We start from the raw sequence: 54,412 nt of genomic DNA on the forward strand, positions 1-54,412 counted from the left end.
TGCTGACCCTGATCCCACCTGTGATGGACGCAAATCACGCAGCAGAGACAGCGCTAAAATACCTCACGCCCGGGAAATGAAACAGATCAGGTAAACTGTTCGGAGATCAGCCGCTCTTCCAATCCATGACCCGGATCGAACAGGATCGCGTGCTTTATGGAAGGCTCTGACATGATCTCGACCGACACCACGTCGCGGTAGCTGTTGCCATCCGCGTCTGCCATCACCGGACGTTTCTCCTGTTCCAGCACGTCAAAGCGCACCTTGGCAGATTTCGGCAATAGCGCCCCACGCCATCGACGCGGACGGAAGGCGGACATCGCCGTGAGCGCCAGCACGTCCGAGCCAATCGGTAAGATCGGCCCGTGTGCGGAATAATTGTAGGCAGTCGATCCCGCTGGCGTGGCGACCAGCGCACCGTCACAAACCAGTTCTTGCATGCGCAAGCGCCCGTCCACTGTAATTTGCAATTTCGCGGCCTGCGGGCCTGCGCGCAGCAAAGATACTTCGTTGATTGCCAAGGCCTCGGAAACTGATCCATCCACATGGGTCGCACGCATTCTCAGCGGGTTGATGACCTCACGCTCTGCCGCATTCAGCCGTTCAATGAGATCGGATTCGCTATAGGCATTCATCAGGAAACCGATGGTACCCCTGTTCATGCCATAAACCGGAGCGGGCAGATGTTGGGTGTCATGCAGTGTTTGCAGCATGAAGCCGTCACCGCCAAGTGCTACGATCACATCCGCCTCTTCGACAGGGACGTTGCCATAGCGCCCGATCAACGCCGCGCGCGCGGTCTGGGCCACGGTGGCGCGGCTGGCCGCGAAAGCGATTTTCATGGACTGGGACATTTGTTTCCGATGCGCCGCAATTTCCCGTCAGACAAGCACATTACGCCAATGGCCGCCAGCGCTGCCGCCAATATCTTTGACTGCGTCGCTTTCACGCCTTTCCGCAAAGCCCGGTTTCCGATACGAAACGGCCAAACTTGACCCAGAGGAATCGCCCCCATGAGAGACTTCTTCACCACCGCACTGGCTGAAACCGACCCTGAACTGCTCGCCTCTATCGAAGGCGAACTTGGCCGTCAGCGCAATGAGATCGAACTGATCGCCTCCGAAAACATCGTCTCTGCCGCTGTGCTTGAGGCGCAAGGGTCGATCATGACCAACAAATATGCCGAAGGTTACCCTGGCCGACGCTACTACGGTGGCTGCGAATACGTGGACATCGCAGAGAACCTCGCGATTGAACGCGCCTGCAAGCTTTTTGACTGCGGTTTCGCAAACGTGCAGCCGAATTCTGGCTCTCAGGCCAACCAAGCGGTTTTCCTTGCCTTGCTGCAACCCGGCGACACGATCCTTGGCATGTCACTTGATGCGGGTGGTCACCTGACCCACGGGGCGAAGCCAAACCAATCCGGCAAATGGTTCAACGCGATCCAGTACGGCGTGCGCAAGCAGGACAACCTGCTGGACTACGATCAGGTGCAGGAACTGGCGAACGAACATAAGCCCAAGCTGATCATCGCCGGCGGCTCTGCCGTGCCGCGCCAGATTGATTTCAAGCGCATGCGTGAGATTGCGGACAGCGTAGGGGCCTACCTGCACGTAGACATGGCGCATTTTGCAGGCCTCGTGGCGGCAGGCGAGCACCCCTCTCCCTTCCCGCACGCGCATGTGGCAACGACAACCACGCACAAAACCCTGCGCGGTCCACGTGGCGGCATGATCGTGACCAACGACGAAGATCTGGCAAAGAAGTTCAATTCCGCCATCTTCCCCGGCATTCAGGGCGGTCCGCTAATGCATGTCATCGCGGCAAAAGCCGTCGCCTTCCGCGAGGCGCTTCAGCCTGAATTCAAGACGTACATCAAGCAGGTCATCACGAATGCGCAGGCGCTTTCTGATCAGTTGATCAAGGGTGGCCTTGACACTGTGACCCACGGCACAGACACGCATGTCGTCCTCGTCGACCTGCGCCCCAAGGGCGTCAAAGGCAACGCGACCGAGAAAGCCCTTGGGCGTGCCCACATCACCTGCAACAAGAACGGTGTGCCGTTTGACCCCGAAAAGCCGATGGTCACCTCCGGTATTCGTCTTGGTTCTCCCGCAGGCACCACACGCGGCTTCGGTGAGGCCGAGTTCCGCCAGATCGCGGACTGGATCATCGAGGTTGTCGATGGATTGGCGGCTAACGGCGAAGACGGAAACGCCGAGGTCGAGGCCCGCGTGAAGGCCGAGGTTGAGGCGCTTTGCGCGAAGTTCCCGATTTATCCAAACCTCTGATTAAGCGGGCTTAGGTCCATGACAACCGAAGGGTCTGCACGGCTGTGCAGGCCCTTTTTTTTGAACCTCAGAATCTCAGGCATTTGGCACCGCACTCCGTGCGCGTAAATATCGCATAAAATGGCCATTTTTAGCCGAATTGCCGCAAAATATTGCATTCCTGCAAGATCAATGCGCACAAGACGCGCGATCGCGGGGCTACGGTCATGCAAACCCAAACAAACGAGAACCGCATGTCCGCAGATCCTTACGTCTACCAATCCATTGCAAAAGCCATCGCAGCCCACCGGGTGGACACGCTTTTCGGCCTCATGGGCGACGCCAACCTCTTCATGGTCGACAGCTTTGTGCGTGAATGCGAGGGCCGCCTGATCCCGGCAGCTTACGAAGGGGGTGCCGTGCTGATGGCGCTGGCCTACACGCGCACCACTGGCCAGGTCGGCGTGGCGACGGTCACCCATGGTCCGGCCCTCACCAATTGCGTAACCGCGCTGACGGAAGGCGCGCGCGCCAAACTGCCGGTGGTCCTCTTGGCCGGGGATACACCGGCTGACAACCCGCGCCACCTGCAAAGCATCGACCAGCGCGAGTTGGTCAAGACCACAGGTGCCGGGTTTGAGCAGCTTCGTACACCCGACACTGTGGCGATGGATGTGGCGCGCGCCTTCTACCGCGCAAGGGTCGAGCGGCGTCCCATCGTGCTGAACATGCCCGCTGATTTCATGTGGCAACAGGCACCCTTCGCGCCCAAAGTGCTTGATGTCTTTTCCACGCCTGGAGGTGTTGCCGAAGGCGACAGCCTTGATCAGGCCATCGGGATGATCGCCTCGGCGCGGCGGCCGCTGATCCTTGCAGGGGGAGGTGCCATCAAGGCGCGGGATGAAATCATTGCCCTCGCGGACCGGCTGGAAGCTCCGCTTGCCACCACCCTGATGGCCAAGGGACTTTTCAACGATCACCCCTATAACATCGATATCTTCGGGACGCTTTCGACCCCGGCGGCCTACGAGCTGATCGCGCAATCTGACTGTATCATCTGTTTCGGCACCAGCCTGCATGACTTTACCACCGATCGCGGCAAGCTGATGAAGGGCAAGCGGATCGTTCAGATCGACATGGAACCCACGGCTATCGGTGGCGCCCTGCACCCCGATGCCGCGCTGATCGCCGATGCCGGGCTGACGGCCAAGACGATCCAATACTGGCTGGATGAGGCCGAAGTGCCGCCAAGCGGTGTGACCAAGGATCTGGACATAGAAGCGCTGACCGCACATCCGGTTCCCACAAGCAAGACAGCTGCGGGACGGGTGAATTTCGTCGAGGCGCTTGAGTATCTTGAAACGGCACTGCCCAAAGACCGCGTGCTTGTCACCGACGGAGGCCGCTTCATGACCGAAGTTTGGTGCCGGCTTTCAGTCCCTGATCCGCAAAGTTTCGTTGCGACCGTATCATTCGGGTCTATTGGGCTGGGCCTGCAAGAGGCAATCGGCGCGGGCGTAGCGCGGCCGGATCGGCCTGTGATCCTGTTCTCAGGTGACGGCGGTTTCATGATGGGCGGGATCAATGAATTCAATACAGCGGTGCGACTGGGGCTGAACCTGATCGTCATCATCGCGAACGACTCAGCCTACGGTGCCGAGCATATCCAATTCCTTGACCGCAAGATGGACCCCAGCCTGTCGGAATTCCAATGGCCAAGCTTTGCAGAAGTCGGCACGGCGCTGGGGGGGCAAGGTTTCACGGTCACGTCAATGGAGGAACTGGAGACAGCCGTTGCCGCACTTGCCGACAGATCCGGGCCGAAACTGATCGAATTGCGTCTGGACCCGAATGACGTACCACGGATGCGGGCGTGATGACCGGGCGCGAAGTGCGCACCCTCATTTTGCCTGCATGTTCTCCACCAGCTTGAGAACCGTTTTCCGTGGCAGAAGCGGGATGACCCAGTTCACCATGAAGCCCAGAAGGTTTTCATTAACGGTCACCAACTCGCCCCGCCGCATCGCGTCATAACCATGCTTGGCAACTGAGCGCGGGGTCTTGCCACCGCCGGACACCAGTTTCGTCCCGTTCAGCCCGCTACGCTCGGCGAACTCGGTCTCTACGTATCCCGGTGCCAGCACGGTGACGGTCACACCAGTACCTTTCAGTTCCTGCGCCAATGCTTCGGAAAAGGATTTCACGAACGCCTTGGTTGCGAAATAGATCGCCTGATTGGGCCCCGGCATAAAACCGGCAGTGGACCCGACATTCAGAATCTTGCCCTTGCCACGCGCGACCATCCCCTGGGCCACCATGTGGCTGAGCGAGACGAGCGATTTCACATTCAGGTCGATCATCGCCAATTCTTCGCCTAACGATCGGTCCAAATGCCTGCCCTGCCCGCCGAAACCCACGTTATATATCAGGATATCGACATTCAGTCCTGCCGCCTCGATCTTGTCGTGCAGCGCTTTGGCCCCGTCCGCAGAGCCAAGATCCAGCGCGAAGACATGAACATTGATGCCGTGCTCTTTCTTAAGGTCCGCTTTGAGCGCCTCAAGCTCTTCTTCGCGGCGGGCGGTGATGATCAGATCGCCACCTTTCTCTGCGTGATAGCGGACAAATTCGCGTCCAATGCCCGATGATGCGCCGGTCACCAGTGCCGTATTGCTCATGTCGTATCCTCTTTCTGTTTCGTAAAAGTGTTGTACGGTCGGACATGATTTCAACCCCACCGGCCGCAAGGCCTTGGCGAAAGAACCGTTTATGATCATTCACCGCGTAGGCTCCCGCCCCTCTACACGGCCAAGCCCGGACTATTTCGTGGGCACCGTTCGCATGGATCCGTTGATCACCGGCCCCTCGGTGAACAACGTCCGCGCCTTGTCAGTGACGTTCGAACCGGGTGCACGCACCAATTGGCACACGCACCCTTTGGGTCAGACGCTGATTGTTACTGCGGGGGCCGGACTGACGCAAAAAGAGGGCGAAGAAATTCAGAAGATTTTTCCCGGTGACGTGATCACCTTCGCCCCGGGTGAAAGGCACTGGCACGGGGCCAGCGCCGATTGCGCCATGACACATATCGCCTTGCAGCAAGAAGAAGACGGCCGCACCGCCGATTGGATGGAGCCGGTGACGGACGCGCAATATGGCGGCTAGGAGTGGGTTAGAACGTTCACGATCTTGCCGGTCGGATCACGCAGAAAGAACCTATGCAGACCCCATGGCTCTCTTGTCAGAGGATAGATGATCTCGACCTCATTTTGTGTGGCGCGTTGGAACACAGCCTCGACATCATCCACTTCGATGGACAGGTGTGGAACCGGTGCGCCAGAGCCGCCTTCAGCAGCGATACTGATCTGGACGGGTCCTGTCCCGGCGCCAAGTGTGACGATCCAGCTCTGATCCATCAGGACGTCGAGGTCAAAGAGAGTACGGTAAAATGCCGCGACCTCTTTGGGATCACGTGCCGCAAGATCAGGAACAATGCGACGGACCTTTACCATCGCAAATCAGGATCAGACATAGCCAGCCCACCACAGCCAAAAGACGAACGCGGCACCCACCACCAGCAGGTTGAATGCCAGCGTGCCCGCAAGGCTGAGTAACCTGGCCTTGCGCCGCTCGGCCACGTCGATCGCCTGCAAATGAGCGGTCAGCGCGTCATAGGCCTTGTTCAAACTGTCATGGTTCAGTCGCATCGCCAGTTTCGGGTGACCTGCCAGCTTTTGCGCATCGACAAGCTGCTGCGCCTTCTTGTGCATCCCACGCGGCAGGCGCCGGCCTGTGCGGTGCAGCATCTTGCCCAGCGGCCGCTTTTTCACGCCGAATTTTTCCGTCAGCAAATCCTGAACGGTTGCGACTTTCGCATCTATGTCCTGCACTTTGGCCATGTCGCGTTCTAAACGTACTGGTAGGCTTGCTGCAATAACGATACCCATAAGACCATGCTGAACCTTATCGAATACGGCGAAGAACAATCTAATCACCCGCCGCTGATCATCGCCCACGGTCTCTTTGGCTCTGGTCGCAATTGGGGTGTCATTGCCAAGCGGCTCTCGGACACGCGCAAGGTCATCACGCCTGACATGCGCAACCACGGCCAAAGTCCGCGTACCAGCACCCACAGCTACACGGACATGGCCAATGATCTGGCCGAAGTGGTGGAGCACATCGGTGGCCCTGTGGATCTGTGCGGTCACTCCATGGGTGGCAAGGCTGCGATGGCGCTGGCCCTGACCCGTCCGACCCTGATCCGGCGGCTTGTGATCGCGGACATCGCGCCGATAGCTTACGGACACACGCAGCAAATGATGATCGACGCCATGCGCCAGGTCGATCTGTCCGCTGTGACCCGCCGGTCAGATGCCGAAGCGCAGCTGGGCACTGCCGGGATCGACCCCAGCCTGCAAAGCTTCTTCACCCAGTCGCTGGATGTGCCGAACAAGCGCTGGCGGCTGAACCTCGATGTGCTTCAGTCCGAGATGGACAATATCATGGGCTGGCCCGGTGAACTGACAGGACCGTTCGAGGGGACAACCCTGTTCCTGTCCGGCGGCGCCTCTGACTACGTGCGCCCCGATCAACGCGCAGGGATCAAAAAAATGTTTCCCAACGCACATTTTGCCAAAATTCCGGGCGCAGGCCACTGGCTGCATGCGGAAAAACCCCGCGAGTTCGAGGCGACCCTGCGCGCCTTCCTTGACGCAGGCGAATAGTTAATGAATTCTTAACGGGTTAACCTGTCGCGCCGGTTCCGGTGTCAGGAACCGCCGACTCATATGCGGGTAGAACGCTGATGTGGGAAAAGGCACTCGACAGAATTCTCAGCCAGCTGATGGTGCGCGATCAGCTGCGTGTCCGTTTCCCTGATGGGCAGACCCGCATTTACGGACCGAACACCGGCGAAACTGCCTCCCTCGAAATCGCAGATATCGCGGCGCTGCGTGCGCTCTGCGTGAACCCCTCTCTGGGACTGGGCGAAGGCTTCATGAACGGGACGCTGACCTTCAACGAGCGCGGCCTCGAAGACAGCCTCGTGCTTCTCTTGAGAAACCGAGAGGCGGGCCAGCTTCCTGCCTGGCTGCGGGCGGCCCACCATATGCGCTACCATGCGCGCAATTTCATTCAACGGAACAATCCGATCAGATCCCGGCAGAACGTCGCCCATCATTATGATATTTCGGACGACCTTTACCGCCTCTTCCTTGACGCGGACATGCAGTATTCCTGCGCGTATTTCACCGATCCGGACATGTCTCTCGAAGCCGCGCAAGAGGCCAAGAAAGCCCACATCGGCCGCAAGCTGCGGATCGAACCGGGCTGTCACGTCCTAGACATCGGCTGCGGCTGGGGCGGTATGGCCCTGACGCTTGCCAGGGATTTTGACGCCCGTGTGACCGGGATCACCCTGTCCGAAAACCAGCTGAAGACTGCGCAGAGGCGCGCAGAGGAAGCCGGTCTATCAGACCGTGTCACCTTCAAACTTGAGGACTACCGCCACATCAGGGGCACCTTCGACCGTATCGTCAGCGTCGGCATGCTTGAGCATGTGGGTGTTCCTAACTACGGAACCTATTTCCAACGTGTCAATGAACTGCTGAGCCCTGATGGCATCGCGCTGATCCACACCATCGGACGCAGCGCGCCGCCCATGCCGCACGACCCGTGGATCAACAAGTACATCTTCCCCGGCGGCTATGTGCCCTCTCTCTCTGAACTCGCGGGTCCGCTTGAGCAGGCAAAACTCTGGCAAAGTGACATCGAGGTCTGGCGACTGCATTACGCCCGTACCCTGCGCCACTGGCGTTCCCGCTTTGAAACACACCGTGATCAGGTGCTGGCGATGTACGACGACCGTTTTGTACGTATGTTCCAGTACTACTTTACCGTCTGCATCATCGCGTTTGAGCACCAGATGCAGGCGGTCTATCATTTTCAATTAGCCCATGAGCGCAATGCCGTGCCTGTGACCCGTGGCTACCTCTATTCCGGCAACGTGCAGGGCGAAGGCTGATGTGGACGTAATCTGAACCGGGGTGTAGGAACTGATCCTGCTCAATTATGCATACGGATCGCCTTCACACCCAATCCCCCCTTGCACCCGGACGCCCCATCCCTATAACGCTGACAATTTGCAAAATCACCGGGGGCCGTCACCATGCCAAAGCGCACCGACATTCAGTCGATCATGATCATCGGCGCAGGCCCCATTGTGATTGGTCAGGCCTGCGAGTTTGACTATTCGGGCGCTCAGGCCTGCAAGGCGCTGAAGGAGGAAGGCTACCGTGTCATCCTCGTCAACTCCAACCCGGCGACCATCATGACCGATCCGGGGCTGGCCGACGCCACATACATCGAACCGATCACTCCCGAGATCGTGGCCAAGATCATCGAAAAAGAACGCCCCGACGCGCTGCTGCCCACGATGGGCGGACAGACCGGCCTGAACACGTCGCTGGCGCTGGAAGAAATGGGTGTGCTCGACAAGTACAATGTCGAAATGATCGGTGCCAAACGCGAAGCCATCGAAATGGCCGAGGACCGCAAGCTGTTCCGCGAGGCCATGGACCGGCTGGGCATTGAAAACCCAAAGGCCACGATCTGTACCGCCCCCATGAAGAACGGCAAGAAAGACCTCGCCGCAGGCGTCGCCATCGCCCTCGAAGCGCTCGAAGAAGTTGGCCTGCCTGCGATCATCCGCCCTGCTTTCACCATGGGCGGCACCGGCGGCGGCGTGGCCTATAATCGCGATGACTACGAGGCGATCTGCCGGAGCGGCATGGATGCCTCACCGATGGGGCAAATCCTGATCGACGAATCCCTGCTGGGTTGGAAAGAATTCGAGATGGAGGTCGTCCGCGACACTGCCGACAACGCAATCATCGTCTGTTCCATCGAAAACGTGGACCCGATGGGCGTACACACGGGCGACAGTATTACCGTTGCCCCAGCGCTGACGCTGACCGACAAGGAATACCAGATCATGCGCAACCACTCCATCGCGGTTCTGCGCGAGATTGGGGTGGAAACGGGCGGTTCCAACGTACAATGGGCCGTGAACCCCGTTGATGGGCGCATGGTCGTGATCGAAATGAATCCCCGTGTATCACGGTCCTCCGCGCTCGCATCCAAGGCGACGGGCTTTCCCATTGCCAAGATAGCCGCGAAACTCGCCGTTGGCTTTACGCTGGATGAGCTGGATAACGACATCACAGGCGTCACCCCTGCCTCCTTTGAGCCGACAATCGACTACGTCGTCACCAAGATCCCAAAATTCGCCTTTGAGAAATTCCCCGGCTCAGAGCCGAACCTGACGACCGCCATGAAATCCGTCGGCGAAGCGATGTCCATTGGCCGGACCATCCACGAGAGCATGCAAAAGGCGCTGGCAAGCATGGAATCCGGCCTCACTGGCTTCGACGAAATCGACATAAGTGGTTTTTCAGCCGACCTCCCTCCGGACGCCCCCCAGAACAAGGCTGCGTTAATCAAGGCTATCTCGCAGCAGACCCCAGACCGTCTGCGCACCATCGCGCAAGCGATGCGTCACGGAATGAACAACGACGACATCCACGGCGTCACCATGTTCGACCCTTGGTTCCTCGACCGCATTCGCGAGATCATCGAGACCGAAGAAAACGTGCGCAAGAATGGCCTCCCCCTCACCGAAGTCGGCATGCGCCACCTCAAGATGATGGGCTTCACCGATGCCCGGCTTGCCACCCTCACCGGTCGGGACGAAGACAATGTCCGTCGGGCCCGTCTGAACCTTGGCGTGCAGGCCGTCTTTAAACGCATTGACACCTGTGCCGCCGAATTCGAAGCGCAAACCCCCTACATGTACTCGACCTACGAAGCGCCCATGATGGGCGAGGTCGAATGCGAGGCCCGGCCTTCGGACCGCAAAAAAGTTGTCATCCTCGGCGGGGGGCCCAACCGGATCGGGCAAGGTATCGAATTTGACTACTGCTGCTGCCACGCTTGCTACGCGCTGACGGACGCGGGCTATGAAACCATCATGGTCAACTGCAACCCCGAGACCGTCTCGACGGACTACGACACCTCTGATCGCCTCTATTTCGAGCCGCTCACGTTTGAGCATGTGATGGAGATCCTGCGTGTTGAGCAGGAGAACGGTACCCTGCACGGGGTCATCGTTCAGTTCGGTGGCCAGACGCCCCTGAAACTTGCAAATGGGCTAGAGGCTGCAGGCATTCCAATCCTCGGAACCACGCCAGATGCCATCGACCTTGCTGAAGACCGGGAACGTTTTCAACAGCTTGTGCAAAAACTTGGCCTCAAGCAGCCAAAGAACGGCATCGCCCATTCCGACGCCGAAGCCTTGGCCATCGCCGAAGACATCGGCTTTCCTCTTGTCATCCGTCCGTCCTATGTCCTTGGCGGCCGGGCGATGGAAATCGTGCGCGATATGGCCAGCCTTGAGCGCTACATCACCTCTGCGGTCGTCGTTTCGGGGGACAGCCCCGTCCTGCTGGACAGCTACCTTTCCGGCGCGGTGGAACTCGACGTAGACGCGCTGTGTGACGGCACGGATGTCCATCTCGCTGGCATCATGCAGCATATCGAAGAGGCTGGCGTTCATTCGGGCGACAGCGCTTGTTCCTTGCCACCCTACTCTCTGGATCAATCCATCATCGACGAGGTCACGAAACAGACCCGCGCCCTTGCTCTCGCGCTCAACGTCGTGGGCCTGATGAACATCCAATTTGCCGTCAAGGACGGCGAGGTCTACCTGATCGAGGTCAACCCGCGCGCCTCGCGCACCGTGCCCTTCGTTGCCAAGGCAACGGATAGCGCCATCGCCTCGATCGCTGCACGGATCATGGCTGGTGAAAAGCTCTCCGCTTTCCCGATGCGCGCGCCCTACCCGGCACAGGCAGCCTATTCGGATGTACTGCCGCTGGGTGATCCCATGACACTGGCCGACCCCAACATGCCGTGGTTCTCGGTCAAAGAGGCGGTGCTGCCCTTCGCCCGTTTCCCTGGTGTCGATACTCTGCTTGGCCCCGAAATGCGCTCAACCGGTGAGGTCATGGGCTGGGACCGCGATTTCCCCCGCGCGTTCCTCAAGGCACAAATGGGTGCAGGTACGATGCTGCCCCGCAGCGGCTGTGCGTTCCTGTCGATCAAGGACATGGACAAGACCGACGACATGCTTGAAGCCGCGCGCATTCTGATTGGCCAAGGCTTCACCATTCTCGCCACCCGCGGCACCGCAACGTGGCTCGGCTCTCATGACATTCCATGCCAGACCGTGAACAAGGTCTACGAAGGTCGTCCCGACATCACTGACATGATGAAAGACGGTGCCGTGCATCTGGTCATGAACACCACCGAAGGCGCACAAGCCGTCGAGGACAGCAAGTCCATCCGCAGCATCGCGCTGTATGACAAGATCCCCTATTTCACGACGGCCGCAGGCAGCTATGCGGCTGCACTTGCGATCAAGGCGCAGGCAGAGGACGAGATCGGGGTGAAAAGCTTGCAAGGGTAATCCCCGGCTTTTGCTTCTACACGTCAAAGGCTTGAACGGCGGGTTCGAGGTGCGAAAAAGCAGCTATTGGCAAGCAATGGATATCCTGCGCACGCGCCTGCAAATCAGCGAGAGTCTTGCTATTTACGGTATACCTCGTGGCAGGCTTTGCAGGCCGTTCCGATGCGCGCCAAACCACTTCGCAAATCCGCTTCGGCCTGCATCGACACCGCCAGATCGGCAGCCACGGTCTCCAGCGCTTCGGATTTCGCTACGAATGAGGTAAAGTCTTCCCAGATCACTGGGAGTGCCTCGCTCTTGGGATCGGTTTCCGGGGCCTCAAACAGGGTTGGAGTCTCTCTGGCATGGCGAGCGATCGCTTCTGCCGCCGCACGGGCTTCCGCCGCATCAAAGGCCTGATTGCCTTTCACCATTTCGCCAAGCACTTTCACGCTATCGCCCAGCGCCGACATCGACTGCATCCGCGCCATAACCGTCATGTTCTTCACGCCCGTATGGGCCAAGGCCAGCGTTCCGATGCAAAGCGCAGAGACGCTGAAAACAAAGAGAAATTTAGACTTCACGTATCTCATCCTTTCGACAAGCCAGAACCGTTATTACGCAGCAGCGTAGCTGGTAAAGATTTCCGTGGACCCATCGCGTAGGATCAGATGCACGTCATATGCTTCGCGGCTGCTCTCTGGTCCCATCCCCGGCGACCCATATGGCATCCCCGGCACAGCCAGACCCACCGCGTCGGGCCGTTCTGCCAGCAACCGCCGAATGTCAGCGACCGGCACATGCCCTTCCACAACATATCCCTCAACGTCCGCAGTGTGACACGATGCCATGTCTTGCGGGATATGTCGTGCCGTTTTTTCGCGGAAAAGGGCCGTACCCGCGCTTGCTTGCGTTGTTACCTGAAAACCGTCGGCTTCAAGAATATCAATCCACGCACTACAACATCCGCAATTGGGGTCTTTGAGTACATGAATTGAAGGTCCGCCAGCTGCACTCAATTGCCCCGGCGCAGCCAACAGTGCGGCTGCTCCAACTAAGAATTCTCGCCGAAGGATCCGGGCATCGCGCATTTCTTTGTCCTCTTCCTCATCTATGTGTCGACCTCACGGGTAAGGGTTCCAGCAAGGGCAAGGTCAACAGCTCCAAATCAAGATAACGAAAACTTGACTGCGACCGCGAGCCGCCGTCAGGCACGCCATCGCCAGTCGCAGAAACTGACGGTCGCAGTGTCACGCCTATTAGGCTTTCTGCTACCCCCACTGCCCTCCGCCATCCATATCAATCACCGTCCCGGACAAGTACTCAACACTGGGTGAACATAGCATGGCCGCCAACGCGCCCACCTCTTCGGGTTTTTTCAACCGGCCGAATGGCATCGTGCTTTCGTCCAGCAGTTCCTTCCAACGGCTCTCGTCTCCGAACTTTGACGCCGCACGGGATTTGTACAGCCCGACAACCCGGTCCGTCAGTGTTGGGGACGGATTGATTCCGAACACGCGCACCCCGTAGCTTGGTGTCTCGGCGCCAAGCGCGTTGGTAAAACCGATGAGCGCTGCATTCCCGGCTGCCCCGCAAATATAGTCGGGCCGCACCGCGCGCCCGCCCATGCCAATGATGTTCACGATTACACCAGATTGGCGTTCTTTCATCTGCGCAAGGTAGAGTTGGCTTAGGTGAATGTAGCCAAAAACTTTGAGCGCCCAGGCCTCATGCCACCTCGCCATCGAGATATCGGCCAGACCACCGCCGGGGATCGCGCCCGCGTTGTTCACCAGAATATCAATATCAGAATGCGCACCCGCCAACCGATCACGGTCCTCTTGGATGCCAAGATCCCCGGCGAAAACCTCACACTGCGTTCCGGTTTCAGCGTGAATTTTTTCCGATGCCCTAGCCAGAGATTCGGCGTCACGTGAGGCAAGGACGACCTCTGCCCCTTCACGCGCAAAGGCCAGCGCCGTTTCAAAGCCGATACCGCGCGAACCGCCGGTCACCAGGACCTTTTTTCCCGTTAAGCCCAAATCCATATTCATGTCCCCCATTATTATGCCGATCCGCAAGGCATGCTCTAATTTGTTTGGCATGCTTTACTTTGTCTGACGTGAAGCAGCTTGGCCGCCAAGGACCATTTGCCAAAAGTAGAGTGCATTCGTTCACCGCCAAGGCAATACGTGCCGTCCCAGCCTTTCGTTCACCACACATCTTACCCATAGCGACTGTGCAAAACTTTGGTTAAAACCGCTGGGAGCCATTCCATGCAAACCTGCGCAGAATGTTCGTTTTCTACGGTTCGATGCCTGCACGACGGCTTCAGCAGAACTAAGACCGGCCAAGTCTTTGGCAAAATTGAAGGATTAACCATGTACACTCCCGCCATCACCGGCACCGGCGTTTTCACCCCGGATCAGGTCATCACAAACGCCGAACTGGTCAAAGCCTTCAACGCTAACGTGGACCTCTATAATGCCGAAAATGCCGCCGCGATCGAGGCCGGGGAACTGCCTGCCAAGGAATATTCTTCGGAAGAATTCATCTTCAAAGCCAGCGGAATTGAACAACGTTACGTAATCGACAAGACCGGCGTTCTTGACCCAAAAGTCATGCACCCCCTGCTGCGGCAACGCAGCGACGAGGAACCCAGCCTGATGGCTGAGATGGCTCTGGATGCTGCGCACAAGGCGCTCGCGGCTGCGGGCAAGACACCTGCCGACGTTGGCGCGGTGATCTGTGCCGCCTCTAATCTGGAACGCGCCTATCCCGCCGTTGCCATCGAGATTCAAAGTCTTCTGGGAACGGGCGGCTTTGCATTCGATATGAATGTCGCCTGCTCCTCGGCCACCTTTGGCATTCAGGCCGCCGCCGACATGGTGCGCAGTGGCTCCATCCGCTCAGCCCTTGTGGTAAATCCCGAGATCTGCTCCGCCCACCTGGAATGGCGCGACCGGGATTGTCACTTCATATTTGGCGACGTTGCCACGGCCACGCTGATTGAACGCGCGGAAGATGCAACAGGCCCATATTTTGAAATCAAATCCACGCGGTGCGCGACCGAGTTTTCCAACAACATTCGCAACAACAACGGATTCCTGCGCCGCTCCCGCCCGGACGGCGTCAAGGACCGCCGCGACATGCAATTCATGCAGAACGGGCGCAAGGTGTTCAAGGAAGTCGTGCCCATGGTCTCGGATCACATCGCACAGCATATGGCGGACGAAGGCGTTCAGGCGACCGATCTCAAGCGTTTGTGGCTGCATCAGGCCAACAAGTCGATGAACGATTTCATCGGTCGCAAGGTACTGGGCCGAACACCTGAGCCGGGCGAGCAGCCCAATATTTTGCAGGACTACGCCAACACATCCTCGGCCGGGTCGATTATCGCTTTTTCAAAGAATTCCAGCGACCTGAACGATGGCGACAAGGGTTTGATCTGTTCATTTGGGGCGGGCTATTCAGTGGGTTCCGTGATCGTGGAGAAGCACGGTTAGAGGCATAATCAGCCGCTTTTCTTGGACACGCGTTGATGGACTTCCTCTGCGCTTTCGACCCGCTCTGAGTAACGGTCTACCAGATAATCGGCACGGCCACGTACCAACCATGTGAATTTCACCAGTTCTTCCATCACATCCACGATACGGCGGTAGAATGGCCCTTCGGGCAGCCGTCCTTCAGCGTCGAATTCCAGCCATGCCTTGGGAATTGATGACTGATTAGGGATCGTTACCATCCGCATCCAGCGCCCCAGAATACGCATCTGGTTTACCGCATTGAACGATTGCGAGCCGCCAGACACCTGCATGACCGCCAACGTCTTGCCTTGTGTCGGACGGATCCCGCCCTTGAGCGACAAGGGAAGCCAATCGATCTGGCATTTCATAATTCCCGTCATCGCGCCATGCCGTTCGGGGCTGGACCAGACCATGCCTTCGGACCAGACAGCCAAGTCACGCAATTCAACCACCTTTGGGTGATCCGGCTCTGCTCCATCGGGCAAAGGCAGCCCGGTGGGGTCAAACATCCGCGTTTCACAGCCCAAAAACTGAAGGATACGCGCTGCTTCCTCCGCCGCACGACGTGAATAGCTTTGCGGACGCAAAGAGCCGTACAGCAACAGAATCCGTGGCTTGTGCCCCAGATCACCAGCCGCTTTCAGCGCATCTATATCAATTGCCGGTAGCTGATCCGCCTGAAGACTGGGCAGATCGTCAGACACTTTCATCCTCAAGGTTCAATTTCATATCGACCAAGACCTGCTGGAGCATCGTTGTCTCTTTTAGCAGGCGTTTGGCCTCGTTCACGCTGATCTGGCCGTCCTCCATGGACTGCTGGTATTCTGCCATCAGCATGGCAAAGCGCTGGCTCAGCGCGATCACGTCTGAATTCACACCGCCCTTGCGTTCTGCATTCGGACGGCGCCCTTCAAAATTCAGCCCGATACCCCGCAACTCTGCCAGGGCCGCCGTCACATGCGGATAACTGGCAACCTCCTCCAACTGCGCCACGGCGTCGATGGGCATGAAGCGGTCCGAGTGCTCATCATTGTCAGAATAGTACCGTCCCAGAGTTGCCTTGGATTTACCGGTGACGCCGCACGCAGGTTCGATGCCCACATCCTTAACCAAAGCTTCAGTGTGCTTTTTCAGATAGCTGCCAATAATGGCCATATCGTTTGATCCTCAAATCGCTGTACCCATCGCCGGTCCGCACACCGGGGGAAAGGTCGTTGGCTTTTCCCATTAATCGGTCGACGCACAAATGTCATTTAGAAATCATCCTGACTACGTTGGCAGGATTTACGAGTGCCACTTCCCTCGGGTGGTGGTTGTTAGAGGTTCGTACGCCCCCTCGCATGATTGATGCCGCACACATTGGTCAGACGGAGGGTGGCGTACGGGCTTTGCTTGATCTTGATCGTTCTGTGCCGATTGGCGTAACAGACCGCATGGCAAAGCTTTACTTTCATTACTCAACCATGAACGCAGGCAAATCGACTGTGCTTTTGCAGGCGGCGCATAACTACGAAGAGCGGGGAATGCAGCCCTATCTGCTGACTGCTCAATTCGACCGGCGTGCCGGTGACGGGCGGATCGGATCGCGGATCGGGATCGGCAAGGATGCCGATACCTACGCGCCGGGCGAGGATCTGTTTGCCAAGCTGGAAACGCGGTTGAATGTCGGGCCCTGCGCCTGTGTTTTCGTGGATGAGGCCCAGTTTCTTGAGGCGGAACAGGTCTGGCAACTGGCCCGCGCGGTCGATGATTTACGGGTGCCGGTGATGTGCTTTGGCCTGCGAGTTGATTTTCGTGGCCAGCTTTTCCCCGGATCGGCGACGTTGCTGGCCTTGGCGGATGAGATGCGCGAGGTGCGCACAATCTGTTATTGCGGCAAAAAGGCCACGATGGTGGTGCGGATGGATCAGGATGGCGAGGTATTGATGGACGGCGCGCAAGTTCAGATTGGCGGAAACGAAACCTACGTATCGCTGTGCCGGGTCCATTGGCGCGAGGCTGTTGGGGACCGCGCGAAGCCTTAGTGCATGCGCCCGCCGTCAGGCACGGCACGGTCTGGCGATAGCAAGACGATATCACTACCATCATCCGGCACGCCAAGGACCAGCACATCGGACATGAACGGGCCGATTTGGCGCGGCGGAAAGTTCACGACGGCCATGACCTGTCGGCCCACAAGCGTTTCAGGATCATAGTGGGCCGTGATCTGGGCAGAAGTTTTGCGCTCCCCAATCTCTGGTCCAAAGTCGACCCAAAGCTTGATCGCGGGTTTGCGTGCTTCGGGAAAGGGTTCGGCGCGGACCACCGTACCGACGCGAATATCGACCTTTGCAAAGTCATCGAACGAAATCTCAGCCACGGGCGAGTTCCTTGGATCTGTCTGTCGCCGCTTTCACGGCCCGTTTGACCAGCGCAGGAAAGCCGTTTTCCTCGTCCATCAACACCTCTAACGCCGCCTGTGTCGTGCCGTTGGGCGAGGTCACGTTGATGCGCAGTTGCGTGGGGCTTTCATCAGATTCCATCGCCAACGCACCAGCCCCCGCAACCGTCGCCTTTGCCAGTTGCATTGACAGCCCGGGGGGCAGGCCCTGCGCCTCTCCGGCGGCAGCCATGGTTTCGATCATGTGGAAAACATACGCTGGGCCGGAGCCGCTCACACCTGTTACCGCGTCGATCTGGGATTCTTGATCCAGCCGGACAACCTCGCCCACGGCACTGAGCAGCGTTTCGGCCTCATCGAGGGCGGCCTCTCCGGCTGTGTCATTGGCCACGATGGCGGTGATTCCCCGTGAGATTGCCGCTGGCGTATTAGGCATTGCGCGCACAACCGGTGTGTTCACGCCAAGCGTTTCCTCAAAATAGCGGATCGGGGTGCCTGCGGCGACACTGACAAAGAGGGTCGATCCGTTCCCCATCGCCTTGAGCGTCGGGAGGGCTTCGGCCATCATCTGCGGTTTGACAGCAACAAGAACGATGGCAGGAGCTGCGGGCAATTCGGCATTCAGGTGCACACCTTGTGCCTTGAGCCACTCGGATGGAAACGGATCGACAACCCAAACGGATGTCGGCGGCAATCCCCGTGCCAACCAGCCTTCCAGCATGGCCGACCCCATCTTGCCGCATCCCAAGAGCACAAGGCCATTGGCGGCGATCCTGCTGTCTTTCATCTTGATCCCCCGGTTACCATCCGGGGGCAGTGTTACGCCCGGCCGTAGGCCTCTGCAATGGCGACCTGCAGGGCGTCTTCGGGCGTCTTGTCCCCCCAGACCTGCAATTGGAGTGCAGGATAATAACGCTCTGCCGACATCACGGCAGCGCCGATCATCGTGTCGATCTGCTCTGCGCTGGCATCCTGTCCGCCCGCGCAGACAAGCCCGTAGCGGTAGACCATCAGTTTTTGTTCAGCCCAATAGGTAAAGGCACCAGCCCAGCATTGATCGTTCACACGGTTCAAAAGGTCGTATAGGCCCGACAGCTTTTCCTCCGGCGGATCCATCTCGAATGTGCAGATCAGGCGGAGCGTTTCGTCATAGCCGGACCACGCCAGAGTGATCGAATAGGTGCGCCATTGGCCTTCGACTGCCATCGCGATCTGTTCATCGGAAATGCGGTCAAAGTCCCACTCATGATAGGCGGCGAGATTCTCAACGATATCAATGGGGTGGATTGCTTCTTCAAGGTACTGCTCGGTCAGGGCCATTTCGACACCTCTTTTTGTAAGTCCATCCCTTCGTGACGCAGCGCCCTACAAGGAATGGATGCCTGCACAATAGGCCGTTGGGCGAGCAACCGCCTATACAAGATATGGTGGGCGCAAAGGGGGGCATCTGGCAACCCCTTTTCTTGGGGATAACCGCAATTGATGGGGGATAACTGCGATATATTGTGGATGAGACGCAGAATAGGGCAATCTATGGCCACACCGTGACGGCTTAAATAGTCTCTGGGGCAGCTGATTTGCTGGCCTGGCGCTTCACGGTCTGAGCCATCAAAGGTCGGTCATGACATCATACTTCAGCTTTTCGCGCTACTTGCAGTCAGGCGCAACCAACAAGTCAAAGCACACTGAGGCGAGCATCGTGCGATTTGATGCTCCGCAGACTGCCGTCTTCAAACGAGCACGGCAGATCAATTTGGGGACTGGCGCGAAACGCCCATAAGAGTCAGCATGATCAGCGAAACCAACTGAAAGACCAAATTGAGATGCTTCCCACACTCGCGCTTCTTCTTTCGTGCCAATTGCTTGGAGAGGTCGCCGCGCGCGGTCTTGGCCTGTCGGTTCCGGGTCCGGTACTCGGGCTTGCACTGCTCATTTTTCTGCTGCGCGTGGCACCCGCACTTGCCGAACATCTAAGGCCAACAACCGGCGTTATTCTTGCAAACCTGTCCCTAATGTTCGTGCCTGCGGGCGTCGGTGTGATCGGCAATCTGGATGTGCTGTCCAAAGACTGGCTCGCCCTGCTGGTCATCCTTGTTGTCTCAACACTGCTGGCCATGCTGACGGCCGTCGGCACATTCATCGGCGTGCAGCATCTGAGAAAGGGGCCGACACCGTGAATGGCGTTGCAAACCTGTGGAGCTATCTGTCCACGACACCGTTGTTATGGCTGACTGCAACCATATTGGGATACCTTGCTGCGGATGCGCTGGCGCGGCGGCTGAATAACCCGCCATGGGCCAATCCTGTCTTGATGTCAGTTTTACTGATCGCGCCAGTTCTGTGGCTGACGCAGACGGATTACGCGACGTATTTTGAGGGGGCGCAGTTCATACATTTTCTTTTGGGTCCGGCGACAGTGGCGCTGGCACTGCCCCTTTGGGACAATCGCGATACCATCCGCCGTTCAATCGCCCCGATAGTGCTGGCTTTGCTCACAGGCTCAATCGTTGCGGCAGGGTCGGCCATTCTCCTTGCACGCGCCTTCGGTCTGCCGACCGAAGTGATCCTGTCGCTTGCTCCGAAATCCACGACGGCGCCCGTCGCATTGGGCATATCCGAAGCAGTGGGCGGTATTCCCACCCTGACAGCTGTCCTGGTCATCTTAACAGGTATCATCGGTGCAATGACTGTAACACCTCTTATGACCTTGCTGCGCATCCAAGACTGGCGCGCACGGGGATTTGCAGTCGGTGTTGCTGCTCATGGTATCGGGACTGCGCGGGCATTTCAGGTGAACCCGACGGCAGGGGCCTATGCGGGCATCGCCATGGCACTCAATGCATTGCTGACCAGCATGATAGTGCCACCGCTGGTGCGATGGCTAATGTAATGTCGGAACGGCTGACAGGCGACGGTTGATGCCTATGGCACAACCTTCAACACTTCACCGGGCGTCAGCCCTTCTTGGCTTCCAGCTTGTCCAGCCGCGCCTTGAGCGCTTCATTCTCTTCTCGCGCTTTCTGCGCCATGGCGCGGACCGCGTCGAACTCTTCTCGCGTGACGAAATCGCGATCGGCCAGCCAACGATCGACCAAACCTTTCATCGCGTTCTCGGCTTCGTCCTTGGCACCCTGCGCCACGCCCATGGCATTGGTCATCATTTGGGACACATCATCGAAAAATTTGTTACGGGTTTGCATATCTGGCTCCGATCTCTGCTTGGCATCTATATGGGGCCTTGATCCCCCGCAGGCAAGGTTGACTTCCGGGCCTATCCCGGCTCAATCAGCGCCATGAGAGCCGTGCTTCCCTTTCCCGACATCTCGCCAGAGATTTTTTCGATCACCGTGTTCGGTATGGAGTTTGCGCTGCGCTGGTATGCGCTGGCCTACATCGTGGGCATTCTGCTGGGCTGGCGTCTGGTGGTGCGCGCCGCGCGCACCCCACGGCTGTGGAGGAATGAGCGTCCCGTGATGACGCCCAACCAGATCGAAGATCTGCTGTTCTGGGTCATCCTGGGTGTGATCCTTGGCGGGCGTTTAGGCTATGTGCTGTTTTATCAGGCGGGCTATTACCTCTCAAATCCGCTGCGCATCCTGCAACTGTGGGAGGGCGGCATGTCCTTTCACGGCGGAGCGATTGGCGTCATTCTGGCCGCGTTTCTCTATACCAAGCGGCACAGCATCAATACGGTTTCGGCCGGAGACCTTGTCTCGCTCGGACTTGCGCCCGGCCTGTTTCTTGGCCGCGTTGCCAATTTCATCAACGCCGAGCTTTGGGGCAGGCCCACGGACCTGCCGTGGGGCGTCGCCTTTCCAACTGAGGCGGCGCAATACTGCCCGGACGTGGCCGGTATTTGCGCCCGGCACCCGTCGCAACTCTATGAGGCATTGCTTGAGGGGCTGGTTCTGGGCGGCATCCTGATCTGGATGGCGTGGCGGCGGGGCGACTTGAAACGCGAGGGGCTGCTGATGGGGACTTTCCTTGCAGGCTATGGTGCGGCCCGGTTTATCGTTGAGTTCGTGCGCCAACCAGATACGCAGTTTATCACTGAAGGCAACCCACTGGGTCTCGCGCTCCAAACAGGCGGTTATGGCCTGACCATGGGGCAGCTTCTGTGCATCCCGATGATGCTGGTCGGCGCGCTATTTATCCTGCGCGCCCGCCGCACCGCATGAACCTGCGCGACCATATCGCATCGCGCATCGCGTCAACCGGACCAATGCGGATCGATGAATATATGACAACCTGCCTGCTTCATCCGACGCTGGGCTATTACACCACCCGCGATCCACTGGGCGCTGATGGCGATTTCATCACGGCACCGGAAATCAGCCAGATGTTCGGTGAACTTATCGGCCTTTCACTTGCCCAGCACTGGTTGGAGAATGGCGCACCCGCGCCGTTCACACTTGCTGAACTGGGCCCCGGACGCGGTACACTCATGGCTGATGCCCTGCGCGCGTGTCGCGGGGTTCCGGGGTTTGTCGAAGCGGCAGACATTACATTGGTTGAGGTGTCACCCGCGCTGCGCAAGATTCAGGCTGACGCACTAGCAGGCTTTGATGTTTCATGGACTGACACGGTCGATGCCCTGCCGGACCAGCCGCTTTACCTTGTCGCGAACGAATTCTTTGACGCCCTGCCGATCCGTCAATTCCTGCGCGATGGTAGCCTTTGGCGCGAACGGCAAGTGGGGCTTGAGCAGAACGACCTTGTCTTTGGGCTTGGTCCCGCGCAACCGCAACCGGCGCTGAATGCCCGGCTAGAAGACACAAAAGACGGCGATCTTGTGGAAAGCTGTGCGGCCGCTGGCCCGATCATGGCAGCACTTGCGACGCGGATAGAGACCTATGGCGGCTGCGCAATAATCATTGACTACGGAGACTGGCGGCCACTGGGAGACACCTTTCAGGCGGTCAAGAACCATCAAAAGGTCAATCCGCTTGCCGCGCCCGGCTTGGCAGACCTCACCGCGCATGTGGATTTCGAAGCGCTTGCTCAGGCTGCGGCGCCCTGCGCCCACAGCCAAGTCACCCCGCAAGGTGTGTTTCTAGAACGTCTTGGCATCACCCAGCGTGCGCAGGCTCTTGCAGACAAAATGTCCGGTAGCACGCTGGATGCGCATATCGCCGCGCATCGCCGGTTGACGCACCCCGAAGAAATGGGAAATCTGTTCAAGGTAATGGCGCTGACGCAATCGGGCAGCGCCCCTCCCCCGGGACTGGAAGCATGACGCTTGAGATACTGACATCTGACAGCCTCTCCGACACCCGCCACGGGTTCTTCACCCGACGGGGCGGCGCATCATCGGGTGTCTACGCGGGGCTGAACTGTGGCCATGGCAGCACCGACCAGACTGAAATTGTGACCATCAATCGAAACCGCGTTGCCGATGCCATGGGGGTGTCCGCCGAACATTTGGCAGGCGTCAATCAAGTGCATTCAGCTGATGTCATTACGATCACGGAACCATCCCGAGACAAGCCAAAGGCTGATGCCTTGGTTACAAAAACGCCTGGTATTGCCCTTTCTGTTTTGACGGCCGATTGCCAGCCAGTCCTCTTTGCCGACAGCAAAGCAGGGGTCATCGGCGCGGCCCATGCCGGATGGCGCGGTGCGCTGGATGGGGTGCTGGAGGCAACCGTCGACGCCATGGAGGCCCTTGGCGCCGCACGCGAAAGGATCACAGCCGTGATCGGCCCCTGCATCAGCCAACGCGCCTATGAAGTCGGCCCGGAATTTTTTGAAGACTTCCTCGCAGAGGACCCCGCCTTCGACCGGTTCTTTGTGCAGGGTCAGGGCGACCGTCTGCTTTTTGACCTTCCCGGATTTGGCCTGAGCCGTCTGCGCAACGCAGGCGTCGCTCATGCGGAATGGACACGGCACTGCACATATAGCGATCCAGAGAGATTCTATTCCTATCGCCGCACGACCCATGCGAAGGAAGCAGATTATGGACGCCTGATTTCTGTCATCACGCTTTGATCTTGGCACGAATGGGGCAGGCCTTGCCCACTTGATGCCCAATTGCGCCTTCTCTTTTTGGAAACAATCAGCCCGATTTTCGGTGATTGATCAGATACCAATCGGTTTCGTCTATAAAAACAAAGGCTTTGGCGAATTTGGGCACCCCGGCCACAAATCAGGTACATCAGCGCGTCAAATTTTCTGAAAAAGTTTCTGGTTGCCAAAAACCGGCCCAAATGGCCCGTCATATTCATCCTCAAGCAAGGGCAACAACGCCCGCACACAAACAACCGAGGAAAAGAGCCATGAAAACCAACAAGCGCTTTATCAAAGGCATCGTCGCAGCAGCCGCCAAAGAAGACACCGTCATGCCATGGGCACGCGGCAGCCGGCGTGCGACTTTTATTGCCAAGCGCAACAACGCCGAAAAGCAACGCAAAACCGCCTGATCCCCCCTCCTCCCCCAAGGTGTTCTGACAGGTAACAAGTACGATGATAATTGAGATGCCCCGGAAGCGTTGATTCGCTTTCGGGGTAACTTCATTTGTCAGAAATGTGGCAAAGCACGGCGAAATAAGGAAACAGAAAGGCATAACAAACTTGAATTGGGGCTAAATAAGGCACCAATGTTGTTCAAACTTTGACAAACCCCGGCAGATCGGGCGATTTTGTCTCCATCGAAGACATGAAATGACATCCCGTTATTTCCGTGCTTGTCGGTGGGGGCCGACACGGATGTGACCAACCTGAACAAAGGTGATCGCATGACACTGACTGCTTCCATGGGCCAACGCCCGACCACACCAACCGCCAACCTGCGTGGCTATACTCCGTCTGCACCTTCGGCACGCGGAGTGAATGCAGCCCCCCAAATGCCGATGCGCAGCTATGAGGTTGCTGCCCTGCGCGCGGATGGCTCTCTTTACATCGGGCAGGACAAGGCACCGGCCATCCCTCTTTTTGAAAGCGCTTTTTCCGCTTTCGCACGCGGCACCCTTATCGCGACGCCGCAAGGCGATGTAGCCATTGAGGATCTGCAACCCGGCGACATGGTCAACACCTCAACAGGAGAGCCCGCACGCCTGATCTGGATCGGCTCAAGCAGCTTTGTGCCCGCCGACGCTGGCCGCCGGGTCCCGCTGATACGGATCATGCCCGATACATTTGGTCGGGGCCGTCCCAGTTCATTTCTGACCCTAGGCCCTTCGGCACGGATTCTGCATACGCCGCATCGTCTGCGCTCTGAGGCCGGTGAACAGCGGCTTTTGACCCCCGTGCGGGAGTTCGTTGACGGTGTAAACGTGATTGAGGTGGTCCCACCCACGCCCGTGCGACTGTTCCATTTTTGTCTGGATCGCCACGCGACCATCAGCGCGGGCGGCATTGAAATGGAAACGTTTCATCCGGGCGCAAATGCGACCATATCAGTCTCGCACAATCTGCGCGACCGGTTTATGGGCATGTTCCCCCGGATCGGGCATATGACGGACTTTGGACCGCTGGCACACCCGCGCGCGGCCGAAGCCAGAACAAACGCGGACGCTATCTGAAACAACCCCAAAGCGTGGGATGTGATAGCCCCCGCGCTTTTGAACGTGTCCCTCTGGCTTTTCCTCGTCAGGGGGACACTTGCAAGCGTTTTTCCAGCACGTCAAAGGGCACGCCCGGATCATCCTTTGCGCCCCGGATAACAAGGCTGGTCTTGACGCTTTCCACGTTCGGTGTGGTCAAAAGCTCTCCGGTCAGAAAGCTTTGAAAGGACGACAAGTCAGGCGCCACGCATTTCAGGATGAAATCCACCTCACCGTTCAACATGTGGCACTCGCGCACCAACGGCCATTCCCGGCACTTCTGTTCAAATGCACTAAGGTCCACTTCGGCCTGACTGGCAAGACCGACCATGGCGAAAACCTGCACTTCAAACCCTAGCTCACGTGCGTCGACATCGGCATGATATCCCCTGATGTACCCCTGCTCTTCCAAGGTACGCACACGGCGCAGACAGGGTGGCGCGGATATACCGACCCGCTTAGCGAGTTCGACGTTGGTCATCCGCCCGTCAGCCTGAAGCTCAGCTAGAATCTTCCGATCAATCGGATCAAGCCGTGTTCCCGCCATTGAAAGTCCCCTCTAATTTGCGATTCTTATAGCAGCGCCAAAGATAGGCGCAATAATGTTTCGCGGTAGCGCAAGAATCTTTCTGCCATTCTGATAGATTGCCCGATTTTCCTGCCGAGGTATGCCTTGAGAAAGGGTTTAAGATGCCGCGCTCCGGGTCTATAACGGGCGTGCTGCAAACAGATCAATCGGGGGTGCCACATGGCCGATACACGCAAGACCAAGGTTCTGATCATCGGCTCGGGCCCAGCGGGATATACCGCCGGCGTCTATGCAAGCCGCGCCATGCTGGAACCCATTCTGGTACAGGGGATTGAGCCAGGTGGCCAGCTGACCACAACCACCGAGGTCGAGAATTGGCCCGGCGATACCGAGGTACAGGGTCCTGACTTGATGGTGCGCATGGAAGCCCACGCCAAGGCCATGGGCACCGAGATCATAAGCGATATCATCACCGATCTGGACCTATCGTCGCGACCTTTCCACGCCAAGGGTGACAGCGGCACCACCTACATCGCTGATGCCGTGATCCTCGCAACAGGCGCACGGGCCAAGTGGCTGGGGCTGGACAGCGAAGAGAAATTCAAGGGCTTCGGTGTGTCGGCCTGCGCCACCTGCGATGGCTTTTTCTATCGTGGACAGGAGATCGTTGTGATCGGCGGCGGCAACACCGCTGTCGAAGAAGCACTCTTCCTGACCAATTTCGCCTCCAAGGTCACGTTGATCCACCGCCGCGATGAGCTGCGCGCCGAGAAAATCCTGATCAACCGCCTGATGAAAAACCCCAAGATTGAACCGCTGTGGTTTCACACGCTCGAGGAAGTCTACGGTACCGATAACCCGCTGGGCGTCGAAGGGGTGAAGGTCAAGCATACAGAAACCGGCGAGATTACAGATATACCCTGCAAGGGCGTTTTCGTAGCAATTGGCCATGCTCCCGCAAACGAGTTGGTGAAAGATACGCTTGAAACCCACATGGGCGGCTACGTGGTCACCAAACCCGACAGCACAGAAACCTCTATTCCCGGTGTATTTGCCGCAGGCGACCTGACCGACCACAAGTACCGGCAGGCGGTGACCTCCGCTGGAATGGGCTGTATGGCCGCCCTTGAGGCAGAACGGTTTCTTGCCGAAGTGGGTGACGACGCTGACGTCGAAGGCGGCAAAGACACCTCTTTGCCTTTGGGTTATGGCGCGCAGGTGGCTGAGTAAATCTGCCCCCTGCTTGACCTGCACTGCACTGCCGCCCAAAGTCAGGTGGCAACAAGGGGCAGGACATGAAGGATCTTTGGCGCGGCAGTTGGTCCACACGCCTGCGCATCGCAAGCGGGCTGGTGTTGTTCACCTATGCCCTCACACATTTCTTGAATATCGGGCTGGGCCTACTGTCTCCTGACTGGATGGACCGGGCGCAGGACTGGCGGCAGGTAATCACCCGGAGCCTTCTCGGCTCTGTCGTGCTTTACGGTGCTTTCCTTGTCCACATGACGCTGGCGCTGGTCAGACTCGCAGGGCGCGGCACCTTGCGGATGCCCTTCTGGGAGGCCACCCAGATCGCACTTGGCGTTGTCATCCCTATTTTGCTGGTAGCCCACCTCATTCACACCCGCACTGCACATGAGGTCTACGGCGTCAATGATGAGATGGGCTATGTCATGCTGTTGCTGCACGACAGCTGGGATGGCTGGAAACAAAGCCTGCTGCTGCTGATTGTCTGGGTGCATGGTTGCGCCGGCCTGCATTTCTGGCTGCGGGGCCGACAATGGTGGCGCAACTGGCTGCCTTCGCTGATCGGTTTCGCGGTGCTTGTTCCTGCCTTTGCACTTGCGGGTTTCCTGACAGAGGGACGGCGCATGAAGACGCTTTTCGCCGATCCTGAAGAACGCGAAAGCCTCATCTCTTTATTCAATTTTCCCGACCGCGAGACGTTTGGCACCCTGATCACCTTGACCGAACAAATGCGGTGGGTGTTCGGGGGCATCATGTTGATCGTCGCCATCGCCTACCTTGTCAAATACCTCCGCTCGCGGAAACTGTCGGTCCGCATCCGTTATGCAAATGGTACAGAGATCACGGCACCTAAGGGGCTGACCTTGCTGGAAATGGCGCGACTGCGCGGCATTCCTCATGCCTCGCTTTGCGGCGGCCGGGGTCGGTGCACAACCTGCCGCGTAGTGATAGAGGAAGGGGCCGAATTGTTGCACCCACCAAGTGAAGCCGAGGCACGCAGCCTTGCCGCAGTGGGGGCCGAGCCGAACACAAGGCTGGCCTGTCAGATCACCCCGATGCACCCGACAACCGTTTTTCGCGTCTTCCAACCAGACGGACGCCGCAAGGAACGCAACCACGCCAGTCAGGGCGAAGAACGAAAACTTGCCCTCCTATTCCTCGACATGCGTGGCTTTACCGCGCGAACGACCGGGCAACTGCCCTACGATGTGGTTTTTCTTCTAAACCGGTTCTTCGATGCGATCGTTCCCGCCATCACGGATCAAGGCGGGACAGTAGACAAATACCTCGGGGATGGGTTTCTGGCAGTATTCGAAACCATGGATGAGGCCACCTCAGCCAAGGCCGCGCTCAATGCTATTGAGGGGATCGCCCGCAAACTCAACGGTTTTAACGAAACCTTGAAGCGCGAAGGGCAAAGCCCCGTCGCCATAGGAATCGGCGCGCATTTGGGGGAGGTGGTGCTGGGAGAAATCGGCGCCGCAGGGAACGCACCTCGTACCTTGATCGGTGATACGGTGAATACCGCCTCGCGTATTGAGGGCGTCACCAAGGAATACAAAGTACAGGCCTTCGTCTCCGCTCCACTGCTCTCAGCTGCGGGTCACGACCTTCCCATGGCGGCAATGGCAGCCCTTGAACTTCGCGGGCTAAGCGAACCTTTGCACGCCTGGCCAATAAAGGACGCGACAGATCTTTGGGAGCAACTGGCCACACTTCAGCAAGCCGAACCCGCCTGAACTGACAAAACCCGGCATTACTGCATCAAAGCCGCATTTTTTACTGCGGAATAACCAAGCTTTGCTAGACTTTCGCCTTATTGAGACGGCATAGGCGGACAAAAGGCCGCGAATGGCCAGAGGCAAAAACGAGACAGATATGACGATGCTTGCAAATCTCGCTCCGATTCCGGAGCTTTTCGTATCCTACGATTCAGCCCAGAAAATGAAGTTGGAGGCAGCAGAACTGGTTAGTCATGATCTGACGCCACGCCAGATTTGTGACCTCGAATTGCTAATGAACGGCGGCTTCAACCCTCTGAAAGGCTTCCTTTCCGAAGAAGATTACAATGGGGTCGTCGATAATATGCGACTGGCCGACGGCACGCTTTGGCCGATACCAATTACCCTTGATGTATCTGAAGACTTTGCATCCTCGGTTGAGATCGGTCAGGACATTGCCCTGCGCGACCAGGAGGGTGTGATCCTTGGCACCATGACCATCACGGACCGCTGGGAACCGAACAAGGCGCATGAGGGGGAGAAAGTCTTTGGCGCGGACGATGACGCGCATCCGGCAGTGAACTATCTGCACAATCAGGCGGGCAAGATTTATCTGGGCGGTCCTGTCACCGGCATCCAGCAACCCGTCCACTACGATTTCCGCGGGCGGCGCGACACCCCGAATGAACTGCGCGCCTTTTTCCGCAAGCTGGGCTGGCGCAAAGTTGTGGCCTTTCAAACCCGTAACCCTTTGCACCGCGCGCATCAGGAACTGACATTCCGCGCCGCGCGCGAGGCGCAGGCAAACCTGCTCATTCATCCGGTTGTCGGCATGACCAAGCCTGGTGACGTGGATCACTTCACCCGCGTGCGCTGCTACGAGGCGGTGCTGGACAAGTATCCGCAAGCCACGACAAACATGAGCCTGTTGAACCTTGCCATGCGCATGGCCGGCCCGCGCGAGGCCGTCTGGCACGGGCTGATCCGCAAGAACCACGGCTGCACGCATTTCATCGTCGGCCGCGATCACGCGGGGCCGGGCAAGAATTCCAAGGGCGAAGATTTCTATGGCCCTTACGACGCGCAGGACCTCTTCCGCGAACACCAGGAAGAGATGGGCATCGAAATGGTGGACTTTAAACACATGGTCTACGTGCAGGAACGCGCGCAATACGAACCCGCGGATGAGATTCACGACAAGGACGACGTGACGATCCTGAACATCTCTGGCACCGAGTTGCGCCGCCGTTTGCAGGAAGGTCTGGAGATCCCTGAATGGTTCTCTTTCCCTGAGGTCGTGCGCGAGTTGCGCCGTACGCGCCCACCACGCTCGCAGCAAGGGTTTACCGTTTTCTTCACCGGTTTTTCCGGCTCGGGCAAATCGACAATCGCCAACGCGTTGATGGTCAAGCTGATGGAGATGGGCGGGCGTCCGGTGACGCTGCTGGATGGGGACATCGTGCGCAAGAACCTCAGCTCGGAACTTGGGTTTTCCAAGGAACACCGAGATTTGAACATCCGCCGCATTGGTTATGTCGCGAGCGAGATCACCAAGAACGGCGGCATCGCGATCTGCGCGCCCATCGCACCCTATGCAACAACCCGCCGCGCGGTGCGCGAAGATGTGGAAAGCTTTGGCGCCTTCGTCGAAGTGCATGTCGCAACCAGTATCGAGGAATGCGAACGACGCGACCGCAAGGGTCTTTATAAGCTTGCTCGCGAAGGCAAAATCAAGGAATTCACCGGAATTTCAGACCCATACGATGTGCCGGACAGCCCGGAACTTCGGGTTGAGACCGAGAATGTAGACGTGGACAACTGCGCCCATCAGGTGCTGCTGAAGCTGGAAAGTATGGGGCTGATCGCAGGCTGAGCCGCAATTCCGAAAAGCTGAAACAGTGACGCGCCCATGATTGAACTTGGGCGCGTTTGCATTTTCAGTCTGGAAAGTACGCCGTTCCCGACATCACCACGACACCACGCCCGGCAACGCGGACGCCGGTGATTGCTTGGGGTGGCCCCAAGACTTGGACCTGTGCCATGCCCGCGCGTCCCATGCTATGCCCCTGCTCAGCGACATATGTGGGTTCGCTGATCAAACCCCGCGCCCACAGATAACTTGCGGCGGCACCGGTGGCCGATCCGGTAAACGGGTCTTCGGGCGGCGACGGGGGTGCAAGCAGCAGACGTGCATAGGTATCCCCTGCGTCTGTCGCCCCCTCCAACGTGATCCAATAAGGTTCCAGCACGTCGGTGCCCTCTTGACCAAGATGGGCAAAGTAGTCGTTCAGCGCCTTGGCATTAAGGCACACACGGTCCAATGTTTCGCGGTCTTTCACGACCGTGATGCAAAAGGGCAAGCCGGTGGACATAATCTGCGGGGGCGAGATGATGTCTTGCGGGTCAATGCCCCCCACGGGTGCAACGATATCGGACGGCACTTCCGCGCCGAACGTAGGGGCGACCTGTGTCATCGTAATAAGGTCGCCTGCAACGTTGATCTTGACGATGCCTGCGCCCGTCTCCAAAGTCAGGCTCCCCTCGCCGATCTTGTCCCGGTGTCTTAGGGCAGCCACGGTGGCAATCGTTGGGTGTCCGGCAAAGGGTATCTCGCGACTGGCCAGGTAATACTTGACCCGAAAATCGGCAACTTCTGATGGGCCGGTGAACGTGCATTCGACGAGAGAGGTCTCTCGGACGTAGCTTATACAGGCCGCATCGCTGAGGACCGCGCCATCATGCACGACAGCGCATCCGTTGCCACCGAACGCCGTACTGGCAAAGGCGTCTACCCAGTCAAATTGAAATTCCACAGCGCGGGCTCCTGGATACAACAAAGGCCGCAGGATCATCTGCGGCCTTATGATTAATTCATGATACGATGGCCAGATTCCAGCCTAATGCACCATGACAGGTGCGTAATCATGCTGTCGTGCCAGTACGAATGCCAGCTTGCGGTCACCGACGAGGGCCAATTGCTGGCCCTGCGCATCGTGTACGGCATAAAGCTGATCCAACCCTTCCGCCTGATCTCGCACTTCTTGCGGCAAATCGGTGACGGCAATGGTTTTCACATATACTGTTCGATCCCCTGATTGGGCGTTCATGTCATGCATCGTCCTACCCTTTCTTGATCTTGATGGTTTGTACAACTGTCTCAGGTTTGGCCCGGGTCAAGTCCACGTGCAGCAGACCGTTCTCCATTTTCGCCTCGCCCACGTCCACGCCATCGGCGATGACGAATGACCTCTGGAATTGCCGCGCCGCTATTCCGCGGTGCAGAAACACCCGGTCGGCACTGTCATCGGTCTGGCGACCGCGGATCACCAATTGGCGATCCTCAACGGTAATGGCCAGATCATCCTCGGCAAACCCTGCCACCGCCAGCGTAATCCGGTAACTAAAGTCAGAGGTCTGTTCGATGTTGAACGGAGGATACCCTTCGTTGCCGGATTTGGCTGTGCGTTCCAGCACACGCTCCAACTGTTCAAACCCCAGCATGTGAGGATAGGAAGCAAGCGTCATTTTCGTCATACGACACGTCCTTACGATATCAAGCGACAGTCATGGTGGGCCCCGTTATGGCAACCCATGATGTGAATATGGGGGCAGGAATGAGACCATGCAAGGGCTTTGCCGGATCACGGTGAACGCCTATATAGATAAATGAGCAAAGCTGAACGGAATCATGCTGATATGAATGCCCCGACTGATCTGGCGATGAAAACCGATGAGGTTTTGCGCGTGGAGCTTGAAGTTTTCCGACGCGAACATCGTGATCTGGACGAGGCTATCGCTGCGCTGAATGAGCGTGGCACAGCCGATCAATTGACGATCCAGCGCCTGAAAAAGCGCAAACTGCGGCTGAAAGATCTGATTTCGGTGATCGAGGATCGCCTGACACCCGATATCATTGCCTGACGCGTTAATCCGTTGCTCTGCGAGGCAGTCTGGCTATAGTGCGCGCTCCGATCATCAGCCAAAGGCCCGCGCGTTATGACCACCCCTCCTGTCGGTATTATCATGGGGTCCCAGTCCGACTGGGCCACAATGCGCGAAGCGGCAATGCTGCTGGATGAATTGGCCATCGCATACGAAAGCAAGATCGTCTCTGCCCATCGCACACCGGACCGCCTGTGGGAATATGGCAAGACCGCCGTGGACCGGGGTTTGCAGGTGATCATTGCGGGTGCCGGCGGTGCGGCGCACTTGCCCGGCATGATGGCGTCAAAGACACGCGTGCCGGTGATTGGGGTCCCTGTCCAGACCAAGGCCTTGTCCGGTGTGGATTCGCTTTATTCCATTCTGCAAATGCCCAAGGGTTTCCCTGTCGCGACCATGGCAATCGGGTCGGCAGGCGCGGCCAATGCAGCCCTGATGGCGGCCTCTATTCTGGCGCTGCAAGACGCGGATGTCGCCGCGCGTCTGGACGCCTGGCGCGAAGCATTAAGTGCATCAATCCCAGAGGAGCCGACCGATGACTAAACCGCTTGCCCTGGGCAGTACCATTGGCATTCTGGGCGGTGGTCAGCTGGGTCGCATGCTGTCAGTCGCGGCGTCGCGGCTTGGCTTCAAAACTCATATCTTTGAGCCGGGTGCGAACCCGCCCGCTGGTCACGTGGCAGATGCCGTCACCACGGCGCCATACGAGGATGAAAATGCTCTGCGCGCCTTTGCAAACAGCTGTGATGTGGTGACCTTCGAGTTTGAGAACGTGCCTACCGCAGCCCTTGACCTGATCGAAGCGCAGGTCGCCATCAGACCCGGTCGCGAGGCCCTGCGCATTTCTCAGGACCGGCTGACCGAAAAGACATTCCTGCAAGAACTTGGCCTGAACGTCGCCCCTTTCGCCGACATCCCTGACCGTGCAGCAATGGAAGGGGCCGTTGCTGAAATTGGCGCACCTTCGATCCTCAAAACCCGTCGCTTTGGATATGATGGCAAGGGGCAGGCACGCCTGCGCACACCCCAGGACGCCGATCAGGCCTTGGCCGACATGAACGGCGCCCCCGCGATACTGGAAGGTTTTGTCGACTTCAGCCATGAGGTTTCCGTCATCGCAGCGCGCAGCTTCGCTGGCGAAGTCGCGTGTTTCGATCCCGGCGAAAACGTCCATCGCAACGGCATCCTGCATACGACGACTGTGCCTGCCCGCCTGAGTGCCGCACAGCGCACGGATGCCGTTCTGATGGCAGCCAGGATATTGAATGCGCTTGACTATATCGGTGTTCTGGGTGTCGAGCTATTCGTCACGCCACGCGGTCTGATTGTGAATGAGATCGCACCGCGCGTCCATAACTCGGGCCATTGGACGCAGAACGGCTGCACCGTCGACCAGTTTGAACAACATATTCGCGCTATCAGCGGCTGGCCGTTGGGCGACGGCACGCGCTACGCCGATGTCACGATGGAGAACCTTATCGGTGACGACATGGACCGAGTGCCGGAACTGGCGAGGGAAGCCACCACAGCGATCCACCTTTACGGAAAAGCTGAAACAAAACCGCGTCGCAAGATGGGGCACGTGAACCGCATAATGCGCTGAACGGCAACACTGGCGGCAGGCGCTGACAATGCCGCCCTAGCGGACGAACCGCTCTGCGATGGGACCGGACATGTAGGACACACGTCCCTCGACAAAGGTCGCCGCCACGCGACGTGTCTCCGCATCAAGCACCACGATATCAGCACGCTTGCCCGGTGTCAGGACCCCGCGATCATGTAGCCCCAGCACGGCGGCGGGTCCTGCGGATACCAGGTGCCAGGCCTGCGCAAGATCACAAACACCTGCGTCTGCCAGCATCAGCGCTGCGCGGCGTGGCGACGGGTAGTGGTAGTCAGACGCAAGCGCATCACAGTACCCCATCGCAATCAAATCTATCGCTGAAAGGTTGCCGTTGTGAGACCCGCCCCGCACCACATTGGGCGATCCCATCAGCACTGCATCCCCCGCGTTGTGAGCAGCCTCCGCCGCTTCGATCGTTTCAGGGAATTCGGCCACGTGCGCACCCCGCCCGCGCCATCGGGCACGACCTTCTGCGGTTGCGTCATCGTGGCTGCCCATGCGTATTCCCTGCCTGGTCAGACGCGCACATAAGTCATCCAGCGCCGCAGGAACATCGGCGCGGCGACTATGAAGCTCAAGCATATAGTTATGATGCTTTTCAGGACTGCGCCCGGCTTTCAAAGCCTGCCCGTTCAGCCGCCGCGGCAGCTTGCCAGCCTCCAAACGATCATGCGGCAGATGGTCATTGAAGACGACGTATCCCACGCCCCAATCCGCAATTCTATTTGGCAGTTCATCGAAGAGGTCCAGCAGATGCGTCTCGAACCGAAGCTGTGCATGCAGATCTGTCACCAAGGTGCTGTTCACGTCCCGGATCGCGGCAAAGACCCGATCAGCGAAATCCAATCCGCGCATCCCGCCTTCCCAGCTGACGAACTGTGCAAGCACCGCAGTTGTAATACCATTCGCAGCCAGCTCTGCCTCGCAGGCCACCAGCCCTTGGTCCATCTGCTTCATCGCGCCGCGGCGCTGAGCGAGGTGACGTTCAAACCCGTCTCCGTGCAAATCAACGATACCGGGCAGCACTAGAAAACCATTCAGATCGACGGCTCGGCCTGTAGGCGCATCCACGATCCGACCTTGTGCAATTGAAACGGGCGCATCCGACAGGCCATCCGGAAGCAAAACCTGCGCCCCGGTCAGGTCAAGGTTTGGCATTGTCTGCCTCCACCCCCGGTATGCACTCAGCTTCGGGGCAGCCCAACGATTCGAGCACACCGTCAATCCAGCCGATGCTTCGATCAAATTCCCCAGTCTGCAAAAATGCCATGGTTTGGGCAATCACACGCGGATTGTTCATCATGAAAGTATGCGTAACGGGCAGCGTAAAGTGATCCTTCATCCCCTCGACCTTGGTTGACGTTACTGACACCTTGCCATCGTCCAATCCCGGCAAGATGGTCGAAAAATAGGGGTTGAGCGACTGCGAACCGGCAATAATGCCAAGCTCGAAATCAACAGGTGGCAGACTGCGTGGCAGCGAATCTGTTCCGGTCCCCATCTGCTGCCCAGCTGGCCCGTTGATCCAGTCAAAGGCGGCGATGTCATCCATCTGGTCAACCACTTCGCTGCCCTGATTTGGAGGGCCAAGCATAACAACACGACCGACGCGGTCAGCACCCGCTTCGGCCACCCATTGCCGCACAAGAATGCCGCCCATGGAATGGGTCACGAAGTCAACCTTGGGTGTTCCACATGCCGCTACGGCTTCGGGGATGGTGCGGCGGGTCAGGTCTTCAATCGGAGCCTCCGTTGACGGATAGCCCGGTCGCACAACCAGGTAGCCACCATTTTCCAGCGCCGCTTCCATCAGGGCAAAAGATGTCTCGGTCCGTGCCAGCCCATGCAATAGAATAGCGCACCGTTCCTGCGCCTGAGTTTGGCAGGCGGTAAGACCGATAAAGGCCGCCAGGAAAAAGATACGATAGTTCATACCGCATCAGATAGACTGATTTGCCGGTCTATGAAATGCTGCGGCGACGTAACCTTACGAAAGTTCGCCGATGCGCCCGAAATCCCCCCGGCTGGCCGTGCGCGCCGTTCTGATCCATCAAGACCGGCTGCTCTTGGTCAACGCCTATCCCGATGGCCAAAGCGATCTGCTTTGCGCGCCCGGCGGCGAGGTCGAGGTTGGGGCCTCGTTACCCGACAACCTTGTGCGCGAAGTATTCGAAGAGACGGGTCTAATGATCGAGGTTGGTGCGCCCTGTCTTGTGAATGAGTTCCATGACCCGGGCAGCAGCTTTCATCAGGTGGATGTCTATTTCCGTTGCACTCTTACGGGCAGCGCAGAGATCGACCCAAACTGGCAGGACAGCGAAAAGATCGTGACCCAGTGGCATTGGGTGACGCAGGCTGACCTTACTCGTTTGCCCCATAAACCCGATAGCCTTGGCACTGTTGCTTTTGGGGGGATCGATGCGCCTACCTATGACCCACTGGAGCCGATCGTGCGGTAACCGCCCAGCCGATCCCGCCCACAACCAGAAGCGTCGCCAGTATCACTATTGGCCCGATGGACTCTTCCAGGATCAGGGCGCCTGCCAGTATCGCGATGACAGGCACGCTGAGTTGGACCACCGCAGCCGTGGCCGCCTCGATACGGGGCAAGACGCTGTACCAAAGCGCATAGCCCAGGCCAGAGGTCAGACCGCCGCAGACCAGACCCAGCGCAATGCCGGTAATGCTGAAACGCAGCCCGGTACCCGTGAGCAAGATCAGCAAGATCGGGACACACAAAAGAAAATTGGCCGAGGTCGCGGCGAGAGGGTCAGCCGCATTTCGCCCAATAATGCTGTAGGCCGCCCAGCCAAGGCCAGCAAAGATCATCAATGCCGCCCCACCGGGGTCAGCGGCGCCCCCCGGACCGGGCCAAAGTGCGATCAGCAAACCAAGGAAAGCGATAGCGCCCCCTGTGATTTGGCGTGCCGACGGGGACGTGCCGCGCATGGCGCTGTGGGCAAACATGGTGATTTGCACAACGCCAAACAGGATCAGCGCACCAAGACCCGCGTCCAAAGTCAGATAGGCGAGTGAGAACCCAACCAAGTACACCGCAAGGCTAAGCGCACCGGGAATGCGGTTTCGTCTGAGAAGAGGAAGGCTGCCCCCGCGAACGGTGATGATCATTCCCAATATCAATGCACCAGACACAACGCGGACAATCGCAAACCCGGAGGGATCAATGTGGCCACCCTCAATCGCCATTCGCGTCAGGATCGAGTTCGCCGCAAAGGCGATCATGGTCAAGGCAGTGGCAATAACAAGACGCATGACAGTGGCTTAGCGCCTGTGCGCTCATCCGCCAAGGGTGAAGCTGCGGGAAATGGCGCTTCACCTGATCAGCGCAAACAGGTGTGTTCGGGCCTAATGAAAGATGAAATCATCCTCGTCCCGGAAAGCAGCCAGCAACGCATACATATCCGCCGCGTTTGACCGGTTGCGCAATTCGGCGCCGAAACGATCCGATTGGCGCAGCTCCTGCCGAACCAACGAGATGACATTGCCTTGGACTTCACTATCCTGCATGGCCGCGACGAGGCCCTGGCGAATGATTTCTTTCTGCTGTGGTTCATGCAGGCTCAGCTGTTGGCGTTTTTTTGCGGCATTAAGCGCGTTGATCATGGCCGTGCGCAACGCCTCCACACTCATTTCTTCTTTTGTCAGGAAATCGTGGCAACCGCCGCGCATCGCCTCCACAATCGTTGTGCTGGCGCTGTCGCCGGTGATCATGATCTTGCCTGCGTCGCGGTTCAGATCATTCTTAAGCACATGGTCCAGCGCTTCCATCCCGTTGCCAACAGGCAGCCGGTAGTCGATGAGAAAAAGATCATAATTCTCGCGCTCAACTGCCTCATCCAATTGCGCGATGCTGTCCACTTCATCGAGTTGCACTGCCAGATTGGTTTTTTTTGCTCAGCCGCCGAATACGCGCCCGGTCAAAATTGCTGTCATCAAGAAGCAGTGCCCGAATTTCGCGGGGCAAAGGCATAGCTGTTGGAAACGAAGATGGGGTGGAGGTTGCGTGTAACATGGGGCCACATCCTTGATCTGATCTGTTCATCCAAGAATTGCGCGAAATTACTGACCAATCCTTAAGGCGAAGCGCTCAATTGAGGTAAATTGACCCAATCTAACTTATTGCGGTTGCTGCATAGGCGCATCGCTCAAGCGCACCTCAACAAGGCACCCCCGACCAAACGGCGATTCCGTTAACCGCGCACAGCCACCATAGAGCGTTGAAATCTTTTGGACATTCACCAAGCCCATTCCGCTGCCTTCGACCTCATCACGGGGCCTCAGTGTGCGCATGGCACCGAATGCCTTTTCTCTCAAATTTTCTTCCACACCGGGACCATCATCCGCAACACTCAATACTATCTCTGCACCTTCGTGGATGGCGCTCACCACAATGCGTCCGGCCGGTTTGTCGTGATGTTTGATGGCGTTCTGAACAAGAGCATCCAGAAGTGTCAGCAGATCGCGCTCTCCCATCGTCACCCTTGTGCATTCAAGCTTGCGCAAGACTTCAAAACCGTTTGGAACCTGTACCGCCTCAAGCACGTGATTCAGCGCCGCGACCAGATCGTTCTCACGCACATCCTGCATCCGACCGATACGTGAGAAGGTCAAAAGTTCAACAAGCATGCGGTCCAACCGGCCCGCATGGCGGTTCATCATGTCAATAGAAGCGGCGACCGACCCTGCAACCGGAAACCCCTCTTCTTCCAGGTCTTCAGCAATCCATTGTGGCAATTCAATCAGGGCACGCACCGAACTGCGCACGTCATGGCTGATCAGGTAAATGAATTCATCAAAATCCTGAGAGCTTGCGCCCGCAGGCGCTATTGGCGCTGGATTTTGTTCTATGATGGTTTTGGGTGCATGCATGGCCTCAACATGGTTGAAGCCCAAAGTATCATCCGGTGCGTTTAAGATGTGTAAACGCCGCCTGCCAAGACGTCGGCAGCTGCGATTTCCAACTGCAGGATCCCATCGACAATGACGACTTGCAGACATGACAAAGGGCCCCGCAGGGCCCTTTGCACTCAGATCAATCCCGGTCGGACAGCTTACATCATGCCGCCCATGCCGCCCATGTCGGGCATGCCGCCGCCCATGCCGCCAGCACCTTCCTTGGCAGGACGGTCTGCGACCATCGCCTCGGTGGTGATCAGCAGACCAGCGATGGAAGCTGCGTCCTGCAGAGCAGTGCGCACAACTTTCGCAGGGTCGATAACGCCGAACTTGAACATGTCGCCATATTCTTCGGTCTGAGCGTTAAAGCCGAACTTCAGGTCGTCGCTTTCGCGGATTTTGCCAGCAACGACGGAACCGTCGACGCCTGCGTTTTCAGCGATCTGGCGCAGCGGTGCTTCGAGCGCCTTGCGCACGATGCCGATGCCGACGTTCTGGTCGTTGTTGTCGCCTGTCAGGCCCTCAAGCTTCTTGCCAGCCTGAACCAGAGCAACACCACCACCAACGACGATGCCTTCCTGAACAGCGGCACGTGTCGCGTTCAGTGCGTCGTCAACGCGGTCCTTGCGCTCTTTCACTTCGACTTCGGTCATGCCACCAACGCGGATGACGGCAACGCCGCCTGCCAGCTTGGCAACACGTTCCTGCAGCTTCTCACGGTCGTAGTCGGACGTTGTCTCTTCGATCTGGTTACGGATCTGAGCCACGCGTGCTTCGATCTCGCCCTTCTCACCAGCGCCGTCCACAACAGTGGTTTCGTCCTTGGTGATAGAGACCTTCTTGGCAGAACCCAGCATGTCCATTGTGACGGACTCAAGCTTCATGCCCAGATCTTCGGAGATCACCTGACCGCCTGTCAGGATCGCGAGGTCCTGCAGCATCGCCTTGCGACGATCACCGAAACCAGGTGCCTTTACTGCTGCGATTTTCAGACCGCCGCGCAGCTTGTTCACAACCAGTGTTGCCAGCGCTTCGCCTTCGACATCCTCTGCAATGATCAGCAGAGGCTTCTGGGACTGAATGACCTGTTCAAGCAGTGGGACCATTGGCTGCAGCGAAGACAGTTTCTTCTCGTGCAGCAGGATGATCGCGTCTTCCAGCTCAACAGTCATTTTGTCAGAGTTTGTGACAAAGTATGGTGACAGGTAGCCACGGTCAAACTGCATGCCTTCGACGACGTCTGTCTCTGTTTCCAGACCTTTGTTCTCTTCGACGGTGATCACACCCTCGTTGCCAACCTTCTGCATCGCGTCCGCGATCTGACGGCCGATCTCTTTTTCGCCGTTGGCAGAGATTGTACCGACCTGTGCAACTTCGTCGCTGTCGGAAACTTCGCGTGCAGCGGCCTTGATCGCCTCAACAACCTTGAGCGTGGCCATGTCGATGCCGCGCTTGAGGTCCATTGGGTTCATACCGGCGGCAACAGACTTCATGCCTTCCTTGACAATGGCTTGCGCCAGCACGGTTGCGGTTGTTGTACCGTCGCCTGCTTCGTCGTTGGTGCGGGAAGCAACTTCCTTGACCATCTGCGCGCCCATGTTCTCGAACTTGTCCTCAAGCTCGATCTCTTTGGCGACAGAAACACCGTCTTTGGTGATGCGTGGGGCACCGAACGATTTGTCCAGAACCACGTTGCGGCCCTTGGGACCCAGGGTGACTTTTACCGCGTCTGCCAGGATGTTCACACCCTTGAGCATCTTATTGCGGGCATCGGTGTCAAATTTGACGTCCTTAGCTGCCATTTATCTTCTCCTTATTTTCGAATGGATGGTGAGCGTTGTCGTGAGGTTTCCTGCGGATCAAGAAATGACCCCCATGATGTCGCTCTCTTTCATCATCAGCATTTCTTCGCCGTCGATGGTGACTTCTGTGCCGGACCACTTGCCGAACAGGATCTTGTCGCCTGGCTTGACTGCCATTTCGATCAGCTCGCCGCTGTCCTTACGCGCGCCTTCGCCGCAAGCAACGACTTCGCCTTCGGAAGGCTTTTCTTTTGCGCTATCGGGAATGATAAGCCCGCCAGCAGTTTTCTCTTCGCTTTCTGTGCGCTTTACCAGCACTCGGTCATGAAGCGGTTTCAATGCCATCTTTGCAGCTCCTTAAGGCTCAAAGTTTACTCCCAGCCTGCCGCCCTTTCGTGAGCAGATCAGGCATTAGCACTCAACTACTCTGAGTGCTAACGGCGCTTAGCTAAGGAACAGATCCGGCTCTGTCAACCAAAGGGTTTGAAAAAATTCTACGCATATTTTTCGCGCAATCCTGCCCGCGGGGTCTGATTTCCAGGTTAGAAATCAGCGGATCCTAGCCCGCCCCAAGCACCCGTGCCGACGTGCCCACCGCTTCCGCGCCGCTGGGTGAAAGTCCATAAACACCCTTATCGACCTTTTCAAACCAGCCATAATGGTTGTCGCGCATCATCGTCGTGGCCCGCGCAACACCGGTTTCCCGAGCGACATCCGCGCCCTTGCTCGCGCCAACCTCGAACAAGAACAGCGCCAGTTTCAAAGCATCCTGCCGGTACGCAGTGATCAACCCCGCCCGTGTCTGACCACCATCGTTCGGATCACCCTGCCGTCGCGCAAACTCGCGCAGCAACTGCTGCCCGCGCTTTGGCGACTTGCGTGGCGCATAAGGCCCCGGATCGCAATGCACCTCTACCAGCCCATCTTTCAAACGCACGGTGATCAATCCCAGCCCCAGCCGCCGTGCCAGCGCGGTGTTCTCCTTGACGGCCTTTGCAAACCGTTTGCCCGGCTGTCGGGCCACGGCCAGATACACCTCCTCGCTTACCTTCAGCCGGGCCACACATTGATGGAACAGGGCCAGCGAGAACCCCAGTTTCAGTTCAACAACCACCGGCGGCTCTGCCCCACGAACGGCGACCACGTCCGCCGCACCAACCTCTGCCTTCACAACATATCCCTGATTTTCAAGGAACGCCTTGATCGGCGGATAAAGGTCCGTTTCGCGCGGTTTCGTCATGTCGGCATCATTGCCGATTTGCAGGGCGGCTCCAAGCCTTTAGACTTTCGGCAATGACCCGCGACGACCTTAACATCTACTGCATAAGCCTTCCCCAAGCGACGCATGTCGTTCAATGGGGGAACTCGGACGTCTACAAGATCGGGGGCAAGGTCTTTGCCATCATCGGCACTGCCGACAGCGGTCCCACGGTCACGTTCAAAGCCTCCGACCTCGCCTTTGAAATTCTGTCAGACAGCCCCGGACTGCGCCCTGCCCCCTACATGGCCTCCCGTGGATTGAAGTGGATACAGCACTTTGCCCAACCCGGCCTGTCAGACGACAGCCTGCGCGATCACATCCGCGCTTCCTACGACATGGTTGCCGCCGCCTTGACCAGGAAAAAGCGAGCCGATCTGGGGATCTGACGCAGGGTCGTGACATTGGCACGCACCGCTCCTATAAGGCGCGCAAATCGACACATCCGCACCCAAGGACGCACCCCATGACCACACTCGTTTTCGGCCACAAATCCCCTGACACCGACAGCACCGGCAGCCCAATCGTCTGGGCGTGGTACCTCAACAACATCAAGGGGATCGAGGCAAAGCCCGTCCTTCTGGGAGAGCCGAACACCGAGGCGCTCTTCGTGCTGGATCAGTGGAACCTCGACAAGCCAGAGATCATGACCGATCTGCCTGCTGATGCGGACGTGGTCATTGTGGACACCAACAACCCAGCCGAACTGCCCGCCAACATCAACGATGCCAATATCACCGGTATCATCGACCATCACCGGCTGGTGGCCGGTCTGGAAACGCGCGGCCCGATCGAGATCGACATTCAACCGCTGGCCTGCACAGCCACGATCATGTGGAAGAAGATCGGCAAGGACTGGGCCCAAGCCCCACGCGAGATCAAGGGTGCCGCCCTGTCCTGCATCCTCTCCGATACGCTGGAATTCCGCAGCCCCACCACCACGCAGGAAGACAAAGCCATCGCCTATTCCATCGCCGAGGAACTGGGCGTGGACATGACGGAGTATGCCGAGCAGATGTTCGCCGCGAAATCCGATGTCTCCTCCTTTTCCGAAGAAGAGCTGCTGCGCATGGACAGCAAGGAATTCGACCTGAACGGAACCGGCCTGCGCGTCTCCGTGTTGGAAACCACCTCACCCGCACCGCTGCTGGATCGCAAGGACGCGCTGATGGCGGCCATGCCGGGCGTCGCTGCCGCCGATGGTGCCGCCGAAGTCCTGCTTTTCATCGTGGATATCCTCAAGGAAGAGGCCACGCTTTTGGTGCCCAACGAGACGGTCAAGAAAATTGCGGAAAAGAGCTTTGACGCGACTGTCAGCGGCGACACTGTTGTTCTGCCGGGCATCATGAGCCGGAAAAAGCAGATCATTCCAAATCTGACGATGTGATCGGCGCCATATCTGCTTTCGGCCATCCTTCGCGCAGCGTCGCCATCGTTCTGAATTTCATGATGACGCCAGTTGCTGGCGCCATTAACCTAGTTTGCGTGCAGCAAGAACGCCAAAGAGGCCTGATCAGAACGCAGCCATGCAGAATACTAACCAAGAACACTGGGACAGTGTCTACGCTGAGAAAGACGAGGTCCAGCTAAGCTGGCATAAGGACGACCCCTCAGTCTCGCTTGAATTGGCGGCTCTCGCAGGCGTGTCCCCTTCTTCGTCTGTCATCGATATCGGCGGTGGCAGATCACGTTTCGCGGCTTGTCTTTCCGCGAAAGGCTTTACCGACATCTCAGTCCTCGACATATCGCCCGTCGCGCTTGAAAAGGCACGCCGCGCGTTTGGCGATACCGGTGCCTCCATTAACTTTTTGGCCGCTGACGTGACACCTTGGACACCAGCAAGCACCTTTGACCTTTGGCATGACCGGGCGGTTTTCCATTTTATGGTCACCTCAGAGGACCAGACTGCATACATCGACAGGATGACCAAGGCGATCAAGACTGGTGGACACGCCATCATTGGGACATTCGCCCTTGATGGCCCTGAGAAATGTAGCGGTTTGCCAGTTGTGCGATACAGCCCCCAAAGCCTGAGCGAGCGCCTAGGGGGTGAGTTCACACGTGTCGCAGCGCGACAGATCAAGCATGAAACACCTTGGGGAAGCGTCCAGTCCTTCCAATTTTGTCTGTTTCGCAAGGTGGGCTGAGCAGACAAGGCCGAACATCCGACGGCGCGTCTCCGGCCCCATTCGATCACACCCGCAACAGGCAAACACCAGGGAACCGCGATTGACCGGAGCGCCGGCTGTTCCATCTTGTCTCCCGATCCCCTAAGCCTGCCCGAAACAGCCGGAGCGCCACATGACCCAGATTATCGAATCCCTGTCCGAGATTTCAGACCGCTATGACGCGCTTTTCGTCGATCTCTGGGGCTGCGTGCATAACGGGGTCAAGGCACTGCCCGGCGCGGTTTCTGCCCTCCAACAGTACCGCAAGGGCGGCGGCAAGGTGATCCTTGTCACCAACGCGCCCCGCCCTCACGCAAGCGTGCAAAGGCAACTCACCCGGTTCAATGTTCCCGAAGATAGCTGGGACGCCATTGCGACCTCTGGCGATTCCGCCCGTGCGGCCATGTTCCGGGGCACCGTCGGCAGCAAGGTCTGGTTCATCGGTCAGCCTCACGACCAGAATTTCTTTGAACCCCTCCAACTGATCGAAGACCCGGTTGACATCACACAGGTGCCACTCGACGAGGCCGAAGGCATCGTCTGCACTGGCCCTGAAGATCCACTTGCAGATCCGGACGTCATGCGGCCACAGTTCCTCTATGCCAAGCAGAAGGGATTGAAACTGCTCTGCGCCAACCCCGATATCGTAGTGGACCGGGGCGAAACACGCGAATGGTGCGCGGGCGCGCTGGCCAAACTCTACACCGAGATGGGCGGCGAGAGCCTGTACTTCGGCAAACCCCACCCCCCGATATACGATCTGGCTCGACGCAGGCTTTTTGCTCAAGGGTCGGACGTGCCGGATGACCGCATCCTATGCATCGGTGACGGCGTTCTGACGGACATAAAAGGCGCGATGGGCGAGGATATTGATTCTCTATTCATCTCAGGTGGCCTTGCTGCGTCTGAGACAAAAACGAACCATCAACCTGATCCAGATACCTTAAGTGACTATCTGGAAAGGGAAATGTCATCTCCAACCTACACAATTGGTTTCCTCCGCTAGTCATTTTTTGCTTGCCTTTCTGCGCTTGCGAAGTAATTAAGTTACAACTTTCGCATGCTAGACAGCATTTTATTGCTCAGAGGATGAATCATGTTGGACAACCTACCCCGCGGCACGATCTGCATCGAAGACATCGAAATCGGCATGTCACGCTATCTGCAAAAGGTAGTGACGGATGAGGATATCGAGATGTTTGCCCAGATCTCGACCGATCATAATCCTGTCCATCTCGATGATGATTATGCGCAGGACACGATCTTTCAGGGCCGTATCGCGCATGGCATGCTGACCGCTGGTCTGATCTCGGCCGTGATTGGTGAACAACTGCCCGGCCACGGCACCGTTTACATGGGCCAGTCGCTCAAGTTTCTGGCCCCCGTGCGACCCGGCGATTTGGTCTATGCCGAAGTGAAAGTGACTGACATCGAATTCTCCAAGCGACGGGTGAAGATGGATTGCCATTGTTCCGTTGACGGCAAGAAAGTCCTGATCGGCGAGGCCACGGTGCTGGCCCCCTCGCGCAAGTTCGACTGATCCTTTTGAATTCCAGGCAAAGCGCGCGGTCTCTGGATCGCGCGCTTTTATTCTGATGCGACTGCCGCACGTTCGGTTCTTGTCTCTGCTTGCATCGCCCGCTACGCAAGGGCCATGCTGATTATCCGGGATTACCAGTTTGTAAGTGCAGAAGATCGCGGTGCAACCGCCGCGATTGGCAACTTTGATGGCGTTCATCAGGGCCACCTGTCTGTCATCGAACTGGCCCGTTCAGCCGCACCCGATGCACCGCTTGGCGTGGTCACGTTTGAACCGCACCCGCGCGAATTCTTTGCGCCTGAAGCCCCACCCTTTCGATTAATGGGCCCAGAGGCGCGCGCGCACCGCCTGGAGAAAGTCGGCGTCAAGAAACTCTATGAGTTGAGTTTTAACAAAGGCCTCGCCTCTCTGACGCCCGAAGAATTCGCCCGCGATGTCATCAAAGACGGGCTTGGCTTGCGCCACGTCGTTGTTGGTGCAGATTTTTGTTTCGGCAAGAACCGCGCCGGAACCGCTGCAGACCTTCAGTCTTTTGGCAAGACTTACGGATTTGGCGTCACCATCGCACCCCTGATGGAAAAAGGCGCGCAAACCGTGTCCTCGACCGCCATCCGCGCTGCATTGAGTGCGGGCAATCCACGTCTGGCCGCAGAAATGCTCGGCCACTGGCACCGTATCGATGGCCCAGTCATCACCGGAGAGCAACGCGGTCGCGAACTAGGCTATCCGACAGCAAACATGTCCATCGACGGGCTGCACCAGCCCGCGTTCGGTGTCTACGCGGTGTTGGTGGATGTTTTGGACGGACCCCACAAAGGAAGCTATCATGGTGTAGCAAGCCTTGGCGTGCGGCCCATGTTCGGCGAGAACAAAGCAAATCTTGAGACATTCATCTTTGATTTCAAAGGCGACCTGTACGGTGCCAATCTCTCCGTGGCGCTGATTGAGCATCTGCGCGGAGAAGAAAAGTTCGACAGCCTTGAAGCGCTAATCAGCCAAATGGATGCCGACAGCGCAAAAGCCCGGACAGTATTGGCAAACCTATGATCGATCCGATTTCACGCGGCGGCCTTAGCCCACGGTTTTGGGAAAAAAAGCCGCTGTCAAAGATGTCGCCCAAGGAATGGGAAGCTCTTTGCGATGGCTGCGGCAAATGCTGTCTGAATAAACTCGAAGACGAGGACACCGAAGAAGTCGTTCTCACACGCGTAGCCTGTCGCCTTCTGGATGATACGACCTGCCGCTGCACACACTACGAAAACCGTCACCAGTTTGTCCCGGACTGCATTGTGCTGAAGCCAGACAACCTTGACAGCCACGCCTATTGGATGCCGCAAACCTGCGCGTACCGGTTGCTGTGGCAGGGAAAAGACCTTCCGGACTGGCACCCCCTCATCACTGGGACCCCTGAAAGCGTGCATGACGCGGGCATCTCGGTTTGCGGTCAAACGGTCTCGGAATTCGACACCCCATTCGAGGAATGGGAAGACTACATCATTGAGGAGCCCGTGTGATGTTTTTTGCTTCTGACAATTCCGGCCCCGCGCATCCATCCGTCATGAACCGGGTGGTCGCCGCCAACACCGGTCACCAGATGGCCTATGGCAATGACACGATCATGGATGAGGTGCGCACGCGCATCCGCGAGGTCTTTGAAGCTCCCGAAGCGGCCGTCTACCTGGTGGCGACAGGCACAGCCGCCAATGTTCTGGCGTTGGCCTGTTATGTGCAGCCATGGCAAACCATCTATTGCTCCAAGGTTGCGCATATCGAAGTTGACGAGTGCAATGCGCCGGAATTCTACAGCGGTGGTGCAAAGCTGAAACTGATCGATACCGACAACAAAATGATGCCTGACGCACTGGAGGCGGCCATTCAGGGCACGCCGCGCGGTGATGTCCACTCAGCCCAACCGGGGGCGGTGTCGATCACACAGGTGACTGAACGCGGCTCGGTCCATTCACTCGAAGAGTTGCGCAACCTGACAGCCGTCGCCAAGCGACACGATCTCCCTGTTCACCTCGACGGCGCACGCTTTGCCAACGCAATGGTAGCCTTGGGTTGTTCAGCGGCTGACATGTCTTGGAAGTCAGGTGTGGACGTTGTCAGCTTTGGCGGCACCAAGAACGGATGCATGGGGGTCGAGGCCGTCGTTTTCTTTGATCCGGCCAAGGCGTGGGAGTTCGAGTTGCGCCGCAAGCGGGGCGCGCATCTGTTCTCGAAGCACCGCTTTCTGTCAGCGCAGATGGCTGGCTACCTTGAGGATGACACCTTCATCCAGATTGCCCGGCAGGCGAATGAGAATGCCACATATCTGGCCGCAGGGTTGAAGGCGGCCGGGGCAACGTTCCTGCATGAACCACAAGCGAACATGCTTTTCGTCAGCTTCCCGCGCCGGGTCCACCGGACTCTTGCGGCGGCTGGTGCACGCTATGAACGTCACGGCGGTATGGAAGGGCCGGACGACACACTGATCTCATCCCGACTGGTCTGCGACTGGTCAATCGGGCGCGATCAAATCGACACCTTTCTGAGCCATTTCCAAGTCCCCTAGACGCATCAACCTCAACCAAGTTGACGGTCCCTTTGATCAGCTCCGCGCCAGCAAATCGCGCAGGACTTCCGCAACCGCGTCGGGATGGGAAATCGGGGCCATATGCCCTGCCCCTGCGATCACAGATTGCACCGCATTCGGCATTCGGGCTGTCAGACCGTCGTTCTTCGCGCTGATCGCCGGGTGCGCATGTTCGCCACGCATGACAACAGTTGGAATCGTGCAGGCATCCAGTGCTCCGGGTTCAAGCAAACCAGCGGTATCATCGTACAAGAAGGCATGCGTGTCCGGCACAACATGAATGGCGCGTACCATCGCCGCACGATTACGCTCGGGCATATCATCCCATTTCGGGGCCTCCGCACTCCACATGCGGTTAAACGTGCGTGCGGCTGTCTCGCGGTCTCCCACGTCTATCGCATCGCGAAAGGGCTTCGCGTCAACGTCATGTTGCGCCAAGGTTTCCGGCGCGTCCTGCATTGCGACGGCGAAAAAGACCGGCTCGATCACCGTCAGACTGCGCACCCGTTAAGGATGGGCCACGGCCAGCCGCAGAGCGGTCACCGCGCCGAAGGAATGGCCAATCACATCCATCGGCGTCTCGTCCATTACAGCGAGCGTCCCGGCATAGACCGTATCGCTGAAATCGCTCACCTCGTCCCAATCGGCGCTCCGGCCGTGGCTGGGCATGTCAGGCGCAAGCATGGTCAGTTCCGGCAACGCGTTGGAAAGCCCCTTCCACGCGCCACCAAATGCCATCGTGCAATGCAGCGCCAATGCGCGCCTGTCGCCCTTGCCCAGCGTCATCACATTGGGGTTAAACCCCCTTTGTGGCCTCACAATTCACCCGCCAGATACAGATCGATGTCGGCGATCCGGTCCTGCCCCCAGAACCGCTGATCATCGACGAAATAGAAGGGCGCACCAAAGACGCCGCGCTCGACCGCCTCTTCAAGATTGGCCGCATAGGTTTCCGCACCGATCAGCAAACCGCTGTCCGCCAAACCCGGATCGAACCCGGCTTCCTCAAGACACGCGCGGATCACGTCATCCTGCGCAATATCTTTCTCGTCAGCCCAGACGGAGCGAAAGATGGCATGCGCCAGCTTGCCCAGGTCCCCGCCACCGGCGTTCTGCGCGGCAATGAACGCATAGGCCGCAGGGGCCCCATTGGTGGGCCAATGTGCAGGCTGAAGGTTGAACTTCATACCCAGTTTCCTTGCCTGCCGGGGAAGTTCCTGTGCGCGGTATTCCTGCCGGCTGGGATGGCGGTCCTTGGGTGGCGTGCCCCCCGTGCGCGAGAATGCAGCAATGATGTCGAAGGGTTTGTAGTTGATGGTCGCACCATGCTTGGCGGCGACTTCCTCCAACCGTAACCCGGCCAGGTAGCAATACGGCGATAGTGTCGCGAAAAAGTAGTCGATCTGGGCCATTTGGACCTCCCTGTCTTTGCCGCACCGTAGACCCGTGTTAAGCGAGGTTCAACGTCACGAATCTGTCATATACCGCTGCCACGGAGCCTCCCCCATGCCGCAAACATCCGAGCCGAAGCTGATCTCCGGCAACGCCAACATGCCCTTGGCCAAAGCAATCGCCCGGCGCATGTCGCTGCATCGGGGCGTCAACGTCGGGTTGGTAGACACGCGGGTCGAACGGTTCAACGATGGCGAAATCTTTGTCGAGGTGTTCGAGAACGTGCGCGGTGAGGATATGTTCATCATCCAATCCACGTCGAACCCCGCGAACGACAATCTGATGGAACTGCTGATCATGGCCGACGCATTGCGTCGGTCTTCTGCATCACGGGTTACTGCAGTGCTGCCCTACTTCGGCTACGCACGTCAGGACCGCCGCACCAAGGCACGCACGCCGATCACGGCCAAGCTGGTTGCCAACATGCTGGTGGGCACCGGGATCGAGCGGGTTCTGACGATGGACCTGCACGCTGCACAAATTCAGGGTTTCTTCGATATCCCCGTGGATAACCTTTATGCCTCCCCCGTCTTCGCGCTGGATATCAAGAGCCATTTCAAGGACCGGATGGGCGACCTTATGGTTGTCTCTCCCGACGTCGGTGGCGTGGCCCGCGCTCGCGAACTGGCGAAACGGATCAACTCGCCCCTGGCGATCGTGGACAAGCGCCGCGAAAAGCCGGGCGAAGTCGCCGAAATGACCGTGATCGGGGACGTGACGGACAAGACCTGTCTGATCGTCGACGACATCTGCGATACGGCAGGCACGCTGTGCAAGGCGGCCGAAGTCTTGCTGGAAAACGGCGCGAAGGAAGTTCACTCCTACATCACGCACGGCGTCATGTCTGGCCCCGCAGTGGACCGGGTTACAAAGTCCGTGATGAAATCGCTGGTGATCACAGACAGCATCGCCCCCACTGACGCGATCAAGAATGCGCCAAACATTCGTATCGTGCCGACCGCGCCGATGTTTGCGCAGGCAATCCTGAACATCTGGAACGGGACAAGCGTGTCGTCGCTATTTGAAGCAGACACGCTTGAGCCGATTTACGATGGGATGTATCGCGTTTCGTAAGGTCGGCTGTGCGGACAAAGCGACGCTTTGCCGATCACCTGTGATCAACCAAACAAGACGCAGCAAGTCAGCTAGAGCAAGGAATAGATTGTGGCCGAAATACCAATCAGGTCATTCATTGCATCGCTCGTCGCTGTTCGAGAAACTCAAGTACGGCATGAGGTTCTACTACTAAAGCGAACACAGACTTTGTTAGGTGAGTGGTGTCAGGTCGCGGGTAGCATTGAGGAGGGTGAAACAGCTTGGCAAACAGCTTTACGTGAACTCGATGAAGAGACTGGTTTAAAGCCTTACGCTTTGTATTCGGCTGATACCTGCGAGCAATTCTACGAAGCGGATCGTGATGCGATAACCATTGCTCCAGTCTTTGTCGCGTTCATCGACAACACCGCCGAGGTCTTACTCAATCATGAGCACAGCGCATTTCGGTGGGTCAGTTTTGAGGAAGCTGCCGAACTCGTAGCATTTGGCGGTCAGCGACGTGTCCTTCGCTGGATTGAAGAAGAATTCATCGAAAGAACTCCAAGCAAACACCTCTTGATTGACTTCAGTTAAGGTTGGCGACCCTTTTAAGTTTGGGCTCCAACCAGACGCTCAACCACGAGTTCACCCTCTCTACAGTACATCCCAATCATCCAGTTCGGACATTTCGCCGATTGCCATCCATGCAATCCGTATCCGTGCAACGCGGGTGTCACCCCACGTGCGAAACACCATGTCAAAGCCAGACTTGGTCACAGACTCAGCAGCGATGTCCGCCCGCATGATCGTCGTGGCATCCAGATCCCAAAGGGACGGCGATAACTGGACCGTCGGGGGCTTTTTGTACTTCTCCGAAAACTTGATATGACGCCGGCGCTCGCGCTGGCCACGGCCGGTCCACATTTCGCCACCGTCTTCGTAATCCGTAAAAAGGATCACATCGCCACTGTCGACACCCACGGTATGGCTTCTGAGTTTCTGCATGTCAGAGAAAGGCGCCCTTGTTCAATTCGCATAGTGGCTTGGGGAATAGCCGACGCAGCCGCACCAGAAAAGGGGGACCTGCGCAGAAACACAGGGGGATTTGATGTTCTTTCAAAGGTTCGACTTGATCCCGCGGTCGCGACCAAAGGCACGACAATAGCCTGTCCAATCCCGAAATTCCTCGCTCAGGAAGAACGAAGGGCCCTTGGCTTCCCAGTTTTCCGTCTTTGCATCAATCTTATCCCACATGACGTCAGAACTGACCGGGCGACCTTCTGAATGAGACTGTTCAACAGCCGCAGCCGCCCATGTCCGTGCGGCATGCATAAGCTTGTCGGAATTCTCATCTGATTGCACCCATTGCGCCGCATTCTGAAATAGTGCGGCACAGTCCGCCATGCTTTCACTGTAAGGCTGCGCAATAGCCGTCAGAGGCGTCACAAGCGCGGCTGCCAAAACCAGCTTTTTCATCTCTGTTTCTCCCGATTTCACATTCAGGCACAGATCTTATTCGAGACCGCTGTTCGGATTTGGACGTAAAAGAGGCAATTATCGTTCAGGTCCCCTCCAAAGACGAAAGGCCCCGCACACTGCGGGGCCTTTCAAAACTTGCTTGAGATAGGATCAGAGGTTCGGGGACTGTGGGTCCAAACCGATGTGCGTACCCATGGCCACCATGTCCGAAAGCATCTTGGCTGCATCATCCACCGGGCCCGGCTCATTTTCAAAAGCCTCTTTCGCCTGCGCATAGGTATGTTGCGCCTCTTGCATCATCTCGTCGAGATGCGCCTGGGTCATATCACCCTTGGGCAGCGCACGCTCGGCCAGAACGGAAACGCCGTCGCTTCTGATCTCGGCAAAGCCGCCTGTCACGACATAGTCCTCGGTCCCTTCGGGTCCTTCGACCGTCAGAACACCGGGACGCAGAGTGGTGATGGTGGGGGCATGCCCCTCCATCGCCGTCATGTCACCGTCAGCGCCGGGGATCTGGACGGATGTGACCTGCATCGAGGCCAGCCGCCGCTCGGGCGACACCAGATCGAATTGCATCGTGTCTGCCATTGCTCAAGGCTCCCTTAGGCTGCGTCTGCCGCCATCTTTTCGGCTTTCGCCTTCACTTCGTCGATGCCGCCCACCATGTAGAAGGCACCTTCTGGCAGGTGGTCATACTCACCGGCCACGACTGCTTTGAAGGATGCGATCGTGTCTTCCAAAGGCACCTGCACACCGTCAGAACCGGTGAAGACCTTCGCAACGTCGAACGGCTGGCTCAGGAAACGCTCGATCTTGCGCGCACGGGCCACTGCCAGTTTGTCGTCTTCTGACAGTTCGTCCATACCAAGGATCGCGATGATATCCTGAAGCGACTTGTAGCGCTGCAGAACCTGCTGCACGTCGGTCGCAACCTTGTAGTGCTCTTCACCGATGATCAGCGGATCAAGCAGACGGGAAGTGGAGCCCAGCGGGTCCACGGCAGGATAGATACCCTTTTCCGAGATCGCACGGTCCAGAACGGTTGTCGCGTCGAGGTGCGCAAAGGATGTCGCTGGCGCAGGGTCGGTCAAGTCGTCCGCAGGCACATAAACGGCCTGAACGGAGGTGATCGAACCGTTCTTGGTGGAGGAGATGCGTTCCTGCATCGCGCCCATATCGGTGGCCAGCGTTGGCTGGTAGCCCACGGCGGAGGGGATACGACCCAAGAGAGCGGACACCTCGGAACCGGCCTGTGTGAAGCGGAAGATGTTGTCCACGAAGAACAGAACGTCGGAACCGGATTCGTCGCGGAACTGTTCGGCCAAAGTCAGACCAGACAAAGCAACACGCATACGCGCACCTGGAGGCTCGTTCATCTGGCCGTAGACCAGAGCAATTTTCGAGGACGCCATATCGTCAGGGACGATAACGCCGGATTCGATCATCTCGTGATAGAGGTCGTTGCCCTCACGGGTACGTTCGCCCACGCCCGCGAACACGGACAGACCGGAGTGCACCTTGGCGATGTTGTTGATCAGCTCCATGATCAGAACTGTCTTGCCCACGCCGGCACCACCGAAGAGGCCAATCTTGCCGCCCTTGGTGTAGGGGGCCAGCAGGTCGATCACCTTGATGCCGGTGGTCAGAATCTCGGTCTCGGTCGACTGTTCCGCGAAGGAGGGCGCTTCGCCGTGAATGGCGCGGGTCTCGTCTGTCTCAACAGGGCCCTTTTCGTCCACGGGGTCGCCGGTGACGTTCAGGATGCGGCCCAGTGTAGCCTTGCCGACGGGCACCTGAATTGGGGCGCCGGTGTCGGTGACTTTCGCACCGCGCACCAGACCTTCTGTCGCGTCCATCGCAATCGCGCGGACGGTGTTTTCGCCAAGGTGCTGCGCCACTTCC

Annotated in this window: 65 protein-coding genes (2 of these 65 running past the window's edge); 33 read left to right on the top strand and 32 right to left on the bottom strand. The window is 57.9% G+C overall.

What is annotated here, in order from left to right:
• Positions 1-80, top strand: the 3' portion of a protein-coding gene (locus tag GV827_RS08575) for an SCO family protein (RefSeq protein ID WP_164353378.1). The gene continues 484 nt to the left of window position 1, outside the view; only the last 80 of its 564 coding nucleotides appear in the window; its start codon lies off the left edge, out of view; it ends in the stop codon at positions 78-80.
• Positions 81-86: 6 nt separating this feature from the next.
• Here GV827_RS08575 and GV827_RS08580 read toward each other — a convergent pair whose 3' ends face one another.
• A complete protein-coding gene (locus GV827_RS08580; RefSeq protein WP_164353379.1) occupies positions 87-842 on the bottom strand; it encodes an NAD kinase in 756 nt (251 codons plus the stop codon).
• Positions 843-1,013: 171 nt separating this feature from the next.
• Here GV827_RS08580 and glyA point away from each other — a divergent pair, with 171 nt between their 5' ends.
• Positions 1,014-2,291 carry a serine hydroxymethyltransferase gene (gene glyA, locus GV827_RS08585; protein ID WP_164353380.1) on the top strand — a complete coding sequence of 426 codons (1,278 nt, stop codon included), beginning with the start codon at positions 1,014-1,016 and terminating at the stop codon, positions 2,289-2,291.
• Between the two features lie 206 nt (positions 2,292-2,497).
• Positions 2,498-4,147, top strand: a complete 1,650-nt coding sequence (locus GV827_RS08590; RefSeq protein ID WP_235930291.1) for a thiamine pyrophosphate-binding protein — start codon at positions 2,498-2,500, stop codon at positions 4,145-4,147.
• A 24-nt stretch (positions 4,148-4,171) separates the two neighbouring features.
• On the opposite strand, the gene GV827_RS08595 is transcribed toward GV827_RS08590, so the two are convergent.
• Entirely contained in the window at positions 4,172-4,948 is a 777-nt protein-coding gene (locus GV827_RS08595) for an SDR family NAD(P)-dependent oxidoreductase (RefSeq protein WP_164353381.1), read from the bottom strand.
• 91 nt (positions 4,949-5,039) lie between these two features.
• Here GV827_RS08595 and GV827_RS08600 point away from each other — a divergent pair, with 91 nt between their 5' ends.
• Complete coding sequence (locus tag GV827_RS08600) at positions 5,040-5,435, top strand: (R)-mandelonitrile lyase (RefSeq protein WP_164353382.1); 396 nt, start codon at positions 5,040-5,042, stop codon at positions 5,433-5,435.
• Here the strand turns inward: GV827_RS08600 and GV827_RS08605 are convergent.
• Both GV827_RS08605 and GV827_RS08610 read right to left on the bottom strand, forming a co-directional pair.
• Positions 5,432-5,782: a VOC family protein gene (locus GV827_RS08605; RefSeq protein WP_164353383.1), complete on the bottom strand. Its 351-nt coding sequence runs from the start codon at positions 5,780-5,782 to the stop codon at positions 5,432-5,434. The genes GV827_RS08600 and GV827_RS08605 overlap by 4 nt on opposite strands.
• Positions 5,783-5,794: 12 nt before the next feature.
• A complete protein-coding gene (locus GV827_RS08610) occupies positions 5,795-6,169 on the bottom strand; it encodes a hypothetical protein (RefSeq protein ID WP_164353384.1) in 375 nt (124 codons plus the stop codon).
• 54 nt (positions 6,170-6,223) lie between these two features.
• Here GV827_RS08610 and GV827_RS08615 point away from each other — a divergent pair, with 54 nt between their 5' ends.
• The 3 genes from GV827_RS08615 to carB all read left to right on the top strand — a co-directional run bounded on the left by GV827_RS08615 (position 6,224) and on the right by carB (position 11,793).
• Positions 6,224-6,994, top strand: a complete 771-nt coding sequence (locus tag GV827_RS08615) for an alpha/beta fold hydrolase (RefSeq protein WP_164353385.1) — start codon at positions 6,224-6,226, stop codon at positions 6,992-6,994.
• A gap of 80 nt (positions 6,995-7,074) precedes the next feature.
• Positions 7,075-8,292, top strand: coding sequence for an SAM-dependent methyltransferase (locus GV827_RS08620; protein ID WP_164353386.1), 1,218 nt, complete (start codon positions 7,075-7,077; stop codon positions 8,290-8,292).
• 144 nt (positions 8,293-8,436) lie between these two features.
• The gene (gene carB / locus GV827_RS08625) at positions 8,437-11,793 is read left to right on the top strand and encodes a carbamoyl-phosphate synthase large subunit (RefSeq protein ID WP_164353387.1); all 3,357 of its coding nucleotides are present in this window, start codon (positions 8,437-8,439) and stop codon (positions 11,791-11,793) included.
• Between the two features lie 119 nt (positions 11,794-11,912).
• On the opposite strand, the gene GV827_RS08630 is transcribed toward carB, so the two are convergent.
• The 3 genes from GV827_RS08630 to GV827_RS08640 form a co-directional block, all read right to left on the bottom strand.
• The gene (locus GV827_RS08630; protein ID WP_328823130.1) at positions 11,913-12,356 is read right to left on the bottom strand and encodes a c-type cytochrome; all 444 of its coding nucleotides are present in this window, start codon (positions 12,354-12,356) and stop codon (positions 11,913-11,915) included.
• 33 nt (positions 12,357-12,389) lie between these two features.
• A complete protein-coding gene (locus GV827_RS08635) occupies positions 12,390-12,863 on the bottom strand; it encodes a DUF411 domain-containing protein (RefSeq protein WP_164353389.1) in 474 nt (157 codons plus the stop codon).
• 180 nt (positions 12,864-13,043) lie between these two features.
• On the bottom strand, positions 13,044-13,877 hold the full coding sequence (locus GV827_RS08640) for an SDR family oxidoreductase (protein WP_235930292.1): 834 nt from the start codon (positions 13,875-13,877) through the stop codon (positions 13,044-13,046).
• Between the two features lie 276 nt (positions 13,878-14,153).
• On the opposite strand from GV827_RS08640, the gene GV827_RS08645 reads away from it, so the two are divergent.
• A complete protein-coding gene (locus GV827_RS08645) occupies positions 14,154-15,278 on the top strand; it encodes a beta-ketoacyl-ACP synthase III (RefSeq protein ID WP_164353391.1) in 1,125 nt (374 codons plus the stop codon).
• 8 nt (positions 15,279-15,286) lie between these two features.
• Here GV827_RS08645 and arsH read toward each other — a convergent pair whose 3' ends face one another.
• A complete protein-coding gene (gene arsH / locus GV827_RS08650) occupies positions 15,287-16,009 on the bottom strand; it encodes an arsenical resistance protein ArsH (RefSeq protein WP_164353392.1) in 723 nt (240 codons plus the stop codon).
• Positions 15,996-16,454: a hypothetical protein gene (locus GV827_RS08655; RefSeq protein ID WP_164353393.1), complete on the bottom strand. Its 459-nt coding sequence runs from the start codon at positions 16,452-16,454 to the stop codon at positions 15,996-15,998. Before GV827_RS08655 ends, arsH begins: the two co-directional genes overlap by 14 nt.
• A 278-nt stretch (positions 16,455-16,732) precedes the next feature.
• On the opposite strand from GV827_RS08655, the gene GV827_RS08660 reads away from it, so the two are divergent.
• Positions 16,733-17,323, top strand: coding sequence for a thymidine kinase (locus tag GV827_RS08660; protein ID WP_164353545.1), 591 nt, complete (start codon positions 16,733-16,735; stop codon positions 17,321-17,323).
• Here GV827_RS08660 and GV827_RS08665 read toward each other — a convergent pair.
• The 3 genes from GV827_RS08665 to GV827_RS08675 are packed head-to-tail and all read right to left on the bottom strand — an operon-like array spanning position 17,320 to position 18,999.
• Entirely contained in the window at positions 17,320-17,658 is a 339-nt protein-coding gene (locus GV827_RS08665) for a tRNA-binding protein (RefSeq protein ID WP_164353394.1), read from the bottom strand. The two genes, GV827_RS08660 and GV827_RS08665, sit on opposite strands and share 4 nt — an antisense overlap.
• The gene (proC, locus tag GV827_RS08670; protein ID WP_204325797.1) at positions 17,651-18,466 is read right to left on the bottom strand and encodes a pyrroline-5-carboxylate reductase; all 816 of its coding nucleotides are present in this window, start codon (positions 18,464-18,466) and stop codon (positions 17,651-17,653) included. The genes GV827_RS08665 and proC overlap by 8 nt, the downstream gene beginning before the upstream one ends.
• 32 nt (positions 18,467-18,498) lie before the next feature.
• Positions 18,499-18,999 carry a type III secretion system chaperone family protein gene (locus tag GV827_RS08675; RefSeq protein WP_164353395.1) on the bottom strand — a complete coding sequence of 167 codons (501 nt, stop codon included), beginning with the start codon at positions 18,997-18,999 and terminating at the stop codon, positions 18,499-18,501.
• A 503-nt stretch (positions 19,000-19,502) separates the two neighbouring features.
• On the opposite strand from GV827_RS08675, the gene GV827_RS08680 reads away from it, so the two are divergent.
• Positions 19,503-19,856, top strand: a complete 354-nt coding sequence (locus GV827_RS08680; RefSeq protein ID WP_164353396.1) for a CidA/LrgA family protein — start codon at positions 19,503-19,505, stop codon at positions 19,854-19,856.
• Positions 19,853-20,569 (top strand): LrgB family protein, encoded by a 717-nt coding sequence (locus GV827_RS08685; protein ID WP_164353397.1) that lies wholly within the window; start codon positions 19,853-19,855, stop codon positions 20,567-20,569. Before GV827_RS08680 ends, GV827_RS08685 begins: the two co-directional genes overlap by 4 nt.
• 64 nt (positions 20,570-20,633) lie before the next feature.
• Here GV827_RS08685 and GV827_RS08690 read toward each other — a convergent pair whose 3' ends face one another.
• Positions 20,634-20,879: an accessory factor UbiK family protein gene (locus tag GV827_RS08690; protein WP_164353398.1), complete on the bottom strand. Its 246-nt coding sequence runs from the start codon at positions 20,877-20,879 to the stop codon at positions 20,634-20,636.
• Positions 20,880-20,972: 93 nt separating this feature from the next.
• On the opposite strand from GV827_RS08690, the gene lgt reads away from it, so the two are divergent.
• The 5 genes from lgt (at position 20,973) to GV827_RS08710 (ending at position 25,199) form a co-directional block, all read left to right on the top strand.
• Positions 20,973-21,857, top strand: a complete 885-nt coding sequence (gene lgt, locus GV827_RS08695) for a prolipoprotein diacylglyceryl transferase (RefSeq protein WP_164353399.1) — start codon at positions 20,973-20,975, stop codon at positions 21,855-21,857.
• Positions 21,854-22,915, top strand: a complete 1,062-nt coding sequence (locus GV827_RS08700) for a class I SAM-dependent methyltransferase (protein ID WP_164353400.1) — start codon at positions 21,854-21,856, stop codon at positions 22,913-22,915. Before lgt ends, GV827_RS08700 begins: the two co-directional genes overlap by 4 nt.
• On the top strand, positions 22,912-23,667 hold the full coding sequence (pgeF, locus tag GV827_RS08705) for a peptidoglycan editing factor PgeF (RefSeq protein ID WP_164353401.1): 756 nt from the start codon (positions 22,912-22,914) through the stop codon (positions 23,665-23,667). Before GV827_RS08700 ends, pgeF begins: the two co-directional genes overlap by 4 nt.
• 86 nt (positions 23,668-23,753) lie before the next feature.
• On the top strand, positions 23,754-24,098 hold the full coding sequence (locus GV827_RS23365; protein WP_204325821.1) for a hypothetical protein: 345 nt from the start codon (positions 23,754-23,756) through the stop codon (positions 24,096-24,098).
• Positions 24,099-24,413: 315 nt separating this feature from the next.
• Entirely contained in the window at positions 24,414-25,199 is a 786-nt protein-coding gene (locus GV827_RS08710) for a Hint domain-containing protein (protein WP_235930293.1), read from the top strand.
• 67 nt (positions 25,200-25,266) lie between these two features.
• Here GV827_RS08710 and GV827_RS08715 read toward each other — a convergent pair whose 3' ends face one another.
• The gene (locus tag GV827_RS08715) at positions 25,267-25,767 is read right to left on the bottom strand and encodes an Lrp/AsnC family transcriptional regulator (RefSeq protein ID WP_164353402.1); all 501 of its coding nucleotides are present in this window, start codon (positions 25,765-25,767) and stop codon (positions 25,267-25,269) included.
• 201 nt (positions 25,768-25,968) lie between these two features.
• On the opposite strand from GV827_RS08715, the gene trxB reads away from it, so the two are divergent.
• The 3 genes from trxB (at position 25,969) to GV827_RS08730 (ending at position 30,591) form a co-directional block, all read left to right on the top strand.
• The gene (trxB, locus tag GV827_RS08720; RefSeq protein WP_164353403.1) at positions 25,969-26,979 is read left to right on the top strand and encodes a thioredoxin-disulfide reductase; all 1,011 of its coding nucleotides are present in this window, start codon (positions 25,969-25,971) and stop codon (positions 26,977-26,979) included.
• Between the two features lie 65 nt (positions 26,980-27,044).
• Entirely contained in the window at positions 27,045-28,736 is a 1,692-nt protein-coding gene (locus tag GV827_RS08725) for an adenylate/guanylate cyclase domain-containing protein (protein WP_164353404.1), read from the top strand.
• A 139-nt stretch (positions 28,737-28,875) separates the two neighbouring features.
• Positions 28,876-30,591 carry a bifunctional sulfate adenylyltransferase/adenylylsulfate kinase gene (locus tag GV827_RS08730; RefSeq protein ID WP_164353548.1) on the top strand — a complete coding sequence of 572 codons (1,716 nt, stop codon included), beginning with the start codon at positions 28,876-28,878 and terminating at the stop codon, positions 30,589-30,591.
• 64 nt (positions 30,592-30,655) lie between these two features.
• Here GV827_RS08730 and GV827_RS08735 read toward each other — a convergent pair whose 3' ends face one another.
• The 3 genes from GV827_RS08735 to GV827_RS08745 form a co-directional block, all read right to left on the bottom strand.
• On the bottom strand, positions 30,656-31,531 hold the full coding sequence (locus tag GV827_RS08735; protein ID WP_164353405.1) for a PhzF family phenazine biosynthesis protein: 876 nt from the start codon (positions 31,529-31,531) through the stop codon (positions 30,656-30,658).
• An 84-nt stretch (positions 31,532-31,615) separates the two neighbouring features.
• On the bottom strand, positions 31,616-31,834 hold the full coding sequence (locus tag GV827_RS08740; protein WP_164353406.1) for a DUF1150 family protein: 219 nt from the start codon (positions 31,832-31,834) through the stop codon (positions 31,616-31,618).
• Positions 31,835-31,838: 4 nt separating this feature from the next.
• Positions 31,839-32,252, bottom strand: coding sequence for an Hsp20 family protein (locus GV827_RS08745; RefSeq protein ID WP_164353407.1), 414 nt, complete (start codon positions 32,250-32,252; stop codon positions 31,839-31,841).
• 162 nt (positions 32,253-32,414) lie between these two features.
• Here GV827_RS08745 and GV827_RS08750 point away from each other — a divergent pair, with 162 nt between their 5' ends.
• From GV827_RS08750 to GV827_RS08760, 3 genes are all read left to right on the top strand, one after another.
• The gene (locus GV827_RS08750; RefSeq protein ID WP_164353408.1) at positions 32,415-32,639 is read left to right on the top strand and encodes a YdcH family protein; all 225 of its coding nucleotides are present in this window, start codon (positions 32,415-32,417) and stop codon (positions 32,637-32,639) included.
• A gap of 75 nt (positions 32,640-32,714) precedes the next feature.
• Positions 32,715-33,203 carry a 5-(carboxyamino)imidazole ribonucleotide mutase gene (purE, locus tag GV827_RS08755; protein WP_164353409.1) on the top strand — a complete coding sequence of 163 codons (489 nt, stop codon included), beginning with the start codon at positions 32,715-32,717 and terminating at the stop codon, positions 33,201-33,203.
• Positions 33,196-34,263, top strand: a complete 1,068-nt coding sequence (locus tag GV827_RS08760) for a 5-(carboxyamino)imidazole ribonucleotide synthase (protein ID WP_164353410.1) — start codon at positions 33,196-33,198, stop codon at positions 34,261-34,263. The genes purE and GV827_RS08760 overlap by 8 nt, the downstream gene beginning before the upstream one ends.
• Before the next feature lie 36 nt (positions 34,264-34,299).
• Here GV827_RS08760 and GV827_RS08765 read toward each other — a convergent pair whose 3' ends face one another.
• A complete protein-coding gene (locus GV827_RS08765; RefSeq protein ID WP_164353411.1) occupies positions 34,300-35,442 on the bottom strand; it encodes an alpha-D-ribose 1-methylphosphonate 5-triphosphate diphosphatase in 1,143 nt (380 codons plus the stop codon).
• On the bottom strand, positions 35,429-36,217 hold the full coding sequence (locus tag GV827_RS08770) for an alpha/beta fold hydrolase (protein WP_164353412.1): 789 nt from the start codon (positions 36,215-36,217) through the stop codon (positions 35,429-35,431). The genes GV827_RS08765 and GV827_RS08770 overlap by 14 nt, the downstream gene beginning before the upstream one ends.
• A gap of 70 nt (positions 36,218-36,287) precedes the next feature.
• On the opposite strand from GV827_RS08770, the gene GV827_RS08775 reads away from it, so the two are divergent.
• The gene (locus tag GV827_RS08775) at positions 36,288-36,743 is read left to right on the top strand and encodes an NUDIX domain-containing protein (RefSeq protein WP_164353413.1); all 456 of its coding nucleotides are present in this window, start codon (positions 36,288-36,290) and stop codon (positions 36,741-36,743) included.
• On the opposite strand, the gene GV827_RS08780 is transcribed toward GV827_RS08775, so the two are convergent.
• The 6 genes from GV827_RS08780 to GV827_RS08805 all read right to left on the bottom strand — a co-directional run bounded on the left by GV827_RS08780 (position 36,709) and on the right by GV827_RS08805 (position 42,243).
• Entirely contained in the window at positions 36,709-37,557 is an 849-nt protein-coding gene (locus GV827_RS08780) for a DMT family transporter (protein WP_164353414.1), read from the bottom strand. The two genes, GV827_RS08775 and GV827_RS08780, sit on opposite strands and share 35 nt — an antisense overlap.
• 93 nt (positions 37,558-37,650) lie before the next feature.
• Positions 37,651-38,178, bottom strand: a complete 528-nt coding sequence (locus tag GV827_RS08785) for a response regulator (RefSeq protein ID WP_164353415.1) — start codon at positions 38,176-38,178, stop codon at positions 37,651-37,653.
• Positions 38,179-38,421: 243 nt separating this feature from the next.
• Positions 38,422-39,174 (bottom strand): sensor histidine kinase, encoded by a 753-nt coding sequence (locus tag GV827_RS08790; protein ID WP_164353416.1) that lies wholly within the window; start codon positions 39,172-39,174, stop codon positions 38,422-38,424.
• 182 nt (positions 39,175-39,356) lie between these two features.
• A complete protein-coding gene (groL, locus tag GV827_RS08795; protein ID WP_164353417.1) occupies positions 39,357-41,003 on the bottom strand; it encodes a chaperonin GroEL in 1,647 nt (548 codons plus the stop codon).
• Between the two features lie 57 nt (positions 41,004-41,060).
• Positions 41,061-41,348, bottom strand: coding sequence for a co-chaperone GroES (gene groES, locus GV827_RS08800; protein ID WP_164353418.1), 288 nt, complete (start codon positions 41,346-41,348; stop codon positions 41,061-41,063).
• A 214-nt stretch (positions 41,349-41,562) separates the two neighbouring features.
• Entirely contained in the window at positions 41,563-42,243 is a 681-nt protein-coding gene (locus GV827_RS08805) for a DUF2161 domain-containing phosphodiesterase (RefSeq protein WP_164353419.1), read from the bottom strand.
• A 53-nt stretch (positions 42,244-42,296) separates the two neighbouring features.
• Between GV827_RS08805 and GV827_RS08810 the strand changes: the two genes are divergently transcribed.
• The 8 genes from GV827_RS08810 to GV827_RS08845 all read left to right on the top strand — a co-directional run bounded on the left by GV827_RS08810 (position 42,297) and on the right by GV827_RS08845 (position 48,523).
• Positions 42,297-42,650: an MmcQ/YjbR family DNA-binding protein gene (locus tag GV827_RS08810; RefSeq protein ID WP_164353420.1), complete on the top strand. Its 354-nt coding sequence runs from the start codon at positions 42,297-42,299 to the stop codon at positions 42,648-42,650.
• A gap of 77 nt (positions 42,651-42,727) precedes the next feature.
• Positions 42,728-43,648 (top strand): manganese-dependent inorganic pyrophosphatase, encoded by a 921-nt coding sequence (locus GV827_RS08815; protein ID WP_164353421.1) that lies wholly within the window; start codon positions 42,728-42,730, stop codon positions 43,646-43,648.
• A gap of 139 nt (positions 43,649-43,787) precedes the next feature.
• Positions 43,788-44,408, top strand: a complete 621-nt coding sequence (locus GV827_RS08820) for a class I SAM-dependent methyltransferase (RefSeq protein WP_164353422.1) — start codon at positions 43,788-43,790, stop codon at positions 44,406-44,408.
• A 154-nt stretch (positions 44,409-44,562) separates the two neighbouring features.
• Positions 44,563-45,435, top strand: a complete 873-nt coding sequence (locus tag GV827_RS08825; RefSeq protein ID WP_164353423.1) for a TIGR01459 family HAD-type hydrolase — start codon at positions 44,563-44,565, stop codon at positions 45,433-45,435.
• 90 nt (positions 45,436-45,525) lie between these two features.
• Positions 45,526-45,969 (top strand): MaoC family dehydratase, encoded by a 444-nt coding sequence (locus GV827_RS08830; RefSeq protein ID WP_164353424.1) that lies wholly within the window; start codon positions 45,526-45,528, stop codon positions 45,967-45,969.
• A 114-nt stretch (positions 45,970-46,083) separates the two neighbouring features.
• Positions 46,084-47,016 (top strand): bifunctional riboflavin kinase/FAD synthetase, encoded by a 933-nt coding sequence (locus GV827_RS08835; protein WP_164353425.1) that lies wholly within the window; start codon positions 46,084-46,086, stop codon positions 47,014-47,016.
• A complete protein-coding gene (locus GV827_RS08840; RefSeq protein ID WP_164353426.1) occupies positions 47,013-47,483 on the top strand; it encodes a YcgN family cysteine cluster protein in 471 nt (156 codons plus the stop codon). The genes GV827_RS08835 and GV827_RS08840 overlap by 4 nt, the downstream gene beginning before the upstream one ends.
• Positions 47,483-48,523, top strand: a complete 1,041-nt coding sequence (locus GV827_RS08845) for a threonine aldolase family protein (protein ID WP_164353427.1) — start codon at positions 47,483-47,485, stop codon at positions 48,521-48,523. The genes GV827_RS08840 and GV827_RS08845 overlap by 1 nt, the downstream gene beginning before the upstream one ends.
• A gap of 36 nt (positions 48,524-48,559) precedes the next feature.
• Here the strand turns inward: GV827_RS08845 and GV827_RS08850 are convergent, their stop codons facing one another.
• From GV827_RS08850 to GV827_RS08860, 3 genes are read right to left on the bottom strand one after another with little or no spacing between them, the layout of a single operon-like run.
• The gene (locus tag GV827_RS08850) at positions 48,560-49,048 is read right to left on the bottom strand and encodes an alpha/beta fold hydrolase (protein ID WP_164353428.1); all 489 of its coding nucleotides are present in this window, start codon (positions 49,046-49,048) and stop codon (positions 48,560-48,562) included.
• A gap of 3 nt (positions 49,049-49,051) precedes the next feature.
• On the bottom strand, positions 49,052-49,330 hold the full coding sequence (locus GV827_RS08855) for an alpha/beta fold hydrolase (RefSeq protein WP_164353429.1): 279 nt from the start codon (positions 49,328-49,330) through the stop codon (positions 49,052-49,054).
• Positions 49,331-49,359: 29 nt separating this feature from the next.
• Positions 49,360-49,956 carry a 2-hydroxychromene-2-carboxylate isomerase gene (locus GV827_RS08860; protein ID WP_164353430.1) on the bottom strand — a complete coding sequence of 199 codons (597 nt, stop codon included), beginning with the start codon at positions 49,954-49,956 and terminating at the stop codon, positions 49,360-49,362.
• 94 nt (positions 49,957-50,050) lie between these two features.
• Here GV827_RS08860 and GV827_RS08865 point away from each other — a divergent pair, with 94 nt between their 5' ends.
• Positions 50,051-51,070 (top strand): ribose-phosphate pyrophosphokinase, encoded by a 1,020-nt coding sequence (locus GV827_RS08865; protein WP_164353431.1) that lies wholly within the window; start codon positions 50,051-50,053, stop codon positions 51,068-51,070.
• 90 nt (positions 51,071-51,160) lie between these two features.
• The gene (locus GV827_RS08870; protein ID WP_164353432.1) at positions 51,161-51,625 is read left to right on the top strand and encodes an NUDIX hydrolase; all 465 of its coding nucleotides are present in this window, start codon (positions 51,161-51,163) and stop codon (positions 51,623-51,625) included.
• A 60-nt stretch (positions 51,626-51,685) separates the two neighbouring features.
• Here GV827_RS08870 and GV827_RS08875 read toward each other — a convergent pair whose 3' ends face one another.
• From GV827_RS08875 to atpD, 4 genes are all read right to left on the bottom strand, one after another.
• The gene (locus GV827_RS08875; RefSeq protein ID WP_164353433.1) at positions 51,686-52,036 is read right to left on the bottom strand and encodes an H-type lectin domain-containing protein; all 351 of its coding nucleotides are present in this window, start codon (positions 52,034-52,036) and stop codon (positions 51,686-51,688) included.
• A gap of 111 nt (positions 52,037-52,147) precedes the next feature.
• A complete protein-coding gene (locus GV827_RS08880) occupies positions 52,148-52,507 on the bottom strand; it encodes a hypothetical protein (protein ID WP_164353434.1) in 360 nt (119 codons plus the stop codon).
• Between the two features lie 153 nt (positions 52,508-52,660).
• On the bottom strand, positions 52,661-53,098 hold the full coding sequence (locus GV827_RS08885; RefSeq protein WP_164353435.1) for a F0F1 ATP synthase subunit epsilon: 438 nt from the start codon (positions 53,096-53,098) through the stop codon (positions 52,661-52,663).
• Between the two features lie 14 nt (positions 53,099-53,112).
• Positions 53,113-54,412 carry the 3' portion of a F0F1 ATP synthase subunit beta gene (atpD, locus tag GV827_RS08890; protein ID WP_164353436.1) on the bottom strand. It continues 125 nt past the right edge of the window, so the window shows 1,300 of its 1,425 coding nt (coding positions 126-1,425); its start codon lies beyond the right edge, outside the window; the stop codon is at positions 53,113-53,115.

Source organism: Sulfitobacter sediminilitoris (genome assembly GCF_010667575.1).
In the GTDB taxonomy this organism is placed as follows: domain Bacteria; phylum Pseudomonadota; class Alphaproteobacteria; order Rhodobacterales; family Rhodobacteraceae; genus Sulfitobacter; species Sulfitobacter sediminilitoris.

Excerpts from the sequence above, each read along its gene's own strand:
- GV827_RS08620 (WP_164353386.1), top strand. The coding sequence starts at position 7,075 with ATGTGGGAAAAGGCACTCGACAGAATTCTCAGCCAGCTGATGGTGCGC.
- GV827_RS08675 (WP_164353395.1), bottom strand. The coding sequence starts at position 18,999 with ATGGCCCTGACCGAGCAGTACCTTGAAGAAGCAATCCACCCCATTGAT.
- trxB (WP_164353403.1), top strand. The coding sequence starts at position 25,969 with ATGGCCGATACACGCAAGACCAAGGTTCTGATCATCGGCTCGGGCCCA.
- GV827_RS08835 (WP_164353425.1), top strand. The coding sequence starts at position 46,084 with ATGCTGATTATCCGGGATTACCAGTTTGTAAGTGCAGAAGATCGCGGT.
- groL (WP_164353417.1), bottom strand. The coding sequence starts at position 41,003 with ATGGCAGCTAAGGACGTCAAATTTGACACCGATGCCCGCAATAAGATG.
- proC (WP_204325797.1), bottom strand. The coding sequence starts at position 18,466 with ATGAAAGACAGCAGGATCGCCGCCAATGGCCTTGTGCTCTTGGGATGC.
- GV827_RS08610 (WP_164353384.1), bottom strand. The coding sequence starts at position 6,169 with ATGGCCAAAGTGCAGGACATAGATGCGAAAGTCGCAACCGTTCAGGAT.
- GV827_RS08805 (WP_164353419.1), bottom strand. The coding sequence starts at position 42,243 with ATGACGAAACCGCGCGAAACGGACCTTTATCCGCCGATCAAGGCGTTC.
- GV827_RS08745 (WP_164353407.1), bottom strand. The coding sequence starts at position 32,252 with ATGACGAAAATGACGCTTGCTTCCTATCCTCACATGCTGGGGTTTGAA.
- glyA (WP_164353380.1), top strand. The coding sequence starts at position 1,014 with ATGAGAGACTTCTTCACCACCGCACTGGCTGAAACCGACCCTGAACTG.
- GV827_RS08825 (WP_164353423.1), top strand. The coding sequence starts at position 44,563 with ATGACCCAGATTATCGAATCCCTGTCCGAGATTTCAGACCGCTATGAC.
- GV827_RS08725 (WP_164353404.1), top strand. The coding sequence starts at position 27,045 with ATGAAGGATCTTTGGCGCGGCAGTTGGTCCACACGCCTGCGCATCGCA.
- GV827_RS08645 (WP_164353391.1), top strand. The coding sequence starts at position 14,154 with ATGTACACTCCCGCCATCACCGGCACCGGCGTTTTCACCCCGGATCAG.
- GV827_RS08840 (WP_164353426.1), top strand. The coding sequence starts at position 47,013 with ATGATCGATCCGATTTCACGCGGCGGCCTTAGCCCACGGTTTTGGGAA.
- GV827_RS08580 (WP_164353379.1), bottom strand. The coding sequence starts at position 842 with ATGAAAATCGCTTTCGCGGCCAGCCGCGCCACCGTGGCCCAGACCGCG.
- GV827_RS08750 (WP_164353408.1), top strand. The coding sequence starts at position 32,415 with ATGAATGCCCCGACTGATCTGGCGATGAAAACCGATGAGGTTTTGCGC.
- GV827_RS08855 (WP_164353429.1), bottom strand. The coding sequence starts at position 49,330 with ATGACGCTGGGCAAGGGCGACAGGCGCGCATTGGCGCTGCATTGCACG.
- GV827_RS08865 (WP_164353431.1), top strand. The coding sequence starts at position 50,051 with ATGCCGCAAACATCCGAGCCGAAGCTGATCTCCGGCAACGCCAACATG.
- GV827_RS08680 (WP_164353396.1), top strand. The coding sequence starts at position 19,503 with ATGCTTCCCACACTCGCGCTTCTTCTTTCGTGCCAATTGCTTGGAGAG.
- GV827_RS08820 (WP_164353422.1), top strand. The coding sequence starts at position 43,788 with ATGCAGAATACTAACCAAGAACACTGGGACAGTGTCTACGCTGAGAAA.
- GV827_RS08605 (WP_164353383.1), bottom strand. The coding sequence starts at position 5,782 with ATGGTAAAGGTCCGTCGCATTGTTCCTGATCTTGCGGCACGTGATCCC.
- GV827_RS08775 (WP_164353413.1), top strand. The coding sequence starts at position 36,288 with ATGCGCCCGAAATCCCCCCGGCTGGCCGTGCGCGCCGTTCTGATCCAT.
- GV827_RS08615 (WP_164353385.1), top strand. The coding sequence starts at position 6,224 with ATGCTGAACCTTATCGAATACGGCGAAGAACAATCTAATCACCCGCCG.
- carB (WP_164353387.1), top strand. The coding sequence starts at position 8,437 with ATGCCAAAGCGCACCGACATTCAGTCGATCATGATCATCGGCGCAGGC.
- lgt (WP_164353399.1), top strand. The coding sequence starts at position 20,973 with ATGAGAGCCGTGCTTCCCTTTCCCGACATCTCGCCAGAGATTTTTTCG.
- GV827_RS08810 (WP_164353420.1), top strand. The coding sequence starts at position 42,297 with ATGACCCGCGACGACCTTAACATCTACTGCATAAGCCTTCCCCAAGCG.
- GV827_RS08845 (WP_164353427.1), top strand. The coding sequence starts at position 47,483 with ATGTTTTTTGCTTCTGACAATTCCGGCCCCGCGCATCCATCCGTCATG.
- pgeF (WP_164353401.1), top strand. The coding sequence starts at position 22,912 with ATGACGCTTGAGATACTGACATCTGACAGCCTCTCCGACACCCGCCAC.
- GV827_RS08730 (WP_164353548.1), top strand. The coding sequence starts at position 28,876 with ATGACGATGCTTGCAAATCTCGCTCCGATTCCGGAGCTTTTCGTATCC.
- GV827_RS08885 (WP_164353435.1), bottom strand. The coding sequence starts at position 53,098 with ATGGCAGACACGATGCAATTCGATCTGGTGTCGCCCGAGCGGCGGCTG.
- GV827_RS08815 (WP_164353421.1), top strand. The coding sequence starts at position 42,728 with ATGACCACACTCGTTTTCGGCCACAAATCCCCTGACACCGACAGCACC.
- GV827_RS08830 (WP_164353424.1), top strand. The coding sequence starts at position 45,526 with ATGTTGGACAACCTACCCCGCGGCACGATCTGCATCGAAGACATCGAA.
- groES (WP_164353418.1), bottom strand. The coding sequence starts at position 41,348 with ATGGCATTGAAACCGCTTCATGACCGAGTGCTGGTAAAGCGCACAGAA.
- GV827_RS08640 (WP_235930292.1), bottom strand. The coding sequence starts at position 13,877 with ATGCCAAACAAATTAGAGCATGCCTTGCGGATCGGCATAATAATGGGG.
- GV827_RS08770 (WP_164353412.1), bottom strand. The coding sequence starts at position 36,217 with ATGAACTATCGTATCTTTTTCCTGGCGGCCTTTATCGGTCTTACCGCC.
- GV827_RS08875 (WP_164353433.1), bottom strand. The coding sequence starts at position 52,036 with ATGCAGAAACTCAGAAGCCATACCGTGGGTGTCGACAGTGGCGATGTG.
- GV827_RS08880 (WP_164353434.1), bottom strand. The coding sequence starts at position 52,507 with ATGAAAAAGCTGGTTTTGGCAGCCGCGCTTGTGACGCCTCTGACGGCT.
- arsH (WP_164353392.1), bottom strand. The coding sequence starts at position 16,009 with ATGAAAGTGTCTGACGATCTGCCCAGTCTTCAGGCGGATCAGCTACCG.
- GV827_RS08765 (WP_164353411.1), bottom strand. The coding sequence starts at position 35,442 with ATGCCAAACCTTGACCTGACCGGGGCGCAGGTTTTGCTTCCGGATGGC.
- GV827_RS08740 (WP_164353406.1), bottom strand. The coding sequence starts at position 31,834 with ATGCATGACATGAACGCCCAATCAGGGGATCGAACAGTATATGTGAAA.
- GV827_RS08715 (WP_164353402.1), bottom strand. The coding sequence starts at position 25,767 with ATGGCGGGAACACGGCTTGATCCGATTGATCGGAAGATTCTAGCTGAG.
- GV827_RS08590 (WP_235930291.1), top strand. The coding sequence starts at position 2,498 with ATGCAAACCCAAACAAACGAGAACCGCATGTCCGCAGATCCTTACGTC.
- GV827_RS08655 (WP_164353393.1), bottom strand. The coding sequence starts at position 16,454 with ATGGCCATTATTGGCAGCTATCTGAAAAAGCACACTGAAGCTTTGGTT.
- GV827_RS08595 (WP_164353381.1), bottom strand. The coding sequence starts at position 4,948 with ATGAGCAATACGGCACTGGTGACCGGCGCATCATCGGGCATTGGACGC.
- GV827_RS08780 (WP_164353414.1), bottom strand. The coding sequence starts at position 37,557 with ATGCGTCTTGTTATTGCCACTGCCTTGACCATGATCGCCTTTGCGGCG.
- GV827_RS08700 (WP_164353400.1), top strand. The coding sequence starts at position 21,854 with ATGAACCTGCGCGACCATATCGCATCGCGCATCGCGTCAACCGGACCA.
- GV827_RS08600 (WP_164353382.1), top strand. The coding sequence starts at position 5,040 with ATGATCATTCACCGCGTAGGCTCCCGCCCCTCTACACGGCCAAGCCCG.
- GV827_RS08660 (WP_164353545.1), top strand. The coding sequence starts at position 16,733 with ATGGCAAAGCTTTACTTTCATTACTCAACCATGAACGCAGGCAAATCG.
- GV827_RS08710 (WP_235930293.1), top strand. The coding sequence starts at position 24,414 with ATGACACTGACTGCTTCCATGGGCCAACGCCCGACCACACCAACCGCC.
- purE (WP_164353409.1), top strand. The coding sequence starts at position 32,715 with ATGACCACCCCTCCTGTCGGTATTATCATGGGGTCCCAGTCCGACTGG.
- GV827_RS08860 (WP_164353430.1), bottom strand. The coding sequence starts at position 49,956 with ATGGCCCAGATCGACTACTTTTTCGCGACACTATCGCCGTATTGCTAC.
- GV827_RS08635 (WP_164353389.1), bottom strand. The coding sequence starts at position 12,863 with ATGCGCGATGCCCGGATCCTTCGGCGAGAATTCTTAGTTGGAGCAGCC.
- GV827_RS08760 (WP_164353410.1), top strand. The coding sequence starts at position 33,196 with ATGACTAAACCGCTTGCCCTGGGCAGTACCATTGGCATTCTGGGCGGT.
- GV827_RS08790 (WP_164353416.1), bottom strand. The coding sequence starts at position 39,174 with ATGCATGCACCCAAAACCATCATAGAACAAAATCCAGCGCCAATAGCG.
- GV827_RS08690 (WP_164353398.1), bottom strand. The coding sequence starts at position 20,879 with ATGCAAACCCGTAACAAATTTTTCGATGATGTGTCCCAAATGATGACC.